Raw genomic sequence first — 57,671 nt, 5'->3', positions numbered from 1 at the left:
GTCGAGATGGCGCGAATTCGCCGGCAGCTCCATAGGCGCCACCACCTGGTTGCCGATGATATGGATGGCGTTGAAATGATGCGCGAGGCGGATGAAGTTCTCATAGTCAGCCAGATTGCCCTGCCGGCGGCCGTTGATGCGGTCATGCACATTGGGCGGCCCGGCGACCAGCCCGAACACCAGCGAATTGCCGCCGATGCGGATCTGCTTGTCCGGATTGCGCGAGCTTAGCGAGAAGGACGATGGCGCGTTCCTAAGCGCTTCTCTGACGATACTCTCGTCGATCCGCACCGTGTTCTCGGCCCGATCAACGATGGCGCCCGCGGCCTCGAAGATACCCAGCACCTTCTCGCCCATGACGCGGATGCCGAGTTCGGACAAAATACGCATCGAGGTCCGGTGGAGCTTGTCCATCTGCTCCTCGTCGAGGATCTGCATCGGCGCGTAGGGGCTTGTGACGCGCTGCCAGGGCAGTTGCGCAATGCCGCCGCCACTGCGCCCGGCCGCTCTGGTGCGCCGTCCGCCGCTTCGCCTGTCATGCGCTGTCATCGGCCTGTCCTCCTTAATAGCCGCGTCCCGGATCCACCACATTCGCCAAAGGCTCGCCGCGCCGGTAGCGGGCGAGATTCTCGGCAAACATGCGTGCCGACTTCACGTCCCAGCCGTCGTAGACGGACGAGCAATGCGGCGTGACGATCACGTTCTCGTAGCCCCACAGCGGATGCGCCGGCGGCAGCGGCTCGAGGGCGAAGACGTCGAGCGCCGCGCCCTTGATCCGGCCACCGTCGAGCGCCGCAAGGAGCGCCGCCTCGTCGACGACGCCGCCGCGGGAAACGTCGATCAGCACCGCCGAAGGCTTCATCGCCGAGAAGGCTTCGCTGCCCACCATGCCACGTGTGCTTTCGAGCAGCGGCACCGCGCACAAGATGAAATCGGCACGGCCCCACAGGCTGGGCAGGTCGGCCATGCCGTGCACCTCATCGATGTGGTAGGTCGGTTTCGGGCTGGCGCGCACGCCCAGGGTCGTCATGCCGAAGGCCCTGGCCCGGACGGCGACCGCCTGCCCCGTCTTGCCGAGCCCAAGGATCAGAAGCGTCTTGCCCTGGATCGGCTCGACCTTGCCGGCCGTCCACCTCCTGGCAGCCTGCTCGCGTGCGAAGCCGCGCAGGCCGAGCGAGAAGGAAAGCATCGCGCCGAAGACATATTCGGCCATCATGTCGGCAGCGACGCCGGCCGAATTGGTTATCGTCACCCTTGTCGGATCCCAGGGGCGCAGGTGATCCGTGCCGGAGCCGCCGACCGAAACCCAGCGCACGGTCGGGCTCTCGACCAGCGCCGCGCGCGGATAGCGCGATCCCCGGTCGAATTTGATGGTGAACACCACCTCGGCGCCGGTGTCCGCAATCAGGTCGGGAAGCGCCTCGTAGCTGTCGCAGCCGAGCACCCTGAGATCGGGATGGGTTTCCGCCAGCGCCGCAATCGGCCCGTCCGGCGCGTCGCTGCTGACGATGATTGTTGGCCGCGCGGACATTTCAGCCCCGCCTCGGACCAGGAATGTGATCGGCAAGAGGACCCAGCGTCTCGAGCAAAGCCTTGCCTGCCTGCGGGCTGGTGTTCTCATGCGGCGCGCGCAGGTTGAGCCAGCGCTGGTCGCCGGAGCGCACGGCAAGTGCCGCTTTCATGCCGCCGATCAGCCCCGCGGTCTGAACCGCCTTTCGAAATTCCTTTATGGCGGCATCGGCGGCCGAGACGTCGCGGCCGGCGCGCGCGCCGTCATAGACGGCGCGGATAGCCTTGGCGTTGAGGTTGACGGAAGCGGAAATGCAACCCGCCGCGCCGGCGGCCAGGCCTTGGGTGAGCTGGCCTTCGGAACTCGGGAAGACGGAGACGTTGGGCGCCGCGGCGATCACGGCCGCGGTGTTGTCCCAGTTCCCGGCACTGTCCTTGTAGGCGACAACGGTTTCGGGAAATGCCGCGTTGAGCCGCGCCGTCAGCGCCGGCGATACCGGCACCCCGGAATTCTGCGGGATGTGATAGAGGATCAGCTTGAGCTTCGGGCTGGCGACTTTCTCGACCAGTTCCGAATAGTAGCGCGCCTGCCCGTCATCGCCCGCCGCGGTGTAGAAGAACGAAGGCAGCACCATGACGCCGGCGCAGCCGAGTTCCAGGGCATGCCGGCTCAGTTCGAGCGTCTCGGGCAGCGCGGTCAAGCCTGTGCCGGGCATCATCTTATCGGCCGGGATGCCGGCCTCGGCCAGCCACTCCAGGGCTTGCATGCGTTCGCGCGGCGACAGCGACAGCGCCTCGCCGGTCGTCCCAAACGGCGAAAGGTAATGCGCGCCCTGAGCAAGCACCCATTTCGCATGGTTGACCCACAGATCGCGGGCGACGCTGCCGTCTTTGTCGAAGGGCGTCAGGATGGGCGCAATGACGCCTTGTACGCTGTTCATCGATGGTTCTCCCGGGTCGTCGTGTCGCCGTCGGCGAGCTGCGCCGCCGCGTCGACTGTTCTGATAAAGAATGCTGTCGAGGCGATGTCGAAGAAGATGTCGAAGCCCCCCACGCTGCGCACAAGCACGGCTTCGAGATGGGCGACGCGCGTCTGCGCGACCGCGTCATCGGCAAAACGGGCAGGCCTGAGGTCCAGTGCGCAAAGCCTCGCCATCACCGCTTCTGCCGACTGGCCGGAAAGTCGCATCCAGCTCCAGCCCTCCTCGCGCCAGGACCAATAGCCGCGCGGGTCCTTCTCGGCCTGCCAGTCGGCAATAAGCTTTGCGGCGGCGCCACCGGCCCCTATATCGTCAATCGCCAGGAAATCTTCGCTGCCAAGTCTTAGCAGCCTGACGCCGCCCTGTATGGCGATGCGATTGACGGGCGGTAAGGAGAGACCCTGCGCTTCGAGCCAGGCTGAACTGCCCGGACCCTTGATGCCGAAGCGCGATCGGGCCGTCAGATCGGTCACTATCAGCTGCCCATTTGGCAGAACTGCTTCAGCGGCCGAGCCGTTCGGCGACAAGGGAAATGTCCGCATGGCAAGACCGGCCATCGTTACATCTCCTGCCGGACGTTCTGCGGATCGACGAAGGCGTGAGCGATCACCGGCACCTGCACCAATTCGCCGCTGCGACACTTCACCGTGACCTTGCTGCCGGGAGCAGCGTCGTCGATATGGACATAGGCCAGCGCGATTGTGTGGCCAAGCGTTGGCGAGAAGCCAATCGAAGTGATCTGCCCAACCGGGTTGCCGCCGCGCAGCACCAGGCAGGACTCGCCGGGGATATTGCTTGCACCCTCGAAAGAGAGGCCGACGAGCCGGCGCCTTTCGCCAAGCCTCGTCCGCATCTCGATCGACCGCTTGCCGACGAAGAAGGGCTTCTTCTTCGAAACCGCCCAGCCGAAACCGAGCTCGTTGGGCGTGGTCAGCGCGTCGGTATCCTGGCCGATCAGGATATGCCCCTTTTCAAGCCGCAGCATGCGCGAGGCCTCGAGTCCATAGGGACGCAAGCCATGCGGCTTGCCGACCTCGGACAAAGCGTCCCACAGCGCGACCACATAGCTCGAAGGACAGTGCAGCTCGTAGCTCACCTCGCCCGTGAAGCCGATCCGCATCACACGCACCGACAGGCCGGCCAGCATGCCTTCGCGCCCGTGGAGATAGGGGAAAGCGTCGCGCGAGAAATCGATGTCGCCATCTAGCGCCTGCAAGACCTCACGCGCCTTCGGGCCGGTGACGTTCATGCCGGAAAATGCTGCCGTGACGTTGAGCACGTCGACCTTCAGCCGCCACTGCGCATTCCAGAACAGCATGTCGGCCTGCACGCGGGCGACGGCGCCGGTCGTCGCGGTGACGTAGAACAGGTCATCGGCGAGACGATAGGCGACGCCGTCATCGATAACCGTGCCCATCTCGTTGAGCATCAGGCAGTAGCGGACGCGGCCGACGGGCTGGTTGGCATGCGCCATCGTGTACATCCGATCGAGGAAGGCGCCGGCGTCAGGACCGCGGATCTCCAGCTTGCCCAAAGTCGACACGTCGAGCATGCCGACGCCGTTGCGGACCGCGGCGATCTCTTCGCGGACCAGGCGGTCTATCCGGTCTTCCGGCCCGTAAAAATACGGCCGCCACCAGGCACCGATCGGCTTCATGCGAGCGTTGAGCGCGAGATGGCGCGCATGCAGCGCGGTGCGCCGCTCCAACGGCTCGTGATGGCCGGCGAGCACGCCGAGCTTCTCCGGTCCGGTCGGCGGCCGCGCCGTGGTGACGCCCACCTCGCCAACCCCACGCTCCGTCGCTTCGGCGACGATCCGCGCCGTGGCGAGCGCCGAATGGCGGCCCTGGCTAGGCCCCATGCCGACGGTGGAAAAGCGCTTCACCAGTTCGAGTTCGCGATAGCCTTCCTTGACCGCATTCCGCAGGTCCTTGACCTGCAGATCCTCATCGAAATCGACGAAGTCGCGACCTTTTGCGTTGCCGGCGAGCGGTTGTGCCCAGGCAGCTGGCTCGGGCTCGTATTCGTTCTGCACGTCAGGAGGATCGCAGTGGCCGAGCCGCTCCAGAGCCTCGCGCGCGGCGCGGCGGCCGTCGGCCATCGCATACTGCAACCGCGATTTGCCGGCAACGGCGCCTGCCAGCCGGACGGCCGCGCCCTCCGGCAGACTGAGCGTCGTTCTCGCCGTCGCATCGTCGTAGCCGACTATCGCTCCCGCGTGGCAGGGCAACTGCCAGGCAGGCACCGAGCCGACGGAGACCGCCACGAGATCGCAGTCGATCCAGCGGCTGCCAATGCGGACTCGCGCGACGTGCCTGTTGCCGCGCGTCCCGGACGCTTCCTCGATCGGGGCGCCTGCGAGGATCCCTATCCCTCTGGCCCGAAGCTCACCGGCGCGGTCGCCGGCATTTGGCCGAGGATCGACGATCGCGGCCAGTTCGACGCCAGCCTCGACCAGATCCAGCGCGCAGTCGTAGCCATCGTCATTGGCGGCCAGCACGACTGCCCGCCGGCCAGGCTGCACCGCGTAATGGCGGAGCAATCGTTGCACGGCGCCGCCGGTCATGATGCCAGGCAGATCGTTGTTGCGGAACACCGCCGGCTGCTCGATGGCGCCTGTCGCCAGGACAACCTCGCGGGCGCGGGTTCGGTAGAGCCGGTTGCCCTGGATCAGCGGCAGCCAATTGTCCTCATACCAGCCGTTGCAGATGGTGCCGGTCATGATGCGCAGATTGGGGAGCTTGGCTGCCTTGGCTGCCAGACTGAACAATATGCCCGGATCGCAGCGGCGATAGGTCAGCGAACCGCCAATTTCGGGATTGTCGTCGCACAACAGCACGTCGGCGCCGGCTTGTGCGGCCGAGATCGCAGCCGATAGACCCGCGGGCCCCGCGCCGACGACCAGCAGGTCGCAGTGAAGATGCGCCTTGTCGAAACTCAGATGCGGCGCCTTGACGTCGACGATCCCGAGCCCCGCCTTGCGACGGATCATCGGCTCCCAGAAGCGGAGCCAGCTGTCCTGTCTCGGACCCATGAAGGTGCGGTAGTAGAAGCCGACCGGCAGGAAACGTCCAAAGCGGTCGATCACCGCATCGCGGTCGTTTTCCAGCGAGCCGTTGACGTTCTGCGCCATCACCATCATGCCGTCCTGGAGCGGCGTCAGGTCGGCGGGAACATTCGGCTCCGACGGCAATTGCACCAGCGTGTTCGCTTCCGCGCCGGCCATGGTCATGATGCCGCGCGGCCGGTGGTATTTGAACGAGCGCGACAGGACCCACTGGTCCGAGGCCGCCAGCGCGCTGGCGATGCAGTCGCCGGCAAAGCCATGATAAGCCTTGCCTTCGAAGGTGAAGCGGATAGGCCGCGTCCGGTCGAGGCGCGAGCCGTATGGCGTGCCAAGCCGCGTCATGGCCGGCTCCCAGGGGCGTAGGTGCGGATGATCTCGTTGGTGACGACGTCGCGCTCGGCGAGGAAGAAGAAGTTGCTCGGCACGTGCCGCCACCACTCGACCACCACACCTTTTCGATTGTCCGCGCGGAAGAGATGCCTTGCCCACTCTGCGTCGGCGGCAGCGTCCGCATCGGGCCCCTGCCGCAGCGGACCGAAGGACTGGAATTCGTCGATGTTGCGCGGGCCGTTCATGGGGCAGTCAAGCAGCTTCATGGTCAGTGGCTCGCCGCCGTGGCGCCCATTTCGTTGAGCAGTCGGAACTTCTCGAAGCGCTCCAGCGCAAACGGCTTCAGCAGGTCGGGCACCCGGCCCCTGGCGATGGTTTCCGCCAGGCGCTTGCCGGCGACCGCAGTCGCCTTGAAGCCCCAGGTGCCCCAGCCGCAATCGAGCCACAGATTGGCGAGCGGGCTGGCGCCCATGATCGGGCTGTAGTCCGGCGTCATGTCGGTGATGCCGGCCCATTGCCGCAGCAGCCGAACGCCTTGCAGGAAGGGAAAGAGATGCACGGCGCCTTCCGCCAGATGCTCCTTCATGTCCAGCGTCGAGCGGGTCGAATAGAGCTGGTACGGATCCGAGCCGCCACCGATGACGATCTCGCCGCGCGAAGACTGCACCAGATAGGTGTGCAGCGACACGGACGAGACCAGCGTGTGGAGCCAGGGCTTCAGCGGCTGCGTCACCATTGCCTGCAAGGGGTAGCAGCGGATCGGCAGTTCCACGCCGGCCATCATGGCAACATCGTAGTTCATGCCGCCGGCGGCGATGAGCACGGAGCCGCAGGCGACCCGTCCGCGGTTCGTCACCACAGCGCGCACCTGACCGTTCTCGACCTCAAAACCTTGAACTTCGGTGCGCTGGTGGATTTCGGCGCCGCGGCGCGAGGCCTGCGCGGCGAAGCCCCAGGCAACCGCATCGTGGCGGGCCGTGCCGCCGTCGGCATGCCAGAGGCCGCCGAGGATCTCGAGCGCACCGCCGCGATCCATGTTGAGTTCGGGCACCAGCTTCTCGATCTCTTTTGCGTCGATCACCTCGGTGCGCGTGCCCATATGCTTGCCCATCTCGGCGCGCAGATGGAAGGCGCGCAGCGTCGCTTCCGTGTGTGCGAGCGTCAGCTGGCCGCGCTGCGAGAACATGACGTTGAAGTCGAGTTCCTGCGACAGCGCTTCGAAGAGCGAAACGCCTTCCTTGTAGAAAGCGACGCCTTCCTGGGTGATGTAATTGGAGCGGATCGTCGTGGTGTTGCGTGCCGTATTGCCTCCGGCCAGATAGCCTTTTTCGAGCACCGCGATGCTGGCGATACCATGGTATTTCGACAGATAATGCGCGCAGGCCAAACCATGCCCGCCGCCACCGACGATGACCACGTCATAGGACGGCTTCAGCTGAGGCGTCGCGGGAATGTCGCCCGTCACCGGATAGTCGCGGCTAAGCCCGTATTTGAGCAGCCTAAGCGGCATGGCTGCCCTGGCCGCCAGGAGGATCGTAGACGAGAGCGGTCAGCTCGGAAAACCGGCGGTCGGCGTCGATCAGGCCGAGAATACCGTCCCGGATCGCGGCGGCCCTGGTCGAGCCGAGAACGGGCGACGCAAACTCCATATACTTGGCGACGATATCGGCTTCGCTGAACGGGGCTTCGGGGCCGCCGCGTGCGTGGACATCTCCGGACTCCAGCCGCCGGCCGTCAACCGTCTCGATCTGCACGTCGGCCCAGCGCCCGGCGGGGAAACGGTCGCTGTGCTTCGCCGCCTCATTCACCTCGACGCGCTTCAGCATGTCCGCGACGGCGGCATCGCGCAGACCCGAGCCCGAAATGTGCTCCACGCCGATCCGACCATGGAGGATCATCGTGGCCACGGCGAAGGGCAGGCTGTACTGCGCCTTTGATGTCGTGTCCGGCATGCCGGCAAACAGCGTCGCCGCATAGTGGAAGCTGTTGACATGGACTTTGCGTATGTCTTCCGGCCGAAGCCCATGCTGCAGGCAAAGCGCGCGCGTCGCGTCGATCGCCGCATGGGCCCAGCGGCAGACCGGATAGGGTTTTATGTATTGCCGGGTCATCTGCCAGAACAGGCCGAGGTCATCCCAATGTGCCGCGACCTCCGGCGCCTCGACAGTGATCGCCGGCGCGCCGGCGAAACCGGCTTCGGCAAGCACGGCGGCCGACAGCCCGACCAGCGCCCCCATGCCTGAGCCGTCATGCAGCATGGTCGGCGTTGCGATCTCGCGCATCATCTGGCTGCGCGGTCCGTGATACTCGGCGATGCCGAAAGCATGGCGCAGTTGATCGTCGTCAAGCGAAAGCAGGCGGGCCGCGACCGCCGCCACGCCAAGAGAATTCCACGCGCCGGAGGTGTGATAGTCGGAGACGGTTGCGTGCAGCGCAATGCCGGCCCGCCCCGCGATCTCATAGCCGACGACGATCGCGGCAAGCGCCTCGGGGCCGGTCAACTCCGGCTTTTCTTCTGCGAGCGCAAGCAGCGCCGGGATAACCGCCACGCCGATGTGCCCCTTGGTCGGCGGGTAACCATCATGGCCGTCGAGATTGTCGGTCTGGGTCGCTGCCGCGAAGGCGGCGCCGGCCATGCTGGCGCGCCTGCCGTCGAAGATCATCCTCGCCGCGTGACGGTCGGCGCCGGAGCCGTAGAGCATAACCGCGGCATCGCGCGCGATTTGTCCGGCCTGCATCGGGCCGGCGGCGATGGCAATGCCCATCGTGTCGAGGAACTGCAGGGCTGCCGATTTCAGAACGTCGCGCGGGAACGCGCCGGCCGACCTGCGCAGCACGAAGTCGGCAACACGGGCAAATACGGTGGAAGCAGACTCACCTTCCGCCGACCGCTGGTCCATGGCGCCACCTTTCGCGTCCCGATCGCTCCAAGATAACTACGAATAATTTGGTCTCATGGGCCAGGCACGTAATTAGTTTGGCGCCATCGCACAAAAAAATCGGGGTCAAGGCGATTGCGGAGGCCAACGAAGCCGGTCTAGTTTTCGCTTTGCCAAGGAGCGATCGCATGAAGCCGCCACCCCCACTGAACTATATCCGCTCGTTCGAGTGTTCGGCGCGGCATCTCAGCTTCACCCTTGCTGCCAACGAGCTCGGCTATACCCAGGCGGCCGTCAGCAATCATGTGCGGGGGCTGGAGCATTATCTTGGCCGGCAGCTTTTCGTGCGCTATCCGCGCAGCCTGAAGCTGACCGAAATGGGCGAGGCTTTCCTGCCGACGCTGCGGCAGGCGCTCGACCAGATCGATCACGCCACGGAGGCGATCGTCGCCTCCTCGCGCAACAGGACGGTCGTCATCTCCTGTCCGATGAGCCTGGCCGAAAACTGGCTGGCCGGCTGCATGGCGGCGTTCCGGCAAATCCATCCGGAGATAGAGGTCGTTCTGCACGGCACGATCTGGGAAGACCTCAGCGAGCAGATCGCCGACATCACCATCTCGACCCGCCGCTTCGACGACCGCCCGCCGAGTGGCGTTCCGCTATGGAACGACCAGCTCGCCATCCTCTGCGCACCCGGCCTGCTGTCCGGCCCGAAAGGGCTGCGCTCGCCGCGCGATATCCTCAACGTCGACTGGATCTTCGTCCACGGCCGCCAAGAATATTGGCAATGCATGGGCGACGCGCTGCAGATCGACATTTCGGATTATGAGAAAGGCATCACCACGAACGCCTCGAACATTGCGCTGGAACTGGCGGCAATGGGCGCGGGCTGCGTCGCCACGCAATATTCGCTGGCGAGAACCTATATCAGCCGCGGGCTTCTGGTGGAGCCTTTCCCCGTGCGAGCCGCCAGTCCATGGACCTATTATCTTTCGGAGAGCCAGCTCTCGAAAGGCAGCGTGGTGAGGACCGTCAGAGGCTGGATCATGGAACGAGCCAACGCCCATGTAGAAACCGTTTAGGCTGACGGCTCGGCAGCCATCCGTCCGGGGGGAAGGAAGCAATCCGAAGACAACTACCCGAGGGTTTGACTTGCTAAGGCATAGGTCTTCGGCCTAGCAGAGCCGCCGTCGGAAAAGTCGGCGAGGCATTTGCCCTTCGACATGGTCAGCACCGTGTCGAAGACCGGCATTCCGCTGTGCGACAGGAAGGCGGCGAACTCGCCATTGTCCATGTGCGTGTCGATCCTGAGGAAATATCCCGAATGGTCGGCCACGTGCGGCCGGACGACCGCCAGGGCGTCGGAGTCGCTTCCCGCCACCACCGGCCCTATGACATGGCCCCGCCCGAACGGTCGGCAGAGGGCAAAAGCGGTCAGCTTGTTCCCGTCGAAAAGCCCATAGCCGGCCGATTGCCCGAAGAGCTTTTCAACGAGCGCTGTGCGCCTCACGCCAAATCCCGCCGCGTCCAGCGCGATCGCTGCCGCAATATCGCCCGCGTCCAACGTCCGGACGCTACCGTGCGCCTCCGTCGGCCGGCCCGCTGTCGGCACGCGGGCGATGCCCTGGCATTGATAGACGGTCTTCTCCGGCTGGAAATCGAGGGAGAGATAAAGCCGCCGCGCAGCACGGGTTGCATTGAGGCGCAGATCGCGCCCGGGGATCCTGTCGAAGATCCGCTTCATCAGCCATTGCGCCGCCCCCTGCGTCTGAAGCCGCGGCGAGGTGATGACCATCCCCAAGGTAGCGAAATTGGCGCCGTGCGGGAACCACATGGCCGAACCGAGAGCCCGGCCGATCTCATCGAGCGCCACGAAGCCTTGGCCCGATTCACGCAGGAATTGCCAATCCTCGGCGCGATGCGGCCATCCCACCGACAGGGAGAGCGCGTGCAACCTCTCCAGATCGACATCTTGGACGTCGCCGATACGCATGGAGAAGGCATCGATTTTCAAGCTCTCGGACGGCTTCACTTCCATGGCCCTGAAAGAACCCTCAAAAATAAAGAACCCTCAAAAATCAACGGGCGAGCAGCGCTGCCCCGTGCCCGCCAACGCTAGACAAGCAAACCCCACAGGATTTGCTCGAAAGCCGTGCACCAACGCAAGATTCAACTGAAACACTTCCGCTTTCGGCATGCAATCGCGTGGGAACGCACCCATCCTCTGCGGAAATTCGCCAGCATGCGGCATCGATGCCGGCGAACCCTAACGGCTTGAGGGCTGGAATGGCCGTCTTCGACATCCTCGACCGTCTCGTCGCCTTTCCGTCGGTCGCCGGCAAGCCGAACGGCGACATTGCCGGCTGGATCGAGGCTCATCTCACCGAACAAGGCGCGAAGGTCAGCCTGCTCCCAGGGCCAGAGGGCGACCGTTTCAATCTTTTCGCCACCATCGGCCCCGCCGAGGTTCCGGGCTACATCCTATCCGGTCATATGGACGTCGTCCCCGCCGGCGAGCCGCAATGGAGTTCGGCCCCTTTTTCGCTGCGCCGCGAGAGCGAACGGCTCTACGGACGCGGCACCACCGACATGAAGGGGTTTCTCGCCGCCGCGCTCGCCGCTGTGCCTGCGCTTGTGCGGCTGCGCCTCGCCAGACCGATCCACCTCGCCTTCTCCTATGACGAGGAGATCGGGTGCCGGGGCGTGCCGCATTTGATCGCCGGGCTGCCCGAGCTTTGCGCCAAGCCGCTCGGCGTCATCGTCGGCGAGCCGAGCGGCATGCGCGCCGTGCGCGGCCACAAGGGCAAGGCGGCCGCCCGCGTGATCATCAGCGGCCGCTCCGGCCACTCCTCGCGACCGGATCTTGGGCTTAACGCCATCCATGCGATGTCCGGTGTGCTGAGCGCCGCCGTGAGTGAAGCGGAGCGGCTGATGCATGGCCCGTCCGACCCAACCTTCGAGCCGGCCTATTCCTCGCTGCAGGCCGGTGTGATCGCAGGCGGCCAGTCGGTCAACATCATCCCCGACAGCTGCACGCTCGACTTGGAGGCGCGCGCAATACCGGACATCGACCCGGCCGGCTTGCTCACGCCGGTCAAGACGCGGGCTGAAGCCCTTGCCGCTCGAGGCTATGTTGTTGAATGGAAGCCGATCAGCGCCTATCCGGCGCTGTCGCTGCCGCAAGACTCGGCTCTGGCGGGGCTGCTGCGCGAATTGACCGGCGAAGCACCTTTAGCCGCCGTCAGCTACGGGACGGAGGCCGGCCTTTACCAAGGCTCCGGGCTCGATGCGATCATCTGCGGCCCCGGCGATATCGGTCGCGCCCACAAGCCGGACGAATATATTCTCGCCAGCGAGCTCGCCGCCTGCCAGCAGATGATCGAGGCGCTTGGCGCGCGATGCGCGGCCTGAAGGAGCAGCCGGAATGACATTCCTCTTCAATTCCGACGCGCGGCGTGGCGCGATCTTCGCCGAGGCCTTCGCGAAGGAGTTGCCGGACCTCCCCTTCACGATCGATGCCGCTACTGTCGATCCCGACGCAGTGCGCTACCTGATCACCTGGACGGTGCCGGAGAACCTCGACCGCTACACCAACCTCGAAATCCTGTTCTCCATCGGCGCCGGCGTCGATCAGTTCCGCTTCGACGCGGTGCCCGCGCCGGTGAAGATCGTGCGCATGGTCGAGGAAGGCATCGTGCGCATGATGCAGGAGTATGTGACGCTCGCCGTGCTCGCGCTCCACCGCAACCTGCCGGCCTATCTGGCGCAGCAGCGCGCCGGAGAATGGCGCGACATCCCTCAGCCTCAGGCCGCGTCGCGCCGGATCGGCGTGCTCGGCCTCGGACAGCTTGGCCAAGCCGTCCTCGACCGGCTGAAACCTTTCGGCTTCCAGCTCTCCGGATGGAGCCGCTCCCCGCGGCGGCTCGAAGGGGTGACCTGTTATCATGGCGAGCTTGGGCTGGAGCAGATGCTGGCGGCCAGTGACATACTGATCTGCCTGATGCCACTGACCGAGGAGACGCGCGGATTTCTGAACGCCGGCCTGTTCGCGAAACTGCCTGACGGGGCGGCTCTCGTTCATACGGGTCGAGGCCCGCAGCTCGATCACGAAGCGCTTGTCGCCGCGCTCGATAGCGGCCATTTGTCGTCGGCGATGATCGACGTGACCGATCCCGAACCGCTGCCCGCGGGACATCCGTTCTGGTCGCATCCGAAGATCATCCTCACTCCGCACATAGCCAGCGTGACCCAACCCGCGACCGCCGCCCAGGCCGTCATCGACAACATCAAGCGCCACCGCGCCGGGCTCGATCCCATCGGGCTCGTCGACCGGTCGCGCGGTTATTGAAACTCAACTGGAAAGGCCATCCTTTGTCCCTGCTCAAGTCCATCGATATTAACCCGAGCTTTTCGCCCCGCGAATCGACCGCGCTGCCGGAGCGGCTCATTGCCGGCAATCCCGCCTTCAAAACCTGGGCGCAGGACGTGGCCAAGGACGACCTTGTCCATACCGGCGTCTGGGAGGCCACGCCCGGCGAAACGCGCTCGATCAAGGGGGAAACCTTCGAGTTCTGCCATATCCTCGCCGGCGTGGTCGAAATCAGGCCCGACGCCGGCGAAACGGTGACCTACCGGGCCGGCGACAGCTTCGTCATGAAGCCGGGCTTCACGGGTGTTTGGAAGACCATCGAGACCGTGCGCAAGCTCTACGTCACAGTGGGCTAGCGAGCGCCCGCGCAGGCCCTGACCGCCGCGGAAGATTTTGCCGTCTCTTGTCCCCAGCACGCAACATTCGTCGGCGGCGGATCGCCGAACAGCGCATGCTGCGTGTCGGCACGGGCTAGGCTGAGGCCGATGCTGCCGAGTGGTTGCCCATGAGCCTGAGCTTCGATCCCGATACAATCTCGCTTCCCGTCGGCCACTTCATCGATGGGGAGCTGATTTCGGCCGAGGGTGCGATCGAGATGCGCCGTCCGTCCGACGGCAAGTCCTATGCCGCCTGCCCCGTGGCCGGTGCGGACTTGGTGAACCGGGCGGTGGAAAGTGCCAAAGCGGCGCTGAAAGCCAGCAACTGGGGCGGAGTCCGGCCGCGCGAGCGCACCAGGGCGCTCCATGCCTGGGCCGATCTGATGGAAGCGGAAGCCGAAACGCTCGCCCGGATCGAGGCGCTGTCCTCGACCCGGCCCGTGGGCCAGCTCGCCGCCGGCGACATCGCCGTGACCGCCGAGCAGATCCGCTTCTTCGCCGAGTTCGCCGATAAGGAAGGCAGCGAACTCGCGCCGACCGACGACGCCAGTTTCGGCATGATCATGAGCGAACCCTATGGCGTCGTGGCCGCGATCACGCCCTGGAATTTTCCGATCTCGATGGCCGGCTGGAAACTCGGCCCGGCGCTGGCCGCGGGCAATGCAGTCGTGCTGAAGCCTTCGGAAATGACGCCGTACTCGACCGTCTATTTGGCGCAGCTCGCCGTCAGAGCCGGCCTGCCGGCAGGACTTATCAACGTGGTGCTCGGCGACGGTCCCACGACCGGCACGGCGTTGACCGGCCATCCCGAGATCGCCAAGGTTAGCTTCACCGGTTCGACCCGCGCCGGCTCGGCGATCATGGAGAACATCGCCCGCACCGGCGTCAAGCCGATGACGCTGGAGCTCGGCGGCAAGAGCCCGCAACTCGTCTTTGCCGATGCCGATCTCGACAAGGCGGCGGCCGCAATCGCCGGCAGCGTCACCTTCAATGCCGGCCAGGCCTGCGTGGCCGGCACGCGCCTGATCGTCGAGAAGAGTGTGGCCGGCAGGCTGACGGCCTCGATCCTGGAAAAGATGAAGGCGGTGAGGCCCGGCCCGACCTGGGACGAGACCACGCAGTATTCGCCGATCATCTCGGAACGGCAGCGGGGACGTGTCGACGCCATCGTGCGGGCCGCGGTCGAGGCCGGCGGCGAATGCCTGACGGGCGGCACTTTTATGGAAAGCCCCGGCTATTTCTACGAGCCGACGCTGATCGCCAATGTCGACCAGGCCAATCCGGCGATCGTCGAGGAAATCTTCGGCCCGGTCCTGACGGTCCAGATCTTCGAGACCGAAGACGAGGCGCTGGCGCTGTCCAGCCATCCGACTTACGGACTGGCTTCCGGCCTGTTCACCGCCGATCTGTCTCGCACGATCCGTCTCGCGCGCAAGCTGGAAGCGGGCACCGTGTGGGTCAACCGCTACAGCCGCTCGCGCGACCACATCCTGCCGACCGGCGGCTACAAGCGCTCCGGTATCGGCAAGGACCTTGGCCGCGAGGCCTATCTCGCCAACCGCAGGACCAAGAGCGTCCTGATCAGCCTGTGAAGAGATGCCGATGAAGACCTACTCGATCGCCCTGATCCCCGGTGATGGCATCGGTCGCGATGTGACCGCCGCCGCATGGACGGTGCTGGAAACCGTGGCCAAGCACTCCGGCTTTGCCCTGACTGGGACCGAGTTTCCATGGTCCTGTCGTTTCTTTAAGGAAACCGGCCGCATGATGCCCGAGGACGGCATCGGGACATTGCGCCGCTTCGACGCCATCCTGCTCGGGGCCGTCGGATGGCCGACGCAGGTGCCGGATTCCGTTTCTCTCCACGGGCTGCTGCTGCCGATCCGCAAGGCATTCGTGCAATACGCCAATATCCGGCCGCACCGGCTGCTGCCTGGTGTGAGGGGGCCGCTGCGGGCCGAGAGCTTCGATATTCTGTGCATCCGCGAAAACACCGAAGGCGAATATTCCGGCGCCGGCGGGCGTGTGCATCAAGGCACGCTGGACGAGGTCGCGGTGGAAACCTCGATCTTCACCCGGGCCGGCGTCGAGCGCATCCTGCGCTTCGGCTTCGAGCAGGCACGGGCGCGGCGCGGCAGGCTGGCTTCCGTCACCAAGTCCAACGCGCAGAAATATTCGATGGTGTTCTGGGACGAGATCACGCGCAAGCTGGCCGCCGACTATCCGGACGTCGACGTGACCAGCTATCACGTCGACGCACTCGCTGCGCGCATGATCATGGATCCGCAGAGCCTCGACGTGGTCGTCGCTTCCAATCTCTTCGGCGACATACTGACGGATATCGGCGCGGCGATCCAGGGCGGGCTCGGCTACGCAGCTTCCGCCAACATCAACCCCGACCGCTCGGCGCCGTCCATGTTCGAGCCGGTGCACGGCTCCGCGCCCGACATCGCCCACCTCGGCATCGCCAACCCGATCGCCGCCATATGGTCGGGCGCAATGATGCTTGAACATCTGGGCGAAAAGGACGCAGCCGGCCGCGTCATGAACGCGATCGAAGCGACAACGGCGCGAGGGGTGGGAACCACGGCCGGCAAAGATCGTACGGACGCCATCACATCCGCCGTTGTCGCGGCGCTCACCTGATTTGCGAGGTCGTTTTCGATGAAAAGCCTGAAAGACAAAACTCTCTTCCGCGAGGCCGGCCTGATCGGCGGCAGATGGGTCGCGGCAGGTTCCGGCAGAACGGTCGATGTGATCGATCCGGCAACACAGATATCAATCGGCACAGTGCCCGACATGGCCGGCCCGGAGGCCCGCGCGGCCATAGAGGCCGCGGCTTCCGCCTATCGGGATTGGAAAAAGAAGACCCACGCCGAACGCGCCGCCCTGCTGGAGGCCTGGCATGGTCTGATGCTTAAGCATCTGGACGATCTCGCGCTGATCCTGACCACGGAACAGGGCAAGCCGCTGGACGAGGCCAAAGGCGAGATCCGCTACGGAGCGTCCTTCGTCAAATGGTTCGCCGAGGAGGCGCGCCGGATCAATGGCCACACCATCCCCTCGCCTACATCAGACCGCCGCATCATCGTCCTGAAGGAACCCGTCGGCGTGTGCGGCATCATCACGCCTTGGAACTTTCCCAATGCGATGATCACCCGCAAGGTCGCGCCGGCGCTGGCCGCCGGCTGCACGGTGGTGATCAAGCCCTCCGAGTTCACGCCCTATTCGGCGTTGGCGCTCGGCGTGCTCGCCGAACGCGCGGGTATTCCCGCCGGCGTCATCAACATCGTCACCGGCATGCCGGCCGAGATCGGCAACGAGATCATGGCGAATGAGACCGTGCGCAAGATCTCCTTCACCGGTTCGACTAGGGTCGGCTCGCTGCTGATGCGCGGAGCGGCCGACAGCGTGAAAAGGCTCAGCCTCGAGCTCGGCGGCAACGCGCCCTTCATCGTCTTCGACGACGCCGACCTCGATCTCGCGGTCGAGGGGGCGCTGGCGTCGAAGTTCCGCAATGGCGGCCAGACCTGCGTGTGCGCCAACCGCATTCTCGTCCAGGCCGGAGTTTATGACGCCTTCTCCGCCAAGCTCAGCGCCCGCGTCAATGCGTTGACGGTGGGACCGGGCACGCAGCCCGGCGTCGCCATCGGGCCGATGATCAACATGGCGGCGGTTGAGAAAATCAATCGGCACGTCGAGGACGCGCTTGCCAAAGGCGCGACGATCGTCACCGAGAGGCCGGTGCTGCCGGAGGGTCCTCAATATCTCGCGCCGCTGGTGCTGGCCGGTGCGACAAATGAAATGGAACTCGCCAGCGAGGAGACTTTCGGTCCGGTCGCACCGCTTTTCCGTTTCGAGACGGAAGAGGAAGCGGTCGCGCTTGCCAACGGCACGCCTTACGGGCTTGCCTCCTACTTCTACACCGAGAACCTGAAGCGCGCCTGGCGCGTCGGCGAGGCGCTGGAGTTCGGCATGGTGGGTCTGAACACCGGCTCGGTTTCGATGGAGATAGCCCCCTTCGGCGGCGTCAAGCAGTCCGGCCTCGGGCGCGAGGGCGCGCAGGCCGGCATCGAGGAATATCTGGAACTGAAGAGCTTCCACATGAGCGGGCTGGGCTAAACCCAGCCCCGATCACTGGATCCGGTCGAGCGCCTTATAGTAGAGACCGACCATCGGCAGGAACCAGGGCTTGCCGGAATAGCCGGGAATGGCGGGCCACTCGAGCCCCTTCATCGGATTGCGGTCCGCGCGACCAAGCATGGCATCGGCCATGATCATCCCCAGATGGGTGGAAAGCTGGGCGCCGTGGCCGGAATAGCCCATCGCGTACCAGACCCCGTCATGGTAGCCGGCCCGCGGGAAGCGGTCCTTGGTCATGTCGACCAGCCCGCCCCAGCAATAATCGATCTCGACCCTGGCGAGCTGCGGGAAGATCGCCGCGAGGCTCGCCCGCAGAATCTCTCCGCTCTTGGCATCGGAGCGCTGGTCCGATGTCGCCGAAAAGCGTGCGCGGCCGCCGAAGATCAGGCGCTTGTCCGGCGCAAGCCGGAAGTAGTTGCCGATGTTCATCGAGGTCACGCATGTCCGGTTGCCGGGCATGGTCGCGGCGATCTCGGCGTCGCTCAGCGGTCGCGTGGCGATGATGAAGCTGCCGACGGAAATGATCCTGCGGCGAAAATAGCCGAAATTCGGCGTGGTGTAGGCGCCGGTCGCCACCAGCACATTGTCGGCGCTGATGCGGCCGCGGGAGGTGGTCAGCTGATGGCGCGTGCCCGACTGCCTATGATCCGTCACCGCCGCATTCTCGTGGATGACGGCGCCATGGCGAACCGCGGCTGTCGCCAGCCCGGCCACGTAGCGGCCCATATGCATCATGGCGCTCTTCTTCGACAGCATCGCGCCATGGAAGGGCGAGCCGATCTCGGATTTGAGATCGTTCGGCGACAGCAGCGCCGTGTCCGGATCGACCTCGGCATGGACGGCCTCGAAGTTACGGGCGATCGCTTCGAAATGCTGCGGCTTGGAGGCGAGCTTCAGCTTGCCGGCGCGGCGGAAGTTGCAGTCGATACCCTCCTCGGCGACTAGCGCCTCGATGGTGTCGACGGAATCGTCCAGTGCCCGGTAGAGCCCGATCGCGCGCTCCTTGCCGAGCTCCGCCTTGGCCGAAAGGTAGCTGTGGGCAAGGCCGTTGTTCAGGTGCCCGCCATTGCGTCCCGACGCACCCCAGCCGACCCGCTCCGCTTCCAGCACAGCCACCTTGGCGCCGGCCTTCGCCAGTTGGCGGGCTGCGGCGAGGCCGGTGAAGCCGCCGCCGATGATGGCGGCGTCGTAGTGTCCCTCGACCGGGCCTTGCGCCCCGCCGGAAAAAACAGGGGCGGTGTCGTGCCAGTAGGAGACCAGCTTCATTTGCAATCCGTGAGTTTCAAAGCCCGACCACGCCCGGAAGACCGGAAATGTCGGCGATCTCGACATAGCCGTAATAAGGGTTGGCCGGCTCGTGGCCGCGATTGACCCAGACCTTGTTCTTGATCCCGAGGTCATGCGCCGACATCAGGTCGTAGCGGAACGAGGACGAGCAGTGAAGAACGTCCTCCGGACCACAGCCCAGCCTATCGAACATATATTCGAAAGCCTTGAAGCGTGGCTTGTAGGCCTGCGCCTGTTCGGCCGTGTAGACGGCATGGAATGGCGCGCCGAGCTTCTCGACATTGGACATGATCTGCGCGTTCATGGCGTTGGAGAGGATGACCAGCGGAATTTCCTTGGCAACCTTCGCCAGCCCGGCTGGAACGTCCGCGTGGGGCCCCCAGGTCGGGACACGCTCATAGACCATCGTGGCGTCGTCCGGGCTGAAGGAGACGCCGTTGCGCTTGCAGGCGCGCTCGAGCGCGTTGTGGACGACGTCGGCATAGGGCTTCCAGTCGCCCAGGATCTCGTCGAGCCGGTAAGCCGCGAAGTTCTTGATGAACGCCTGCATGCGCGGCTCGTCGAGTCGGCTGCCATAGAGGTCACGCGCCGCCTCGGCCATCTGGAAATTGGTCAACGTGCCGTAGCAGTCGAAGGTGATGTATTTGGGCCTGAAAGAAGCCATATCCGTCGATCTCCGGTGGAAGCACATCCGTGTTGGGACGTCTTTCATCATAAGCCGGCAGGAAGCGACCCACCTGACCGAAAAGCGCCTGCCGAAAGCAGAAAGTTCCGTATCCGCGGTTCCGTTTGGCACGCTGTAGCATCTTGAGCGTCGAAGGATGCCGCTGGTCGAGGCGCTAAAACGCATCCAGTTCCATAGGGGCCAGCACAAGATGCGGCGCACCCCCTCAGCAACGGCGAATGATACCGCGGAAGTTGAAACCTTCAGACGATCTGCGGCGCACCGATGATCGAGACTTGGGGTCAGACTGAAAGGTGCATCATGCAGCAAGGCGAGATCGAACTCCAGGACTTCGGGCCGGATCATATCGAGGGTGCAGTCGCGCTATCTCGGCAGGAGAATTGGCCGCATCGCCCGCAGGATTGGCAGATGGCGCTGCAGCTTTCGAGCGGCGCGGTTGCGCTCGACGACCAGGGCCGGGTCGCCGGGACAATCCTGGTAACGCCTTACGGCGCCGATTGCGCCATGATCAACATGGTGATCGTCGACAGGAACGCGCGAGGCAAAGGGCTCGGGCGCCGGCTCATGGAAAGGGCCATCGCCCTTGCCGGCGACAGTCCGCTGCGGCTCGTCGCCACGACTGACGGCATGCCCCTTTATGAGAAGCTTGGCTTCGTGCCTTCGGGCACGATTCTTCAGCATCAGGGCCAGGTGACAGCGCTTGAGGCTTCCGACGGTGTGGAAGCCGCGGGCACGCACGATCTGCCGGAAATCAAGGCCCTGGACCGCGATGCCTACGGCGCCGACCGAGAAGCTTTGATCGATGCGCTCGCCGAGCGGGGTGAATTCGCAGTCATCCGCCGCAGTGGCGTCATCGCGGCCTATGCCGCAATTCGCCCGTTCGGACGCGGCGAGGTGATCGGCCCCGTCATTGCGGAAAATGCCGACGACGCCAAGACCCTGATCAGCTTCTTCGCCGCGTCTCGCCCTGGCGCTTTCCTGCGCGTGGATACCGAAAGCAGAACCGGCATCGCCGGCTGGCTCGGAGAAATCGGCCTAGCCCATGTCGGTGGCGGCGTCGCTATGAACCGTCCGGCCAAGAATGGGGCCGAACAGGCCAGGCCAAAAGTTTACGCCCTCGCCAACCAGGCGCTCGGATAGTCCGGAGGACAACAATGCTCGCCAATTCCCTGATCGAACTCGACCGCGCCCATCTCATCCATCCGGTCGCCTCATATCGCGGCCATGAGGCGCTCGGCGTGCGGGTGCTGAAATCGGCGAAGGGCGCTACCGTGACCGATGCGTCCGGCCGGCAACTTCTCGACGGCTTCGCCGGACTGTGGTGCGTCAATGCCGGCTATGGTCACGACAGCATCGTCGAGGCGGCGGCCCGGCAGATGCGCGAGTTGCCCTACGCCACCGCCTATTTCGATCTCGGCTCGGAGCCCGCCATCCGGCTCGCCTCGGAGCTGGCAGACCGCGCGCCGGGGGATCTCAATCACGTCTATTTCACGCTGGGGGGATCGGACGCGGTCGACAGCACGATCCGGTTCGTCCGCTACTACTGGAATGCCAGAGGCGAGCCTGAACGCGACCAGTTCATTTCCATTGAGCAGGGTTATCACGGATCGTCGGTGGTCGGCGCGGGCCTGACCGCCCTGCCCGCCTTTCATGCCGGTTTCGGCATTCCGTTCGAATGGCAGCACAAGATCCCCTCGCCCTATCCCTATCGCAATCCGGTTGGCGATGACCCGAACGCGATCATCGCCGCATCGCTCGCCGCGCTGAAGGCGAAGATCGAGGAGATCGGGCCGGAGCGGGTCGCCGCCTTCTACGCCGAGCCGATCCAGGGCTCGGGTGGCGTTATCGTCCCGCCGAAAGGCTGGATCAAGGCGATGCGCGAGCTCTGCCGTGAATACGGCATCCTCTTCATCGCCGACGAGGTGATCACCGGTTTCGGCCGCACCGGCCCCCTGTTTGCCTGCACGGAGGAGGATATCGTTCCCGACTTCATGACGACCGCGAAGGGCCTGACCTCCGGCTATGTGCCAATGGGCGCTGTCTTCATGGCCGATCATGTCTATAACGTCATCGCCGATGGCGCAGGCGCCTCGGCCGTCGGCCACGGCTACACGTATTCCGCCCATCCGGTCAGCGCCGCCGTCGCGCTCGCGGTGCTGAAGCTCTACGAGGAAGGCCTTCTGGAGAACGGCGCCAGGGCCGGCGCGCGCTTGATGGCGGGCTTGTCTGCCTTGAGCGATCACCCACTGGTCGGCGATGTGCGGGGTCGCGGCATGCTCGCCGCCATCGAGCTGGTGGTCGACAAAAAGAAGAAAACGCCGCTTCCAGCCTCGGCCATGCCGGCGCGGCGCGTCTTCGACAGGGCCTGGGACAATGGCCTGATCATCCGCGCCTTCGCGCATGGGGTTCTCGGCTACGCCCCGCCGCTCTGCTGCACCGACAGCGACATCGATGCGATCATCGAGCGCACGCGCCGGACGCTGGACCAGACGCTGGACGACGCCGATGTCCGCCGGGCGCTTGCATGAAGGGCGACGCATTTTTCGCATCTCGAAATATCGCTGGGGCCGACGATTTCGCAATTTTGTGCCGCTACCTCGCGCCTTTTCGGCGAATCCAGCGCGGGGGAAGTGCCAGACTGCTTTTTAAGACAAGGCCAGAAAGCCCGGATTTCCGGGCTTTTGAAAAAGGCCGACGCCCCGGACAGCACGGAATTTTGTTCTGTTCAGCATCAGTAATTCGGCCGCGCGCAGAGGAGAGCCAGTCTTGGCCAGGGGCTTTAGCGAATTCAAATACATGACCTTCGATGTGGTCGGCACGCTGATCGACTTCGAAGGCGGCATAACGACCTGCCTGGCCGGGATCGCTGCGGAGGCCGGTGTCTCAATCGACGGCGAAGAAGCGCTGGCCCTTTACCGGCAGGCCCGCTACATGCCCGATGCGAACCTGTTCCCCGACGATCTCGCACGTGTCTACATGGTCATCGCACCGCGGCTCGGCCTGCCGGCCGAGGAGAAATACGGCGCCCGCCTGCGGGACTCGGCCAGCGTCTGGCAGGGCTTCTCCGATAGCAGGGCGGCGCTGGCCGACCTTGCGACGTCTCATAAGCTGATTGCCATGACCAATGCCCGGCGCTGGGCTCTCGACCATTTCGAGAAGCAGCTCGGATCGCCCTTTTTTGCCACCTTCACTGCCGACGATACCGGCACGGAAAAACCGGATCCCGCCTTTTTCCAGAAGGTCTTCGATTTCGTGGCGTCGCGCGGCGACAGCAAGGACGACATCCTGCACGTCGCGCAAAGCCAGCATCACGACATCGGCATATCCCGAGCGCTCGGCATGACCAACTGCTGGATCGAGCGCCGTCATGCCCAGAAGGGCTATGGCGGCACGATCGAGCCCGAGCGCTTCACCGTGCCGGACTACCACTTCACCTCGATGGCCGCGTTTGCGGCGGCCGTGCGGGAGAGCATGAAAGAACGAACCTGAACCCAAGCCCGGAAAAGCCGCAGCAAGACGCGCGTCCTGACCAACCAACGAAAGGGGAATGACATGACCGACAAGATCACCAACTGGACCGGAGCAGACGATGCGATGGTCGAAAACGCCATCCGGCGAGGCGCGAGCCGCCGCGAACTCCTCAAGATGCTGCTGGCGGGCGGCGCCGCGGTTGCCGCGGGCGGCGTTGTGCTTGGCCGTGCCACGCAGGCCGTCGCCGCCACGCCGGTCTCCGGCGGAAACTTCAAGGCGGCCGGCTGGTCGTCATCGACGGCCGACACGCTCGATCCGGCAAAGGCATCGCTCTCCACCGACTATGTCCGGTGTTGCTCGCTCTATAACCGTCTGACCTTCCTCGACAAGGATGGCAAGACGCAGATGGAACTGGCCGAAAGCATCGACAGCAAAGACGCAAAGACCTGGACGGTGAAGCTGCGCAAGGGCGTCACCTTCCACGACGGCAAGGACCTGACGGCTGACGACGTCGTCTTCTCGCTCAAGCGCCATCTCGACAAGTCGGTCGGCTCCAAGGTCGCCAAGATCGCCGCACAGATGACCGGCTTCAAGGCGGTCGACAAATCGACGGTCGAAATCACCCTGGCCGATCCGAATGCCGACCTTCCTACCATCCTGGCGCTGCACCACTTCATGATCGTGGCCGACGGCACCACCGACTTCTCCAAGGGCAACGGCACAGGCGCCTTCGTGCTGCAGACGTTCGAACCGGGCGTCCGTTCGGTCGTCACCAAGAACAAGAACTACTGGAAGTCGGGCAAGCCCTATCTCGACTCCTTCGAATTCATCGCCATCAGCGACGACAGCGCCCGGGTCAACGCCTTGCTTTCCGGCGATATCAATTTTGCTGCCGCGATCAATCCGCGCGCAATGAAGCTGCTGCAGAGCCAGCAGGGCTTCGAACTGTCGAAGACGACCTCGGGCAACTATACGGACCTCAACATCCGGCTCGACATGGATCCGGGCAGCAAGGCCGATTTCGTGACCGGCATGAAATACCTCGTCAACCGCGAGCAGATCGTGAAATCGGCATTGCGCGGCCTCGGCGAAATCGGCAACGACCAGCCCGTCTCGCCGGCGAACATCTTCCACAATGCGGACCTCAAGCCGAAGGCTTTCGATCCGGACAAGGCGAAGTTCCACTTCAAGAAGGCGGGCCTGCTCGGCCAGTCCATTCCGGTGGTCGCCTCGGACGCCGCGACCTCGTCGATCGACATGGCGGTCATCATCCAGGCCGCCGGCGCGGAAATCGGCATGAAGCTCGACGTTCAGCGGGTCCCGTCCGACGGCTACTGGGACAATTACTGGCTCAAGGCGCCTGTCCATTTCGGCAACATCAATCCGCGCCCGACGCCGGACATCCTGTTCTCGCTGCTTTACGCCTCCAACGCGCCCTGGAACGAAAGCCAGTACAAGTCCGAGAAGTTCGACAAGCTGCTCGTCGAGGCGCGCGGCCTGCTCGACCAGGCCAAGCGCAAGGAGATCTACGGGCAGATGCAGACCATGATCTCCGAGGAAGCAGGCACCATCATCCCGGCCTACATCTCCAATGTCGATGCCCTTTCCAGCAAGGTGAAGGGTTTGGAGGCGAACCCGCTCGGTGGCATGATGGGGTACGCAATGGCGGAATACCTCTGGCTCGAAGCCTAAGAGGCGCCTGTAGGGGACCGGTCAGCCGGTCCCCTGCACTGCATTGCGCAAGATTGTTTGGCCGAACGCAACCGCAGGGAGCTTCCATGAAGTCTGGGGTTCTAAACCTCGTGCTGAAGCGGCTGGCGATCGCGATCGTCACCCTTCTGATCGTCCTGTTCGCCGTGTTCTTCGCCACCAGCATGCTGCCGGGCGACACGGCGTCGATCCTGCTTGGCCAGGCGGCGACGCCCGAGGCGGTCGCCGGCCTGCGCGAGGCCATGCATCTCAACGATCCGGCGATCCTGCGCTTCCTGCGTTGGCTTGTCGGTCTGCTCCACGGCGATCTCGGTATCTCCTACGCAAACGAAATGCCGGTCGCGGCCCTGATCGGCGGGCGCTTCGTCAACACCATGAAGCTCGCCGGCATCACCACGCTGATCTCGGTGCCGCTGGCGCTGACGCTCGGCATCACCGCCGCGATGCTACGAGGCTCCGTCTATGACCGCACCGTCACCGTGCTTTCGATCGGCGTGATCTCGGTGCCGGAATTCATGGTCGCGACCCTCGCCGTCTTGCTCTTTGCCGTTTATCTGAAATGGCTGCCGGCGTTGTCTTCGGTCAACGAGGCGCACTCGCTTGCCGACCTCGCGCGCATCTATTCGATGCCGGTGATCACCCTCACCTTCGTCATCTCGGCCCAAATGATCCGCATGACGCGCGCCGCGGTGATCGAAACGCTCTCAACGCCTTATGTCGAGATGGCGCTTCTCAAAGGCGCCTCGCGCAGCCGCATGGTGCTCAAGCACGCCCTTCCGAACGCGCTTGGGCCGATCGTCAACGCGGTCGCGCTCTCGTTGTCCTATCTGGTCGGCGGCGTCATCATCGTCGAGACGATCTTCAATTATCCCGGCATCGCCAAGCTGATGGTCGATGCGGTCGCGACCCGCGACCTCCCGCTGATCCAGAGCTGCGCGATGATCTTCTGCCTCGGCTATCTCCTGCTCATCACGGCCGCCGACATCGTCGCCATCATGTCCAACCCGAGGCTCAGATGACAGTGGCGCGCGCGGCATCCTCCCGACGGTCCTTCCTGGGCCACAGCTACAACCTCGTGGGCGTCGTGGCCTCGCTGGTCATTCTGGCGTGGACGCTGGTCGCGATCTTCGCGCCCTACATCATTCCCCATCCGATCGGCGATATCGTCGACGACGACTATTTCGGCCCGATGCGCCAGGGGCTGTGGCTCGGCTCGGACTATCTGGGCCGCGACATGCTTTCCAGGGTTCTCATGGGCGCACGCTACACCGTCGGCATATCGCTTGCCGCCGTCTCGATCGCCTGCTTTTCGGGGGTCGTTCTGGGGATGATCGCGGCCGTCACCGGCGGCTGGTTCGATACCTGCCTCAGCCGCTTCCTCGACGCCATGAACTCCATCCCCAGCAAGCTGTTCGGCCTTGTTGTCGTCGCCGCGGTCGGCTCATCGATCCCGGTGCTGATCCTGACGCTCGCCGTCATCTACATCCCGGGCGCCTACCGCTTCGCGCGGGCGCTTGCCGTCAACATCAACACCATGGATTTCATCACCGTCGCCCGCGTCCGCGGCGAGAGCACTATCTATCTCATCGGCTCCGAGATCCTGCCGAACATCATCCGGCCGGTGCTTGCCGATTTCGGCCTGCGCTTCGTCTTCATCGTGCTGTTGCTCTCCGGCCTGTCCTTCCTCGGGCTCGGCCTGCAGCCGCCTTTGGCCGACTGGGGCGCGCTGGTGCGCGAGAACATCGGTGGCCTGCCCTTCGCAGCCCCGGCCGTCATCGTGCCGTCTCTGGCGATCGCCAGCCTGACCATCAGCGTCAACCTCTTAATCGACAACCTGCCGCAGAAGATCAGGGACCGGGACGCATGACCAATCTCGTCGAGGTCAGGAACCTTAGGATCGAGGCAAAGACCGACGCCGGACGTCTGGTCGAAATCATCAAGGGCGTCAGCCTCGACATCGCCGATGGCGAGATCGTCGCCCTGATCGGCGAGAGCGGCTCCGGCAAGACGACGGTGGCGCTCTCCCTCATGGGCTATGCGCGGCCCGGCTGCCGGATTACTGGCGGCGAGATCAATGTCAACGGCAAGAACATGGCTGCGCTTACCGAGCGGGAACGCGCCAGGTTGCGCGGCACCGACATCGCCTATGTTCCGCAAAGCGCCGCCGCCGCCTTCAACCCCTCGTCGACCATCATGGAGCAGGTGATCGAAGTCACGCGCATTCACGGCCTGATGCCACCCGAGCAGGCGCGAAAGCGCGCGGTCGAGCTGTTCCGGGCCTTGTCGCTGCCTGATCCGGACGGGATCGGCGCCCGTTATCCGCACCAGGTTTCAGGCGGGCAACTGCAGCGGCTGGCGGCCGCCATGGCGCTGATCGGCGATCCCAAACTGGTCATCTTCGACGAACCGACGACCGCACTCGACGTGACGACCCAGATCGACGTGCTCAAAGCATTCAAGTCGGTGATGAAGGCGGGCGGCATAGCGGGTGTCTACGTTTCCCACGACCTCGCGGTCGTCGCCCAGATCGCAGATCGCATCGTGGTGCTGAAGGGCGGCGAGGTGCAGGAGACCGGCACGACGGCCGGAATCCTTTCGGCTGCCCAGCATCCCTATACACGGGAATTGCTGGCCGCTTTCGAGCCGAAGTCGAGGCAGATACGCGCCGATGAAGATTCCGGACCAAAGCCGCTGCTTCGCATCGACAATCTGATAGCCGGATACGGCCCGGTGAAAGGTGACGGGCAGCCGGTTATCCGCGCGGTCGATTCCGTCAGCCTGGTCGTGGAGAAGGGCCGCAATCTCGGTGTCATCGGCGAGTCCGGTTGCGGAAAATCGACGCTGGCGCGCGCCATCGCGGGCATTCATCCGGCGGCGACCGGCGATATCGTCTTCGACGGCAAGGCACTGGAACGCGCCGCCCGGAAACGCACTCGCGACCAGCTGCGCGAGATGCAGATCGTGTTCCAGTATGCCGATACCGCGCTCAATCCCGCCAAACCCATTGAGGACATAATTTCGCGACCGCTGGCCTTCTATCACGGGCTCGACAGGCAGGCGCGCTCGAAGCGTGTCGACGAGTTGCTCGACATGGTGCGCCTGCCGAGGTCGCTGCGCTACCGTCATCCCTCGGAGCTCTCGGGCGGCCAGAAGCAGCGCGTGAACTTCGCGCGCGCGCTGGCGGCCGGTCCGAAGCTCATCATCTGCGACGAAATCACCTCAGCGCTCGACACGGTTGTAGCGTCCGCCGTGATCGAGCTGCTCAAGGAGCTGCAGCGCGAGCTGGGGCTCTCCTATATCTTCATCAGCCACGACCTCTCCGTCGTCGAGGCCATCTGCGACGAGATCATGGTCATGTACAATGGTGAGCGGGTGGAGCAGATCACGCCCGACAAGGTCAAGTCGCCCACGCACCCCTATTCCAAACTTCTGTTCTCCTCCGTGCCGAAGCTCGATCCGACCTGGCTCGACGGCCTCGTCCGCGACCCCGAGCTGGTCAGCCAGTACGGCCACCGCTGACCAAACTGACCGTAGGGGATTCGCCGGACTACAGTTGCGAGCAGAGCCGGTAGGCCTCATAGATTGACGAGTAGATGTCCCTGCTGGCGACCGCGTCTCCAATGCGGTGCAGGACGAAGGATCCTGGAGCTTGGAGCCCTTGCACCCCCTTTGTCGCCACTCCCGTCATGAGCGCGATGTCGGTGACGCCCTTATTGGCGGAGCGGGCACGCAATTCCTGGTAGGTATCTTCCACAGGTGCCGTGCCGCGCTCGACAATGAGTTGGGCCGCGGTCATTTCCGTTTCTGCACCGGTGAGCTCATGCCGGAACCGGGCGGCGATGCCGTTGCCGTGGCGCGCTGCCTTGATGAGCCGCAGATCGCCGACGAGCCGGATGCCGAGTTCGGACGCGAGTTTGCGGAAACTGACCCGGTCCGGATAGGGTGTCTCGATCGCCAGGGTATCGTCCGCCATGGCCACGCTGACCGCATGTCCCAGGCGGGCAAGATGCAGGGCACAGGATATGGCGGCCTGGCGCCCAGTCTCATCGTAGATGAGCACATCGGCCTTCGCGGGCACGACCCCGGTCAAGATATCCCAGACGCTGTCGCAATGTTCGGCGCCCTCCAGCCACTCCATGTCCGGGATGCCGCCTGTGGCGACGATAACGGCATCCGGTTTCTCGGCAAGCACTCCATCTGCGTCCGCATAGGTGTTGAGACGGACGTCCACGCCGAGGCGCGCGAGTTCGTCGATGCGCCAGTCGACTATACCGAACAGATCCTTGCGGTCGGAAGCCGAGGCCGCAACGAGCACCTGCCCGCCGAGCCGGGCCCCGGCTTCGAACAAGGTCACGCTGTGCCCGCGCTCGGCGGCGACCCGGGCCGCCTCCATCCCGCCCGGACCGCCGCCGACGACGACCACCCGTTTCGGCGTTTCGGTCCGGTCAATGATGTGGCTGACGGTCGTTTCATGGCCGCTGGCGGGGTTGTGAATGCAATGGACCTTCTTGTACAGGCAGTAGGACGCGCCGACGCACGGGCGGATGCGGTCTTCTTCGCCCCGCATCACCTTGTTGACGATATGCGGGTCGGCAATATGCGCCCGCGTCATGCCGACCAGATCGACAAGATTTGCGCGGATCGCGTGCCGCGCCGTGGCTACGTCCCTGATGGCGGCGGCATGGATGACCGGCAGCCTGGTTTCCCGCTTGAACTGCCCAACCAACGGCAGAAACGGCGCGCTCCTGATAAACATGCCGGGCATATTCTGCTCGGCCAGCGACAAGTCGGTGTCCATGCGGCCGAAGATGCAGTTGAAGAAATCGACATGGCCTTCGCGCTCGAACAGCCGGGCGAAGGCAAGGCATTCCTCGAAATCCGATCCGTCGTCGACCGCCTCGTCGATCACGAAGCGGATCCCGACGGCGAAGTCGTCGCCCACCGCGCGGCGGATCGCTTCGTGAACCATCAGCCCGAAGCGCGCGCGGTTTTCCAGCGAGCCGCCGAAAGCGTCCGTGCGCCTGTTGGTTCTGCGCGACAGGAATTGGCCAATCAGATGGCCGCCGGTGACGGTCTCGACGCCGTCCAGGCCGCCGTCAACGCAGCGCCTGGCGGCACTGGCGTAGTCCTTGACGATCCTGTCGATGTCCGCAGCGTCCATTTCCTTGGGGAAATTCCGGTTTCGCGTCTCGCGGACGCGTGACGGCGCAACCGGCGGCAGCCAGTGACCGGCATAGGCAGTAGCGCGCCGGCCGAGATGCGAGACCTGACACATGACCGTCGCGCCGTGGCGATGAATTCGCTGCGACAGCGATTGGAGATGAGGGATGATGCGATCGCTGGAAAGATCCAGCTGACCGCCGCCCCAGCTCGAATCGGGCGACGTCATCGCCGAGCCGCCGACCATGGTCATCGCCAGGCCGCCGCGCGCTTTCTCTTCATGATAGCGCTGATAGCGCTCGAGCGGCAGGCCGCCCTCGTCCAGCATCGAGGCATGGCTGGTGCTGACGACGCGGTTGCGCAGCGTCAGACCCTTGAGCCGAAACGGCTGAAGCAGTGGATCGCCGGATGTGCTCCCCGCTTGGAATGCCGCTGCCGGCACATGCTGCTCCGAACCATTCATGAGGGTTATAGTTCGCGATTTGCAGGACTGCAGAAAGCTTGAAAATTGTTGGAGCGGCTATACGCTTGGCGTATGGCCGGTTTCGCTAAACTCGTCCCGTCCGCACGCGGACTCCTCGTTTTCGAGGCCGCTCTCCGTTCAGGAAGTTTCACGGCCGCAGCGCGCGAGTTCAACGTCACGCAACCGTCGATCAGCCGCAGCATCGCTCAGCTGGAGGCCGATCTCGGCGTGGCTCTGTTCACGCGCGGTCCGACGGGATTGTCCCCGACCCCGGAGGGGCGCGCCCTCTATTCGGCTGTACGGCAAGGATTTGACGGCATCGAGGAGGCGATCGGCACGATCAAGCGGAACAGTGCCGCAAAGCCGGTGGTTACCCTTTCGCTCTCGAGCTCTCTCGCTACGCACTGGTTCGTTCCGAGGTTAGGAGCGTTCAACACGCGATTTCCCGACGTGGACCTGAGGTTCGAACTCATCGCCGGCGTCCTGCGAGGACCTGCCGAGAATGTCGACCTTGCCACCAGAATCCTGGCCGACGACGACACGCACTATCACCGCTGGGCGTTCTCGCCGGAAATCATCGTTCCGGTGTGCAGCCCATCCTATCTGTCGCACCACGGCCGCTTGAACCATGACTCGGACGGCGAAGGTCATATCCTGCTTCATCTCACCGACGCCAAGGAGCAGTGGCTGGACGCCTGGGGCAGCGTAGCCCACCGCAAGACCAGCAGGGCGAAATGGCTCGAATTCTCGGACTACGCGGTCGTGCTTCAGGCCGCGATGAACGGAGAAGGCGTGGCGCTCGGCTGGCTCAGCAATGTCTCAAGGGCACCGCTTCAGGCAACGCTCGTTCCGGCCTCGGACAGGCAGATCAACACCGGACGGATCCATGAATTGATTGCACCTCGCTCACGGCCGGTGCGGCCGATCGTCTCCGATATCCGCGCCTGGATGATCGCCGAGATGCAAGCCGAGTTGAAAGCGTTGCACCCACTATTGCAGCCCGGCGTCCTGTAGCCCGGACCGCAGCGGACAGACTGCAGCGCCCGGCACAGCTACCCGCTGACTACATCGGAAACAGGCTGGGCAGCGGCATGTGCGATTTGACGATCGGCGACTTCAGCACCACGAAGCTGAAATACTTGTCGATGCCGATATCCATATCGGTCAGCCGCTCCATGATCGTCTGGTACTCGCCAATGCCGGCGGTCACGAATTTCATCAGATAGTCGTAACCGCCCGACACGAGGTGGCATTCGATGACCTGATCGATCTTCTCGACGACGGCGAGAAAGCGGGCAAAGTCCACCTGGCGATGGTTCTTCAAGGTGATTTCGGTGAACACGGTCAGTGTCTGGCCGAGCTTGCCGATGTTGACCTGCGCGGAATAGCCTTCGATATAACCTTCCGACTGGAGCTTCTTGACCCGCATCAGGCACGGGCTCGGCGACAGGTGCACCAGTTCGGCCAATTCCACATTGGTGATGCGGCCGTTCTTCTGCAATTCATGCAGAATCTTGATGTCGATCCGATCCAGTTTCACGTCCATCTCCGAAGAACGAGCCACAGCACAAAATGCCGCCACTTCTCTAGCCGTGACACTACCACAGCCCGAAGGCCTGTCCATCCGATGGGCCTGCTCTGCCACGCAGGGACTCTCGATTTCATTGCGCGCTACGGAATAAAATTCTGCCTGAAGCATAACTGCGGCAGCGGCTGCCTGCGCAACGCGCTAGATTCGAGCCTCGAAGCAGAGAGAGGACCATGCGCGCGCCGCTGCAACAGATCGAGACATCCGGTGAACTGCCGCAATCCGCGGATGCGGTGGTGCTCGGCGGCGGCATTGTCGGCGTCTTCGCGGCCTACTACCTGGCTAGGCGCGGCTTGAAGGTCGCGCTTGTCGAAAAAGGACGCATCGGCGCCGAGCAATCCAGCAGGAACTGGGGATGGTGCCGCCAGCAGAACCGCGACGCCCGCGAGCTGCCGATGGCGACGCGCAGCCTCGATCTCTGGGAGCGCTTTGCGGCCGAAAGCGGCCAGGACACCGGCTTTCGCCGCTGCGGCCTGCTCTATCTCAGCAATGACGAGGCGGAACTGGCCGGCTGGACGCGCTGGCGTGACTTCGCCAGAACGGCGGGCGTCACCACGCACATGCTCGACAGCGCCGAGGCCAGCGAGCGGGGCCGCGCCACGGGCCGGACCTGGAAAGGCGGCGTCTTCTCGCCGACCGACGGCACCGCCGATCCGTCGCAAGCCGCGCCAGCGGTCGCCCGCGCCATCCTCCAGCTTGGCGGCACGGTGCATCAGAATTGCGCCGCGCGCGGTATCGAGACCGAGGGCGGTCGCCTGTGCGGCGTCGTCACGGAAAACGGTACGATCCGCACGAAAGCGGCGGTTTTGGCCGGTGGCGCCTGGGCGTCCTCCTTTTGCCGTCAGTTCGGCTTCCGCTTCCCGCAGGCCTCGATCCGCTCCTCCATCCTGTCGGTCTCGCCCGGGACGGAGGGCCTGCCGGATGCGCTGCACACGGCAAAGATCTCGGCGACGCGGCGCGGTGACGGCGGCTACACGCTCGCCATAAGCGGCCGCGGACGCGTCGACGTGACGCCGCAGCAGCTGCGCTTCGCTTCGCAGTTCGTCCCCATGTTCCTGAAGCGCTGGCGCAGCCTCGCGCCCGGCGGGTTGCAGGGGGTGCGCTCACGCCACGAAACGCTTCAACGCTGGCGGCTCGACCGACCGACGCCGATGGAGCGGATGCGCATCCTCGATCCGGTGCCGGATCAGGCGACCATCCGCCTGACCCACGCCCGCGCGCTCGAGCTGCTGCCTGCGCTGCGGCAGACGAAGATCAGCGCGGCCTGGGCGGGCTACATCGACAGCACGCCGGACGGCGTGCCCGCCATCGGCGAGATCCACGCCGTTCCAGGCTTTTTCCTGGCTGCCGGATTTTCGGGTCACGGCTTCGGCATCGGACCCGGTGCCGGGCACCTCGTCGCTGATCTTGTCACCGGGTTGGAGCCGATCGTCGATCCGAAATCCTACGATCCGCGGCGCTTCGATGCCTCGGCGTGGGGCAAGGTCGCCGACTTCTAGTTTCAAACTCGACATTCCGACATTGCTTGGCAGGTGAACCCTCCGGAACTGCATCAGCCTTCTCGAAGAAAGGCGCCGCTCGGGGCCGGCCGGACGGGGGCCTGCCCGCGAAACCGGCCGACATCCTCTGGCCTACAGCCGGCTTGCGCTGCGACGAGTTCGACGGCTGCCAACTGGCAATAGCGCCCCTGGCAGCGCCCCATGCCGACGCGCGAGAGCGATTTCACCCTGTTGGCCTCGCCGCCGCCGAGAGTCGTGCCCTCGCGCACGGCCCCGGCAGTGACGTTCTCGCAGCGGCAGACGATCGTATCGTCGGGAAGCGCCCTCACCATCGCGCCCGGCCAAGGAAAGGCCTGGGCCAGACCACGGGCAAAGCGCTCGAGCCGTGCGAGCCTGCGCAGGTCGGCGCCGACGGAGGGCACCGGGCGTCCAAGGTCGGCAAGGCACGCCGCCGCAGCAACGCGTCCTGCGATCTCCGCGCCGTCCGCCCCTAGGAGACGGGCCCCATCACCGGCCAGGTAGATGCCATTGCGGGCTCGCCCCATCTCGTCGGCCTTCGGCAGCCATTGCCGCCACAGCTCGTCATAGGTGAAGGCGCAGCCCGCAAGGTCAGTCAGATGCGTCTCCGCCCGCAGGTGCCAGCCGATCCCGATCATGTCGCAGGGGGTGACGCGCTCCCGGCCGCCGGCGTCGCGCCAGCGCATCCCGGTGACACCCTGTCCGTCGGCATCGATTCGCTCAGGCGTCACGCCAGCGTGGTAGCGGCGACCAAGCCGCGCCCGCAGGGTTAGCCCAGGCAACGCCACGATTGGTCGGGCGGCAAGTCCCCAGAACCCGCGCATCTGCTGGCGCCAGGAGGAGGTGTCGAGCACCGCCGCCACATCCGCTCCGGCCTTGAGGAGTTGCGTGCCGACCAGCGTCAGCAAAGGGCCCGACCCGATCAGCACGATGCGCCGTCCGAGCGCGACGCCCTGCGCCTTGAGCGCGATCTGCGCCGCGCCAAGGCTGAAGACGCCGGCGTTCTGCCAGCCAGGGATCGGGGCGACGCGGTCTGAAGCGCCGGTGGCGAGGATCAGGCGGTCGTAGAAGACGACCTCCGCGCCGCCCTCCCCCAGCACATGCAGCCGCCCCTCATGCACGGCGATGACGGAGCTGCGCGCGCAATAAGTGAGCCGCCCTTCATCGGCCATCCGGTCGAAGAGCAAATGCAGTGCGAGCGCCTTGTCCGCCTCAGAGCCGTACAGCTGCTGCGGAGTTCGGACGAACCCGGCGGGCGGGCGGCGATAGATCTGCCCACCCGCGCGGTGCCCTTCATCGATCACCACCGGATGGAGCCCGGCCTCGACCAGTGTCGCCGCGGCCCTTATGCCGGCGGGGCCCGCACCTACGATCACGATGCGCGGCGATGACGGCTCGCTCACGGCCAGTTCTCAGGGGGCGTCGTTCGCAGCCGCATGCCTTCGACGACAAGAGTTGTGCACGCACGCAGGCGGGGTCCCTCGTCTTGCCACACCCAGCAGTCCTGGCAGGCTCCCATCAGACAGAACCCCGCGCGCGGCTCGGGACCGAACTCGGAACTCCGCAGCGCATGTCCTGAAGCCAGCATTGCCGTCAGCACGGTGTCGCCGTCCAGCGCGTTGCGCATCTCACCGTCGAGAAGGAATTGCACCTCCTCGCGATCGCGCTCGGCCAGCCGGACAATGCGGCCGGCGGTCATCATTCCGCCGCCTCTCGTACCGGCCCCTGACGAGGCAGTTCGGGAAAGCGTTCGCAGACCGCCTCGAAGGCCGCTTGGACGCCCTCCGGCCCGGAGCGACCTTTCATGCGGCGAAAAATCTCCGTCTTGGCGAAGAACCGCCAGTGGATCGGCAAGGCGTCCAGCAGAGCGTGGAGCCGGTCATAGGCGGCCGGCGTCCACTGCGCTTCGTAGCTGTCGCGCTCCGGCCCGAAATGGAAATGGCCCCCGGACGGCTTGTGCCTCGCGCGCAGCCGCTCCGTCGCGTGCTCGTCGACTTCGCCGCCGCGGATAACGACCCCGTAGTCGCTTTCGGCTGCGGCCGGCGAGAGATAGCCGCGCCGCACATCCTCAGCGACCCGCCAGGGCTCGCGCTGAAACGGGTCGCCGCGTCCGCCGCCGCCGGCGGAGCGGATCTCGAGCACGTCGCCCGGCTGCAGCACCGCCGTGTCGACGTTGCCCAGCCGCCGCTCGCGGTCGGTGCCCGGATTGACGACCATGTCCGACAAGCCGGCCGCCTTGCCGCCCAGCACGCCCCAGGGACGGAAGAAGCTGCGGTCGCGATTGCGCGCCGTAATCCGGGAGTCGGGGGCAAAGACACGAAAAGCCATCTCGGTCGCCAGCCCGCCGCGCCAGCGGCCCGCACCGCCGCTGTCCTGGGCGAGCCCATATTTCACGAATTCGACCGGCGTCTCGGTCTCGGTGATCTCGATCGGCGTGTTCTTGAGATACGCGGCATCGGCGCCCGATCCATTGGTGCCATCGCGACGCGGCATCGCGCCGCCGCCGCCCACCACGGGGTTGACCGCCGCGATGACGCTCCGGCTGGTGCGCTCATCGATGGTCATGACGTTGACGATGCAGTTGTTGCCGGCCGGCGCCGCCGGCAAGCGCTCCGGCAGCACTTGCGAGAAGGCCCCGAAGATGACCGAGCGCAGCCGGGCGCAGGTGAGCGAGCGCATGCCGACGGCGGCGGGATGGACGGGGTTCAGCACCGAACCTTGCGGCGTGATGCAGGTGAACGGCCGGGTGAGGCCCGTGTTGAGCAGGATTTTCGGGTTGAGCGTGTAGAGCACGTAATACACCCCGACCAAAAGCATCGTGTGGCGCGGGTCGCCGCCCGAAGGCACGTTGAGCGAGGAGCCGAGCTGCGGATCGGAGCCGGTGAAGTCGAGCACGGCCTCATCGCCTTTGATCGTCAGCGTCAGCTTCAGCCGGCAGGGATTGGCCTCGACCGAATCCTCATCGGCATAGTCGGCGAATTGCCAGGTGCCGTCGGGCATGGCGCGCAGCACGTCCCGCGCCTGTGCTTCGGCATGGTCGAGAAGAGCGGCAACGCCTTCGACGAAGCCGGCCTTGCCGAACTTCTTCACCATCGCCTGGATCTTGCGCTCGCCGGTGTTGAGCGCGCCGACCAGCGCCTTGATGTCGCCGATGTTGAGGTCCGGCTTGCGCACATTGGTGCTCATGATCCTGAGGATCGTCTGGTCGAAGACGCCTTCCCTCACCAGCTTCATCGGCGGAAAGCGGACGCCTTCCTGATGGATTTCGGTGAGCGCGCGGCTGAGCGAAGCCGCCACAGCCCCGCCCATGTCGGTGTTGTGGATGTGCCCTCCCGTCCAGGCGACGATCTCGCCGTCGACGAAGACCGGCTTCCACAAATGCGTGTCGGGTGCATGCGTGGCGACGTGGCCGGAATAGGGATCGTTGGTGAAGGCGACGTCTCCCGGCCGATAGTCGTTCACCATGGCGATCGCACGGTGATAAGAAAGCCCCGGATACCAGGTGGCGCCGAGTTCCATCGGGACGGCGAAGGTCGCTCCCGAGCGATCCATCAGCATCACCGTAAAATCCTGCGTCTCCTTGACGAAGGCGGAGTGCGCGGTGCGGTGCAGCGTGTGGGCCATGTTCTCGGCCGCCGCGCGGGCATGGTTAGCCAGAACCTGAAGATTTGTGCGGTCGAACAAGGCGTCACTCCGCGAAAGTCAGAACGAGATTGAGGTGGCGATCGACCCGCGCCTGCGTTCCGGCGGGGAGAGCGAAGGTGGTATCTTCCTGGACCACCACCGCAGGCCCGTGAAACGCGCTGCCCGGCACCAGGGTCTGGCGGTCATGGAGGTCGATGGTCTCGACGGTCAGACCGGTGTAGACCGGCACCCGGCGCGCCGGATGGGTCGGGACGTTGATCTCCTCGGTCTCGGGGAAGGAGAGCGCCGGACCTGCGCCTATCGCGGACAGCCGAACATTCACGAGCTCGATCGCGCCGTCCGGATCGTGGAAGTCGTAGAGCTGCTCATGGGTACGGTGGAATGCCTGCTCGATCGCGGCCGCGTCGCCGTCCTCCAGCCATTGGGGCGAAAGGACGACCTCGATCTCATAGCTCTGGCCGAAGTAGCGCATGTCGCAGGAGAGTGTGAGTTGCGCGGCCGCATCGTGCCCCTGCGCCGCAAGCCAGTCGCGGCCCTCCTGCGCCAGCGCCTCGAAGGCCTCGCGGAGTCCGGGAAGCGACGCGCCGGATAGCGGGCTGAAGATGGTGCGGATGAAGTCCCCGCGCAGATCAGCCACCAGTCCACCCAGCGCCGATACCACACCGGGGCGGCGGGGCGCCATGACGCGCTTGATGCCGAGCTCGCGGGCCAGGAAGGCACCAAGCATCGGGCCGCCGCCGCCGAATGGCATCAGCGTGAAATCGCGCAGATCGACGCCGGCGCGCGAGGCGAGCTTCTCGACCTCGACGAACATTTCCGACACCGCGATGTCGAGGATCGCCTGCGCGGTCTGCTCGACCGGACGGCCGAGCCGCATCGCAAGTTCGCCGACCGCGCGATGCGCCAGTTGGGTCTCGATGCTGAGCTGGCCATAGGCCATCTCGCTATGGCCGAGCCATCCGCACACCACCATGGCGTCGGTCACCGTCGCCCGCTCGCCGCCACGGCCGTAGCATGCGGGTCCCGGCGTCGAACCGGCCGATTCCGGCCCGACCCGCAGCACTCCTTGCGTGTCGACGCTGGCGATCGAGCCGCCGCCGACACCGATCGAGCTCACCGACACGGAAGGGATATGCAGCGGAAATTCGCCGATCAGCTCGCCGGTGCCGAACTGCGGCTCGCCGTTTATGATGAGCGCGAAATCGGCCGAGGTTCCGCCGATGTCGAGGGTGAGAACCTTATCCTCGCCGGCCTGACGCGCCAGCCACGAGGCGCCGATGACGCCCGAGGCCGTTCCCGACAGCAGCATGTTCACGCAGGCGCGCTTGCCTTCGGCGGCGTTCATCAGCCCGCCGTTCGACTTCGTCAGCATCGGCCGGGCCGGCACGCCGCGATGCTTCAGCCGCTCTTCCAGCGCGGTCAGATAGCCGGAGACGCGCGGATGGACATAGCCATTGAGAATGGCGGTCGAGCTGCGCTCGTATTCGCGGATGACCGGCCACACCTCGGCGGAGGTGAAGACGAAGAGGTCGGGCGCCAGGCGCGCGATCGCCGCCTTTACCGAGGTTTCCTGCGCGGCGTTGCACCAGGAATGAAGGAAAGACACGATGATCCCCTGCGCCCCGTTCGATTTCGCGGCCGCGACCGCGCTCTCCACCGCCGCCGTGTCGGGCGCCTGGGATTCATTGCCATCGGCGCGCATGCGGGCCGGAATGCCGAACACCATGTCGCGCGAGATCAGCGGATCCGGCCGCGCGCAGAACAGCGAATACATGTCCGGCATGCGAAGCCGCGCGAGCTCGATCACGTCCTCGAAGCCGGCATTGGTGAACAGCGCCAGCGGCGCGCCCTTGCGCTGGATGATCGTGTTGATACCGACGGTCGTGCCATGCACGAAGCGCGTCATATGGGTCGGGTCGAAGCCTTCGCGTTCGGCTAGCAAGGTGAGCCCCGTCATCAGCTCGGCACCCGGATCTTCCGGCGTCGTCAGCACCTTCAGCGAAGCGACGCGTCCGGAGCTTGCTTCGAGCGCGCAGAAATCGATGAATGTCCCGCCGATATCGACGCCGACCTTCCAGTCGGCCTTCTTCCGCGCCTCATCCGCCGCAACGGCTCCATCCATGATGCGTTCCTTTCTGTCTCTCGGAAACTCGCACGAGCGGACGGTCACGGTCCAAGACGGATGATGGGCAAGAATATAAGTCCTACTTATACCTTGACGCTATGCTCGCCGAGAACGGCGGAGCAGGCCGCACGGATGTCATCGCGCATCGTTTCGTCGGCCCTCGAAAGGGCTCGTGCGCGCGACGCGAGCAGCGCAATCGGGAATTCCGGGCCGCCCGCCAGCGGCCTGACAGCGAGGCCGGAAAACTGGCGCCACGGCAGCAGCGCGTCGACGAGAGCGACGCCCAGGCCGGCCTGGACGAAGCCGACCGCAGAGATCGAAATGTCGATCTCCAGCGACGGCGAAAGCGCCACGCCTTGCGCGCGGGCCGCGTGGGCCAGCTCGTCGGCGGGACGCGTGTTGCCGCGATAGGATATCAGTTCCTGCCCCACGAGATCAGCGAGCGTCAGCTCGGGCTTCTTCTGCAGCGCGTGTCCGCGCGGCAGCAGGCAGGCGAAGCCGACGCTGCCGATCACCTCGGCCTCGATATCGGGAGGCAGGCGGTCATCCATGGCCACGCCGAGGCTGGCATCGCCGGCGCGCAGCATGTCTACAATCGCGGCGATCGGCGCGCTATGGGAACGCAGCAGCATGTCGGGATGCTGGGCCCGAAATGCGGTGAAGGCGCGCGGCAATATCGCCATGGCCGGCGGCGGCGAGGCGGCGACCCGCACCAGTCCGGTCCGACCGAGACGCAGATCGGTGGTCTTGCGGCGCAGGCCGTCGAGCCCCGCCGACAGCCTCTCGGCATCGGGAAAGATCTCGAGCGCCTCAGGGGTCGGCCGCAGCCTGCCCTTGACCCGCTCGAACAGCGTGAAGCCGAGCTCGTCCTCAGTGTGGAGCAATATCTGGCTGAGCGCGGGCTGGGAGATGTTCAGCATTCGCGCCGCGGCGGTCACGGTGCCGGCGCGCATGACGGCGATGAACACTTCGAGCTGCCGGGCCCGCATTCCTACTCCATAGGTAAAACTTATGGCTTTTATCCAAAGCCATCTTTGACGCATTGCTGCAGCGCCGACAAGATGGATCAGGATCAGCCCTCTGCGCTAAGGAACGACAATGGATGTGATCGTGCTGGGCGGCGGCCTGATGGGGACGGCTTCCGCCTATTTCCTGGCCAAGCGCGGCGCCCGCGTGACGCTGATCGAGCGCAACCGGATCGGCGGTGGAGCAACCGTCGCCTCCTTCGGCAACATCCGGCGCACGGGGCGTCATCTGTCGCAGCTTCCGCTGGCCCACCGCTCGCTCCGGCTGTGGGGCGAGGCCGAAAAAATGCTGGGGCGCGATGTGGAATTCCGCGCCACCGGTCACGTGCGGCTGATCTTCGATGAAGGCGGTCTCGCCGACATGCGCAGCTATGCCGAGGCGGCGCGTCCCTGGGGACTCGAGCTGGAGGAGCTCAGCCCGCGCGAGATCCGCGCGCGTTTTCCCGGCCTCGGTCCGGACGCGATCGCGGCGTCGTTCTCTCCGCATGACGGCAGCGGCAATCCGCGGCTGATCGCGCCGGCCTTCGCCGAGGCCGCCCGCAAGCTGGGCGCGAAAATCATCGACGAAGCTCGGGTCGAAAAGATCGAGCGGACCGACTCCGGTTTCCTTGTCGCCAGTTCAAAAGGCGCTTTCGCCGCAGAAGGCCTGCTCAACACCGCCGGCGCCTGGGGCGCGCGCGTCGCTGCGCTGTTCGGCGAACAGGTCCCGCTCGATGCCCGCGGCCCGCAAATGGGCGTGACCGAGCCACTGCCGCACCGGATCCTGCCGGTGGTCGGCATCTGGACGCGCGACAAGGACTATGGCGCCTATCTGCGTCAGGTCGAGCGCGGCAACATCGTCTTCGGCGGCGCCGCCGAAAGGGTACCGGTCGATCTCGATCCGGGCCATGCGACCGCCGACCCCATGCGCCTGCCGACGCAATTGCGGGCCGTCGCGCGGCTGTTGCCGGCGATCGCCCAGGTCGCGGTCATCCGCACCTGGTCCGGCTGCGAAGGCTATGTCCGCGACATGCTGCCGGTCATGGGACGCTCGGCGACAACGCCGGGCCTGTTCCACGCCTTCGGCTTCAGCGGGCACGGCTTCCAGCTCGGTCCGGGTGTCGGCGACGCCATGGCCGAGCTTATCACGACTGGTGACTGCGAAACGCCCCTCGACGATTTTAAGATAGATCGCTTCAATCACGGAGCCTGACGAGGCGAGTCGATCACCTGGGCGCCAGGCGTCCTTTGACGCGCAAGAAGGGAGCTTCCATCTGTTCGAATGACGGCGTGTTGGGTGAGCAGAAGGTCGCTTTCGGATGGCTGAGACTGAAGTTCGCCCCCAGCAAACCGCGGCCGCGGATTGGAGCGGGTGGGCGCTGCGCGACAAGCGATTTATAAGTGTCGTTGTACGAGCATTCCCCGATCGGCGATTCTTATTTCATGCTTTGCTCAGCCCTATCGGCTTAATGTCGAACGCAGGATGCCGCGCAGAACATGGCGCGCTTCTACGGACTTTCCATCGAAACGACATTGTTTGCGGCGCTTCGGCCAAAGGATGACGACTGAACCTAGACAGTAAGGAGCTTGCGTACATCGGGCCTGTCCAGATCCTCGGCAGGGCCGGTATGCACGATCCGGCCGCGGTCCATGATGTTGACCTCGTCGGCAAGCTCGCGGCAGAAATCGAGATATTGCTCGACCAAAAGCACCGCAATGCCGGCCTGGTCGCGCAGGTAGCGGATGGCACGGCCGATGTCCTTGATGATCGAGGGCTGGATGCCCTCGGTCGGCTCGTCGAGCACGAGCAGCTTGGGCCGCATGACCAGCGCCCTGCCGATGGCGAGTTGCTGCTGCTGGCCGCCGGAGAGATCGCCGCCGCGGCGCCCCAGCATCTGCTTCAGCACCGGAAACAGCTCGAATACATGGGCCGGGATGTTGCGGTCGGCGCGCCTCAGCGGCGCGAAGCCCGATTCCAGATTCTCACGCACCGTCAGCAGCGGAAAGATCTCCCTGCCCTGCGGCACGAATGCGATGCCCGACCGGGCGCGGTCATACGCCGCGCTCCGGTCGAGCGCCTTCCCCTCGAAGGCAACGCTTCCGCTCGTCAGCCGGTGATGGCCGACGATCGATCTCATCAAGCTGGTCTTGCCGACGCCATTGCGGCCGAGCACGCAGGTGATCTTGCCGGCGCCGGCTTTCAGAGAGACGCCGCGCAGCGCCTGGGCGGCGCCGTAATGCAGCGTGGCATTGGAGACTTCGAGCATGGTCAGGCCCTTCTCCAGCGCTTCAGGAACGCAACATCGAACCGGTGGAACGGAACCCGCCAGACCATGCTCACCGCCCCAGATAGACTTCAACGACGCGCTCGTCGGCCGAAACGAAATCGAGCGTGCCTTCGGACAGCACCGAGCCCTCATGCAGGCAGGTGACCTTGACGCCGAGCTCGCGCACAAAGTGCATGTCGTGCTCGACGACGACCACCGAATGGTCGCGAGCGATGTCCTTGAGCAGGCGCGCGGTCTCCTCGGTCTCGGCGTCGGTCATGCCCGCGACCGGTTCGTCGACGAGAAGCAGCTTCGGATCCTGCGCGAGCAGCATGCCGATCTCCAGCCACTGCTTCTGGCCGTGGCTCAAATTGGCGGCGATCTCGTCGCGCTTGTCGCCGAGGCGGATGATGCCGAGTATGTCGTCGATGCGCCACGTCTCGGCCGCCGAGCGGCGATGGAACAACGCCGGGAAGATCGAGCGCGGCCCCTTCAGCGCCAGCATCAGATTGTCCTCGACGCTGTGGCTCTCGAAGACGGTCGGCTTCTGGAACTTGCGGCCGATGCCCATCATGGCGATCTCGGCTTCGTCATGCCGGGTGAGATCGACCTGACCGTCGAAGAATACCTCGCCCTCGTCCGGCCGCGTCTTGCCGGTGACAATATCCATCATCGTCGTCTTGCCGGCGCCGTTGGGTCCGATGATGGCGCGCATCTCACCCTTGTCGAGCACCAGCGACAGGTTGTTGATGGCGCGAAAGCCGTCGAAGGAGACCGAGACGCCGTCCAGATAGAGGATGGTGTTCGACTTGCTCATGGTCGCTTACTCCGCCGGCTGCGGTTCGGGGCCGTTGGCCGACCACGCGCCCGGCGTTCTCGCCGCCGAGCGCTCGATCTTCGGCTGCGCTTCCGGCGGGTCGATGCCGGCTTTCGCGGCGAGCGAGGCCGCGCGCAGCGCCCTGGCCTTGCCGCGCCAGCTATCCCACATGCCGACCACGCCCTTGGGCAGGAACAGCGTTACGGCGACGAACAACCCGCCAAGCGCGAATAGCCAGAATTCAGGCAGCACGCCGGTGAACCAGGATTTGCCGGCATTGACCAGGAGCGCGCCGATAATCGGGCCGACGATGGTGCCGCGCCCGCCGACGGCGGTCCAGATCACCACTTCGATCGAATTGGCGGGCTCGAACTCGCCGGGATTAATGATGCCGACCTGCGGCACGTAGAGCGCGCCGGCGATGCCGGCCATGACGGCCGAGACGCTGAAGGCGAAGAGTTTTACATTCTCGGCCCGCCAGCCGAGGAAGCGGGTGCGGCTTTCGGCGTCGCGCACCGCCATCAGCAGCTTGCCGTATTTGGAGCGCACGATCGCCGCGGTGACAAAGACGGCGAACGCCAGCGTCACGGCGCTTGCTGAAAACAGCGCCGCGCGCGTCGCGTCGGCCTGGATGTTGAAGCCGAGGATGTCCTTGAAATCGGTCAGGCCGTTATTGCCTCCGAAACCCATGTCGTTGCGGAAGAAGGCAAGCAGCAGCGCATAGGTCATCGCCTGGGTGATGATCGAGAGATAAACGCCGGTGACGCGGCTGCGGAAGGCGAACCAGCCGAATACGAAGGCAAGTAGGCCCGGCACGGCCAGCACCATCAGCACGGCGAACCAGAAATGGTCGAAGCCGTGCCAGAACCAGGGCAGTTCCTTGTAGTTCAGGAACACCATGAAGTCCGGCAGGATGGGATTGCCATAGACGCCGCGCGAGCCGATCTGACGCATCAGATACATGCCCATCGCATAGCCGCCGAGCCCGAAGAAGGCGCCGTGGCCGAGCGAAAGGATGCCGCAATAGCCCCAGACCAGATCGAGCGCGAGCGCCAGCAGCGCGTAGCAGAGATATTTCCCGACCAAAGTGACGATGTAAGGCGGAATGTAGAAGGCGCTTTGAGGCGACACCGCGAGGTTTAGCAGCGGCACGATGACGGCCGCCGCCAGCAGGACGAGGATGGCGATCGCGATGCGCCGGTCGGTGCCGAAGAAGCGCTGCGTGATCATGCTTCCACCGCCCTGCCCTTCAGCGCGAACAGGCCGCGCGGCCGCTTCTGGATGAACAGGATGATCAGTACCAGCACGACGATCTTGCCAAGCACCGCGCCGGCGTACGGCTCGAGGAACTTGTTGACGATGCCGAGCGAGAAGGCGCCGACCATCGTGCCCCAGAGATTGCCGACGCCACCGAAGACCACGACCATGAAACTGTCGATAATGTAGCCGCGGCCGAGATTGGGCGAGACGTTGTCGATCTGGCTGAGCGCCACGCCGGCGATCCCGGCGATACCGGAGCCGAGCGCGAAAGTCAGCGCGTCGACCCAAGGCGTCCTGATGCCCATGGATGCGGCCATGCGCCGATTGGCGGTGACGGCACGCATCTGCAGGCCCCAGGGCGTTCGCTTCATGACGTAGAGCAGCACACCGAACACCAGCAGCGCGAACACCAGTATCCACAGCCGGTTCCAGGTGATGGCCAATTGACCGATGTCGAACGATCCCGACATCCAGGACGGATTGCCGACCTCCTGGTTCGTCGGGCCGAAGACGGTGCGCACCGCCTGCTGCAGGATCAGCGAGACGCCCCATGTGGCAAGAAGCGTCTCCAGCGGCCGGCCGTAGAGGAAGCGGATGACGCCGCGCTCGATGACGAGGCCGACCAGCGCCGAGACCAGGAAGGCGAGCGGCAGCGCGATGACCAGCGACCAGTCGAAGAGGCTCGGAAACGACGTGCGGATCACCTGCTGGACGACGAAGGTGGTGTAGGCGCCGAGCATCACCATCTCGCCATGCGCCATGTTGATGACGCCCATGACACCAAAGGTGATGGCGAGACCGATAGCGCCGAGCAGCAGCACCGATCCGAGTGATATGCCGTACCAGATGTTCTGGCCGGCATCCCACAATGCCAGCGTCGAATTGATATGGCCGATCGCGGCGGTTGCCAAGTTCTTGACCGCTCCCTGCGCGCCAGCCTCAACGGAGGTCAGCAGGGAAAGCGCATCGCGGTCGCCGCGCGCCGCGATGGCCGAGATGGCGGCGAGCTTGTCGGCTTCCGGCTTGTCGGAAACCAGAACCGACGCCGCGCGCGCCTGCACGAACATCGTCTTGACGGCTGGGTCGGTCTCAGCAGCGATCGCGGCATCGAGCGGTTCGATATTCGCCGCGTCGGGCGTCTTGAACATGGTCGCGGCGGCGGCAAGGCGCACGCTCGCGTCCTTGGCGCGCAGCGTCAGCGTCCCCAGCGCGTCGCGTATAGCGCGGCGAAGACCGTTGTTGACCTTGATCTTGGTGAGATCGGCCTTGGCGGCATCGGCGGACTTGTCGCCGCTGAAAGGATCGAGCAGTTCGACACCGCTCGCCGCGTCCTTGCCGATGAAGACCTGGGAATCGGCTTTGCGAATATAGAGGTTGCCGTCGGCGAGCGCCGACAGCGGCCTTTCGACGGCCGGATCGCCGCTGGTCGCGAGCTCGCGCACGATGGCTTCCGTGGCCGAGAAATTAGTCGCTCTAGCGAACTTGGCTATTGCCGCGCGAAGATCGGCCTCGCCTGCCTTCGACGGCAGCAGGCTTGCCATCGTCAGCAGCAGCGTCAAGCCAATCGCGCGCAACAGGATCATCAGCTTCAGCGGATCTCGAACGTTTGAGGTTTCTGCCCGGGCGGGACGCGAAGGCCCGCCCGGGCCGCGGTCTCGGATCGCGGGGCCACGCGGCGACCCGACAGACCTGGGAGGGTCAGTTGGTGCCCTTGCCGCCGCACTTGCCGGTGGCGACATTGAAGTTGCCGCAACTGAGCGGCGCGCGCCAATCGGAGATCAGGTTCTTGGAATCGGGCAGGTAGTCGGACCATTCGTCGCCCATCACAAGGCCGGGCGTTTGCGAGACGGTCTCGAACTGGCCGTCGGCCTGGATCTCGCCGATGAGCACCGGCTTCGTGATATGATGGTTCGGCATCATCGTCGAATAGCCGCCGGTCAGGTTCGGCACCGAGACGCCGACCATGGCGTCGATGACCTTGTCCGGATCGGTAGTGCCGGCCTTCTCGACTGCCTTCACCCACATGTTGAAGCCGATATAGTGGGCTTCCATCGGGTCGTTGGTCGTGCGCTTGTCGTTCTTGATGAACTTGTGCCAGTCGTCGATGAACTTCTTGTTCTCGGGCGTGTCGACGCTCTCGAAATAGTTCCAGGCGGCGAGGTGGCCGACCAGCGGTCCGGTGTCGAGACCGGCCAGTTCTTCCTCGCCGACTGAGAAGGCCATGACTGGAATGTCCTCGGCCTTGATGCCCTGGTTGCCCAGTTCCTTGTAGAACGGCACGTTGGCGTCGCCGTTGACAGTCGAGATCACGGCCGTCTTCTTGCCGGCCGAGCCGAACTTCTTGATCGCCGAGACTTCGGTCTGCCAGTCGGAGAAGCCGAACGGCGTGTAGTTGACCATGATGTCCTCGGCCGGCACGCCCTTCGACTTCAGATAGGCTTCGAGGATCTTGTTGGTGGTGCGCGGGTAGACATAGTCGGTGCCTTCGAGCACCCAGCGCTTCACCGAGCCGCCATCGGCGCTCATCAGGTAGTCGACGGCCGGAATGGCCTGCTGGTTCGGGGCAGCACCGGTGTAGAAGACGTTGCGCTCGCTCTCCTCGCCCTCATACTGGACCGGATAGAACAGGATGTTGTCGAGCTCCGAGAACACCGGCAGCACCGATTTGCGCGAGACCGAAGTCCAGCAGCCGAACACCGCCGCGACCTTGTCCTTGGAGATCAGCTCGCGCGCCTTTTCGGCAAACAGCGGCCAGTTCGACGCCGGATCGACCACCACGGCCTCGAGCTTCTTGCCGAGCAGGCCGCCCTTGGCGTTCTGCTCTTCGATCAGCATCAGCATGACGTCCTTCAGCGTCGTCTCCGAGATCGCCATCGTCCCCGAGAGCGAATGGAGGATGCCGACCTTGATCGTGTCGTCGGCCGCCCTGGCGGGCGCCGTCAGCAGGCTGGCCGCGAGAACGCCAGCCGAGAACATTTTTGTTATTGTCGAGAAACTTCCCCTCATATTGCACACTCCCAAGCTGGTTGTTTTGCATTGCAACATTGCGGTGCAAGCGACGTGCCAAACCTGACAGTCCAAAGTGCCGGGCAAAAAATCGATCAGTTACAGTTGGTTATAATTTCAACTCAAGTTTTCAACGGCCGCTTCCGCTTCAACGCGTTGTCAAATTTTGGGCTTCTGCCTCTATTTTCATCGCAACTTTCTATTGCGTGTTTTTACATCGCCGTTTGCCTTCTGCCGGCCCCCGTAGTCGCACGGCGAGAGATGTTGGGAATTGAAATCTTTGCGCCGCGGGCGGGTAAGAAGTGAGGGGCCGGTGCCTCTCGGCGGCGGGCTTTTCCTATCTGGAGCAAATTTGTAGACCGCTCGATTGGTGTCGTCGGTGACGCGAACCCATTGGGTCTCGACTCGCCGGTCCTGTACGTGGCGGCCGGTCACCCATTCAGCGGCTTCTTTAGCTGAGGCGGTCCTCGCGTAGGCAATACTGCATCCGTCCCCGACATCGTTTCAACGGTAAGGGACGGGCTCTTTTGTCGGGTCTCCTCTTCTGATCAGTCAGCCCTTTCCAATGGGGCCGATATGCCATCCCGACGCAACAGCGCCGCCCAGCGACCGAACTTCGACAAGGGGCGAAGGTCCCAGGAGTTGTTCACCGGCGGCTTTTGTCGAGTGCCGCCGCTCGACAGGCGCGCGACAGGTGAACGAAATAGGCCCCCCTGACGCGTTTTCTGCACCCCACTACCTCCGAAGGCTCACGCGCGGCCTAGCCCGGCTTCTGTGGCAAATGGCAATGGTTCCAACATCGCCCTGCCCGATTTCACATGCCCTTCGCTTCGGCAGCGCAGACCAGCCGTCAGCGTGTTGGCGATAGCGCGTGAATTTCTCCTCGAGCGCCACGACTGCTTCGCCCTTGCTGCGTTCAGTGGCCCGCCCACCGACATGCGCGCGCCGGCCGCCGAACATTGGTCATGACGGTCCAGAACAACGTCCCGGCACTCGGCCCATCCGCCGCCAAGGATCCGACGCTATCGGAGCCGAGGAACGTCGGGGAGAATCGCAGGGACTCGGACTGCAAAGACGAGTGTCGCTGACTCGCCCCGGGTAACTCCGGCGGCTGTGCAATCGACTTTCCTTCGCGGCCGCCTAGCAGTTCGCGTCAGTCTGCGGATCGCACGCCTTGTTTTTCTGGCCCCGTGGCTTGGGCTTGGCCGCCTGCTCGGGCTCGGCCTGCTGCTGCTCGGCGGCGGGCTGCTCCTTCGCCTTCCGTTTCTCAGGCTTGGCCGTCTGTTCCGGCTCGGCCTGCTGCTCGGCGGCGGGCTGCTTCTTGGCCTTCCGTTTCTCAGGCTTGGCAGCCTGTTCCGGCTCGGCCTGCTGCTCGGCGGCGGGCTGCTTCTTGGCCTTCGGTTTCTCAGGCTTGGTAGCCTGTTCCGGCTCGGTCTGCTGCTGCTCGGCGGCGGGCTGCGTCTTGGCCTTCGGCTTCTCGGGCTTGGCCGCCTGTTCCGGCTCGGCCTCCTGTTCGGCGGCGGGCTGCTTCTTGCCCTTCGGCTTCTCAGGCTTGGCGGCCTGTTCCGGCTCGGCCTGCTGCTGCTCGGCGGCGGGCTGCTCAGGCTTGGCGGTCTCTTCCGGCTCCGCCCCATCGGCCCTTGCGCCTTCGGTCGGCTTCGATTTACGGCCAGCCTGAACCTGCTTCACCTGCTCGATGTCCTTTAGCTTAGCTGGTTTTGCCTTGGGGTCGGCTTTCACCTCACCTTCGAAGACCGCGACCGTGTCATTTTCCAATTTGCCGGACTGCTCGGGCGCGTCGGTCTTGCTGACCTTGACGGCAGTCACATTCTGGTCCGTCTCCTTTTCGATCACATCAACATCAATGACTTTGTTGACCACCACGTTGTTCTGGATGGTCACGTCGCCGGCCGGCTGGGCCGCCTCGACAATCCGCACAAACTCGGACCTATCACGGATAACAGCGACAGAAACGTCGGCAGCAAGGAATTCGCGGCTAGGGACCACAACCCAGTAATAATCCGGCGTCGTGTCGAAGGTTACCTCGATTGAAATCAAGTCCGGATCACGGCGCGGCGGCAGCGGAGCCCAAATGATGTGCCCCCTGTCACGACGCCAAGTCACCCATGCTGGGGCCCAGCGAGTGCCCGGAACCCAGTACCAGCCGATATCGTCGGCATAGCCCCACCGGCCGTAATGGTACGTCGCCCAGCCGAATGGCTCGTCGGATACCCAGAGCCAGCCATACTCCTCTGTATAGACCCAATGGCCCAAGGTATACGGGCGCCAATCGTCAGGTACATCAACTGGCACGAAAACGGTCGCTCCATGATACGAGACCCAATCGCCATGGGACGACAGGTCTTCGTAGAATGTGCTGATCGAAACCTCGGTGGCGGCCCTTGCCTGCGACACTAGCGAGAATGGTGCAATCGGGTTGGGGATATCAACGACCATAAGCAGACAGGCGGTTACGCCGCCCAGCATCAGCCGTACCGCATTTTGGGCAAGGACGCGTTTCATCCCAGTCTTCCTCCGAAACAGATGCGCCCTTCATCTTGAAAACTCACCGGCAATCGGATTGTTCCGCCTTGCTCCCGTCCAGGGCTCGTGGACCTTGCAAATGGTAGCTATGGCGAGCCATTGAACGTAATCGCCTGATGGCCGAACTTCGCGGAAGCTTAAAGTACCGTCATCAGGTTTTGAGGGCTGATTTGCAGAATTTACCTTTAGTTTTCAGCTGCTTGGCGTGGAAAAAGGTACGGTCAGAAGCCCTCTGTGACGTGACGGTACTGTCAAAAATCATCGTGGCAATGTGGGTGAGGTCCGGCAACCGGTACGGCAGCTCCAAACGACGCACACCGATAACCGGCGAAAATTGCCGGCCAAAACTACTTTTTATCTCAGTGACTTAGATCGAACTCTAGCGCAATTTCAGCGGTGTTCGGATGGGCCTGAATCATTCCCACTCGATGGTGCCCGGGGGCTTCGACGTAACGTCGTAAACGACGCGATTGATGCCTTTCACCTCGTTGATGATGCGGGTGGCGGCGGCGCCCAGGAAGTTCATGTCGTAGTGGTAGAAATCGGCCGTCATGCCGTCGACCGAGGTCACAGCGCGCAGCGCGCAGACGAATTCGTAGGTGCGGCCGTCGCCCATTACGCCGACGGTCTGCACCGGCAAGAGCACGGCGAAGGCCTGCCAGATGGCATCGTAGAGGCCGGCCTTGCGGATCTCGTCGAGGTAGATGGCGTCGGCCTCGCGCAGGATCTCCAGCTTCTCGCGGGTGATGCCGCCCGGGCAGCGTATGGCAAGGCCAGGACCCGGGAACGGATGACGGCCGATGAAGCTTTCGGGCAGGCCGAGCTCTCGGCCCAGCGCCCTCACCTCGTCCTTGAACAACTCGCGCAGCGGCTCGACCAGCTTCATGTTCATGCGCTCGGGCAGGCCGCCGACATTGTGATGCGACTTGATCGTCACCGACGGGCCGCCGGAGAAGGAGACGCTTTCGATGACGTCGGGATAGAGCGTGCCCTGCGCCAGGAAGTCGGCGCCGCCAAGTTTCTTCGCCTCTTCCTCGAACACCTCTATGAACAGGCGGCCGATGGTCTTGCGCTTCTTTTCCGGATCGCTCTCGCCTTCCAGCGCCGAAATGAAGCGGTCGGAAGCGTCGACCAGGATCAGCGGCAGGTTGTAATGCTGGCGGAACATCTCCACCACGCTTTTCGCCTCGTCCTTCCGCATCAGGCCGTGGTCGACGAGGATGCAGGTCAACTGATCGCCGACCGCCTCGTGGATCAGGAGCGCAGCGACCGAGGAATCGACGCCGCCCGACAGCGCGCAGATCACCTTGCCCTTGCCGACCTGCTTGCGGATCGCCTCGACCGCCTGCTCGCGATAGGCAGCCATGGTCCAGCCCGTGCTGAGGCCGGCGATATGGTGGACGAAGTTGCTCAGCAGCTTGGCGCCGTCCGGGGTATGGACGACCTCGGGATGGAACTGCACCGCGTAAAACTTCCGTGCCTCGTCGGCAATCGCTGCGAAGGGCGCGCCGGTGGAGGTGCCGACGATCTTGAATCCTTCCGGAATGGCGGTGACGCGGTCGCCGTGGCTCATCCAGACCTGATGACGCGTGCCCCTGGCCCAGACACCGTCGAACAGCGCGCAGTCGTCCTCGATCTCCAGGAAAGCCCGGCCGAACTCGCGGTGATGGCCGGCCTCGACCTTGCCGCCGAGCTGAGCGCACATCGTCTGCTCGCCATAGCAGATGCCGAGCACCGGAATGCCGGACGAAAAGACCTCGTCGGGCGCGCGGGGCGAGCCGATGTCGACAGTCGAGTGCGGGCTGCCCGACAGGATGACGGCCTTCGGCCGGATGCGGCGGAAGCCCTCTGCGGCTGACTGGAACGGAACGATCTCGCAGTAGACCCCGGCCTCGCGCACGCGCCGCGCGATCAGCTGCGTGACCTGGCTGCCGAAGTCGATGATGAGAACGGTGTCGGGATGTGTCGTCATGGCGAGCCTTTAAAGAAAGAACCGATTCGGCGCAATGGTGGCGCGTTGCGGCGTTCGGTCCTTGCCAAAACGCCTAAAGCGCGTCGCGTCGAACGGGCCTAGGCGACGAGCTTCAAGTTTCATCTGATGCATGTCGTTCTCCCAAAACCGCTGCGCACTTTTGGGCGACATGCATTAAGTAAGGCCGATCGCGCCGGACGCAATCGCCTGCTCTAGCAGACCTATCGCCGCCGCCAGCTTCTCGTCGATGACGTGCAGATACTCGGTCCAGTCGCCGACATGCCTGAGATCGGCCGCGCCGTCGGAAATACCGCGCAGGCCGATCAGCGGCACGCCGAACAGCTGGCAGGCGCGCAGGCAGGCGAAGGTCTCCATGTCGACCATGTCGGCGTCGATCGCGTCATAGGCGGCCCCGGTGACGACGGCGCCTCCGGTCGACAGCGTCGCGGTCCTGATGCCGGGAATGACGAAGGGCAGCGGCACCGTCACGGGCAGGTCGAGGAACGGCGTCGCGCCCTTCGCGAAGCCGAGCGGCGAAGCGTCGATGTCGCGGTAACTCACCGACACGGCCTGGTAGATTTCGGTCTGTTCGAGCGTTCGGCTCCCCGCGGAGCCCAGCGATACGACGAGATCCGGCAGCGCATCCTCGGCCTTCAACGTGGCGAGCTCGGCGCCGAGGCGCACGCCGGCCTCGACCGGGCCGACGCCGGTCATCAGCGGCGTGAACAGCTTTTTGAGATGCGGACCGTATTCGGCCTCGGCCGCCATGACGAAGAGGACGGATTTTTCCCCTAACCGCGCAACGGTCGCCATGGATCACCCCTCGATGCCGTCGCGGCCGACCACCGTCATCATTGTGCCGGTCATGGTGGCGATCAGCTTGGCCTCGCCATCGGCAGCGAAGGCATAGGCCTGGCCGTCGGCAACAATGATGGTGCGGCCTGGCTTGGTCACCGAGCCGCGGAACAGGAAGCGCTCGCCCTTCCCCGGCGCCAAAAGGTTGACCTTGAATTCGATGGTCAGCACGCTGGAATTCTGCGGCATCAACGAGAAGGCGGCATAGCCGCAGGCCGAGTCCAGCGCGGTCGAGATGACGCCGGCATGCAGGAAGCCGTGCTGCTGGGTGAGCGAAGGGGCATAGGGCATCTCGATCTCGATGATGCCGGGCGTGACCAGCGTCAGCTCCGCGCCGATGGTGGCCATGGCCTTCTGGCGGGCAAAGGAAGTCCTGACGCGATCCTCATAGTCGGGAGCGGGTACGATCTTGGCTGCCATGGCCTTCGCCTCATTTTTGCTGGCGAAGCTTATTGCAGAGGCAGGCAGGACAGGCAATCGCTTATGTTGCAGCGCAGCAAATGCCGGCTGCCCTCATGCGGCCCTGCGCAGGGCGTGGAAATAGAACCCGTCAGTGCCACTGAGCGCCGGCGACAGCGAGATGCCACCGGCTTCGCCAATACGCGCAGCGCTCTCGTGGCCGGGGAAACGGCCGTCCCAGAGCTGGCGGTGGTCGACCGGCGCGAAGTCGCCGTGGCGCTCGCGGAAGGCTGCGACCTGCTCGCCGTTTTCGGCATCGAACACCGAGCAAGTGATGTAGACCAGCAGCCCGCCGGGCTTCACGAAAGCCTGCGCCATGTCGAGGATCGCCTGCTGCTCACCCTTGCGGGCATCGAGCTGTCTGTCCGTCAGCCGCCACTTGGCGTCCGGGCGCCGCCGCCAGGTGCCGCTGCCGGTGCAGGGCGCATCGATCAGCACGAGGTCCATATGACCGGTGAGCGGCGCGAGTTCCGCGGGCTTGCTGACGACCTGGATGTTGCGGCTGTGCGCGCGGCGGATGCGCTCGAAGATCGGCGCCAGCCGCACCTTTTCCGCATCATGGGCGAAGACCTGGCCGCGATTGTCCATCTCTGCCGAAAGCGCCAGGGTCTTGCCCCCGGCGCCCGCGCAATAGTCGAGCACCTGCATGCCCGGCTCGGCGCCGGCGAGCGCTGCTGCAAGCTGCGAGCCCTCGTCCTGCACCTCGAACCAGCCTTTCTGGAAGGCGGGCTCGGCCTGGACGTTCGGATGCCTGCCGTCGCCATTGATCGGCGGGATGCGGATGCCGTGCGGCGCGATTGCGGCAGCTGCTGCACCGGTGCCCTGGAGTTCCGTCAGCACCTTACCGCGGTCTGCCTGCAGCGCATTGACCCTGAGATCCAGCGGCGGGCGCATCGCGAGAGCCGCGCCCTCTTCGACCCAGGCATCGCCAAAGGCGTGTTCGAGGAGCGGCGCGCACCAGTCCGGAACATCGGCCCGCACGGCATCCGGCGCATCGGCGAGCCTGCCGGAGGCTGCCGCTTTCAGTTCGGCGGCGCTGAGCAGCGGCGGCGCGAATTTGTCGCCGTCGAGAGCGTCATTCAGCGACCGCGCCGTCTGGCCCCATTCCAGCAGCAACGCGCCGAAGCCGATGGCGCGCGGCGTCTCCTCGCCGAAGAGCCAGCCGGCCGAGCGCTTGCGGCGCAGCGCATCGTAGACGATGTTGCCGATCGCCGCGCGGTCGCCGCCACCGGCAAAGCGGTGCGACAAGCCCCAGTCGCGCAAGGCGTCGGCCACCGGCCGATGCCGCCGGCCGATGTCTTCAAGCACTTCGATGGCCGCCGCCAGCCTTCCGCCCAGTCTCATTCCTGCTTCCGTCTATCGTTGCTTCCAGCCCTGCTCTTAGAGCCTTTCCGGCTCCGATTGAAACACTTCTCTTGCGGTGAAGCCAAAACGACCTGTCCCATGCCATCGTCCATGCAACAGGCGGAAGGTTCTTTCGCGGCAGTCGGCGGTCAGCGGATAAACAAGAAAAACGCCTCGCACATGAAACTTCTCTAATGTCTTGACTGGCGGATGCAAAGCAAGACCTCTGGCTTAACACTCGGCTTTCCAAGTTTTGCCGGCAGGAATACTCTTTCGTCTGTGATTCGCGACGCGGAAAACGCGTTTTGGTGGATCCCTATGAGGAGAGGGCAATGAAGACTTATCTGGCAGAAGTTCTAGGCACGTTTCTGTTGGTGTTCATCGGCACGGCCTCCGTGGTCACGGGCGGCTTCGGCGGCGCGCTGCCGCTCCGACAGGAGGGCATCGGCCTGGCGTTCGGCATCGGCCTGATCGCCGCGGCCTATGCGATCGGCCCGATCTCGGGCGCGCATCTCAATCCGGCGGTGACGCTCGGCGTGTTCCTTGCGGGGCGGATGCCGGCGAGGGAAGTCGTGCCTTACTGGATCGCGCAGATCATCGGCGCCATCATCGCTTCGCTGGCGCTGTGGATCATCGTCACCGGCCAGGCCGGCGGCCACACCGGGGGCTTCGGCGCCAATGGCTGGGACGAGGCGAAATGGGGCATGAGCTCGGCCTTCCTGTGGGAGCTGATCGGCACCTTCACCTTCGTCACCGTCATTCTCGGCGTCACCAACGCCAAGCACATGACGGCCTTTGCCGGCCTGGTGATAGGCCTGACGCTGGCAGGGCTCCACTTTGCCATGATCCCGGTGACGGGCACTTCGGTCAATCCGGCGCGCTCGATCGGCCCGGCGCTGTTTTCGGGCGGCGCGGCGCTCGGCCAGCTCTGGCTGTTCATCGTCGCGCCACTGATCGGCGGGGCGATCGCCGGCATCATCGCCAAGGCTGGCATCTTCGAAAAAGACTGATACCTAATGCAAAAGGCGCGGGCATGAACCCGCGCCTTCTCTTTGGGAGGATGAGACCTAAAGCGCATTGCGATCTTTCAGTTTCGCTCCGTGCGCTTTAGTTTTTTGAATTGCGTATGTCTTTGTCCCCCTAAGCGGTTCCTACTTTCCGGACACCTGCTTTACTTCGCGACCAGCTCGAAGCGGTCGAGATTCATCACCTTCGTCCACGCCTTGACGAAGTCCTTGATGAACTTCTGCTTGGCATCCGCCGAGCCGTAAACCTCGGCCAGCGCACGCAATTGCGAGTGCGAGCCGAAGATCAGGTCGGCGCGGGTGCCGGTCCACTTGACTTGCTTGGTCTTGCGGTCGCGCGCCTCATAGGCCTCATCCGCGTCTGGCTCAGAGCCGGCCGCCGGATCCCAGATGGTCGCCATGCTGAGCAGGTTGATGAAGAAGTCGTTGGTCAGCGTGCCCGGCCTGTCGGTGAACACGCCGTGCTTTGAGCCGCCATGATTGGCGCCGAGCACGCGCAAGCCGCCGACCAGCACCGTCATTTCCGGCGCCGTCAGCGTGAGGAGCTGCGCACGGTCGACCAGCATCGCTTCGACCGACATGGGCAGCCTGCCGCGGACGTAGTTGCGGAAGCCGTCGGCCCTCGGCTCGAGTGCCGCGAAGGATTCGACATCGGTCTGCTCCTGCGAAGCGTCCATGCGGCCTGGCGTAAAGGGCACGTTCACCTCATTGCCGCCGTCCTTCGCGGCCTTCTCGATCGCGGCGGCGCCGCCGAGCACGATCAGGTCGGCGAGCGAGATCTTCTTCTCGCCCGCCTGCGCCGCGTTGAACTCCTGCTGGATGGCTTCGAACTTCGCCAGCACCTTCGAAAGCTGGGCCGGCTGGTTGACTTCCCAGTCCTTCTGCGGGCTGAGACGGATGCGGCCGCCATTGGCGCCGCCGCGCTTGTCCGAGCCGCGGAAGGTCGAGGCCGAGGCCCAGGCAGTTGAGACCAGTTCAGGAACCATGAGGCCGGAGGCCAGGATCTTCGCCTTCAGCGCGGCGATATCCTCTTCGCTGACCAGTTCGTGGTCGATCGCCGGAATCGGATCCTGCCAGATCAGCTCTTCCTTCGGCACGAGCGGGCCGAGATAACGAACCACCGGGCCCATGTCGCGATGGGTGAGCTTGAACCAGGCGCGGGCGAAAGCGTCGGCGAACTGGTCCGGGTACTGGTGGAAGCGACGCGAGATCTTCTCATAGGCCGGATCGAAGCGCAGCGCGAGATCGGTGGTGAGCATGGCCGGAGCATGACGCCTGGAGGGATTGTGCGCGTCCGGAACCGTGCCGGCGCCGGCGCCGCCCTTCGGCGTCCACTGATTGGCGCCGGCCGGGCTCTTCGTCAGCTCCCATTCGAAGTTGAACAGGTTGTCGAAGAAATTGTTGCTCCATCTGGTCGGCGTCGTGGTCCAGGTGACTTCCAGGCCCGAGGTGATGGCGTCGCCGGCAATGCCGGTGGCATGTTTGCTCGACCAGCCGAGGCCCTGCGCTTCGATGCCGGCACCTTCCGGCTCCACGCCCACCAGCGCGGCATCGCCGGCGCCATGGGTCTTACCGAAGGTGTGGCCGCCGGCGATCAGCGCCACGGTCTCTTCGTCGTTCATGGCCATACGGCGGAAGGTCTCGCGGATGTCGCGGGCCGCGGCGACCGGATCCGGCTTGCCGTTCGGGCCTTCCGGGTTCACGTAGATCAGGCCCATCTGAACGGCGCCGAGATGGCCCTGCAGTTCACGGTCGCCGGAATAGCGCTGGTCGTCCAGCCACTTCGTTTCGGAGCCCCAATCCACGTCCTGCT

The 57,671-nt window shown here is 64.7% G+C and carries 47 protein-coding genes (2 of these 47 cut by a window edge); 18 read left to right on the top strand and 29 right to left on the bottom strand.

The window, feature by feature from the left end; genetic code table 11:
• The 8 genes from CK218_RS04295 to CK218_RS04260 form a co-directional block, all read right to left on the bottom strand.
• Positions 1-549: the start of a trimethylamine methyltransferase family protein gene (locus tag CK218_RS04295; RefSeq protein ID WP_095826973.1), read on the bottom strand. 996 nt of this gene lie to the left of the window's left edge; the window shows 549 of its 1,545 coding nt (coding positions 1-549); the start codon lies at positions 547-549; its stop codon lies beyond the left edge, outside the window.
• Positions 550-562: 13 nt separating this feature from the next.
• Positions 563-1,531 carry a D-2-hydroxyacid dehydrogenase gene (locus CK218_RS04290; RefSeq protein ID WP_095826972.1) on the bottom strand — a complete coding sequence of 323 codons (969 nt, stop codon included), beginning with the start codon at positions 1,529-1,531 and terminating at the stop codon, positions 563-565.
• 1 nt (position 1,532) lies between these two features.
• Positions 1,533-2,450, bottom strand: a complete 918-nt coding sequence (locus tag CK218_RS04285; protein ID WP_095826971.1) for a dihydrodipicolinate synthase family protein — start codon at positions 2,448-2,450, stop codon at positions 1,533-1,535.
• Positions 2,447-2,962 carry a hypothetical protein gene (locus tag CK218_RS04280; RefSeq protein WP_210201057.1) on the bottom strand — a complete coding sequence of 172 codons (516 nt, stop codon included), beginning with the start codon at positions 2,960-2,962 and terminating at the stop codon, positions 2,447-2,449. Before CK218_RS04280 ends, CK218_RS04285 begins: the two co-directional genes overlap by 4 nt.
• An 86-nt stretch (positions 2,963-3,048) precedes the next feature.
• Positions 3,049-5,898 carry a 2Fe-2S iron-sulfur cluster-binding protein gene (locus CK218_RS04275; RefSeq protein ID WP_095826969.1) on the bottom strand — a complete coding sequence of 950 codons (2,850 nt, stop codon included), beginning with the start codon at positions 5,896-5,898 and terminating at the stop codon, positions 3,049-3,051.
• On the bottom strand, positions 5,895-6,152 hold the full coding sequence (locus tag CK218_RS04270; protein WP_095776339.1) for a sarcosine oxidase subunit delta: 258 nt from the start codon (positions 6,150-6,152) through the stop codon (positions 5,895-5,897). Before CK218_RS04270 ends, CK218_RS04275 begins: the two co-directional genes overlap by 4 nt.
• Before the next feature lie 2 nt (positions 6,153-6,154).
• Entirely contained in the window at positions 6,155-7,396 is a 1,242-nt protein-coding gene (locus CK218_RS04265; protein ID WP_095826968.1) for an FAD-dependent oxidoreductase, read from the bottom strand.
• Positions 7,386-8,786, bottom strand: a complete 1,401-nt coding sequence (locus CK218_RS04260) for an MmgE/PrpD family protein (RefSeq protein WP_095826967.1) — start codon at positions 8,784-8,786, stop codon at positions 7,386-7,388. Before CK218_RS04260 ends, CK218_RS04265 begins: the two co-directional genes overlap by 11 nt.
• A 167-nt stretch (positions 8,787-8,953) precedes the next feature.
• Between CK218_RS04260 and CK218_RS04255 the strand changes: the two genes are divergently transcribed.
• Positions 8,954-9,847 carry a LysR substrate-binding domain-containing protein gene (locus CK218_RS04255; RefSeq protein WP_095776670.1) on the top strand — a complete coding sequence of 298 codons (894 nt, stop codon included), beginning with the start codon at positions 8,954-8,956 and terminating at the stop codon, positions 9,845-9,847.
• 53 nt (positions 9,848-9,900) lie between these two features.
• Here the strand turns inward: CK218_RS04255 and CK218_RS04250 are convergent, their stop codons facing one another.
• Positions 9,901-10,803 carry a GNAT family N-acetyltransferase gene (locus tag CK218_RS04250; protein ID WP_095826966.1) on the bottom strand — a complete coding sequence of 301 codons (903 nt, stop codon included), beginning with the start codon at positions 10,801-10,803 and terminating at the stop codon, positions 9,901-9,903.
• A gap of 248 nt (positions 10,804-11,051) precedes the next feature.
• Here CK218_RS04250 and argE point away from each other — a divergent pair, with 248 nt between their 5' ends.
• The 6 genes from argE (at position 11,052) to CK218_RS04220 (ending at position 17,633) form a co-directional block, all read left to right on the top strand.
• Positions 11,052-12,176, top strand: coding sequence for an acetylornithine deacetylase (gene argE, locus CK218_RS04245; RefSeq protein ID WP_066989156.1), 1,125 nt, complete (start codon positions 11,052-11,054; stop codon positions 12,174-12,176).
• Positions 12,177-12,189: 13 nt separating this feature from the next.
• A complete protein-coding gene (locus CK218_RS04240) occupies positions 12,190-13,113 on the top strand; it encodes a glyoxylate/hydroxypyruvate reductase A (protein WP_095826965.1) in 924 nt (307 codons plus the stop codon).
• A gap of 23 nt (positions 13,114-13,136) precedes the next feature.
• Positions 13,137-13,490: a cupin domain-containing protein gene (locus CK218_RS04235; RefSeq protein ID WP_095827210.1), complete on the top strand. Its 354-nt coding sequence runs from the start codon at positions 13,137-13,139 to the stop codon at positions 13,488-13,490.
• 149 nt (positions 13,491-13,639) lie between these two features.
• Positions 13,640-15,103 (top strand): aldehyde dehydrogenase, encoded by a 1,464-nt coding sequence (locus CK218_RS04230; protein WP_095826964.1) that lies wholly within the window; start codon positions 13,640-13,642, stop codon positions 15,101-15,103.
• Positions 15,104-15,113: 10 nt separating this feature from the next.
• A complete protein-coding gene (locus tag CK218_RS04225) occupies positions 15,114-16,157 on the top strand; it encodes a tartrate dehydrogenase (protein ID WP_095827209.1) in 1,044 nt (347 codons plus the stop codon).
• 18 nt (positions 16,158-16,175) lie between these two features.
• On the top strand, positions 16,176-17,633 hold the full coding sequence (locus CK218_RS04220) for an NAD-dependent succinate-semialdehyde dehydrogenase (protein WP_095826963.1): 1,458 nt from the start codon (positions 16,176-16,178) through the stop codon (positions 17,631-17,633).
• A 12-nt stretch (positions 17,634-17,645) separates the two neighbouring features.
• Here CK218_RS04220 and CK218_RS04215 read toward each other — a convergent pair whose 3' ends face one another.
• Positions 17,646-18,920: an FAD-binding oxidoreductase gene (locus tag CK218_RS04215; RefSeq protein ID WP_095826962.1), complete on the bottom strand. Its 1,275-nt coding sequence runs from the start codon at positions 18,918-18,920 to the stop codon at positions 17,646-17,648.
• Positions 18,921-18,936: 16 nt separating this feature from the next.
• Positions 18,937-19,605, bottom strand: coding sequence for a haloacid dehalogenase type II (locus tag CK218_RS04210; RefSeq protein ID WP_066989167.1), 669 nt, complete (start codon positions 19,603-19,605; stop codon positions 18,937-18,939).
• 321 nt (positions 19,606-19,926) lie between these two features.
• Here CK218_RS04210 and CK218_RS04205 point away from each other — a divergent pair, with 321 nt between their 5' ends.
• The 7 genes from CK218_RS04205 (at position 19,927) to CK218_RS04175 (ending at position 28,326) form a co-directional block, all read left to right on the top strand.
• Positions 19,927-20,766, top strand: coding sequence for a GNAT family N-acetyltransferase (locus CK218_RS04205; protein ID WP_095826961.1), 840 nt, complete (start codon positions 19,927-19,929; stop codon positions 20,764-20,766).
• Positions 20,767-20,780: 14 nt separating this feature from the next.
• Positions 20,781-22,154, top strand: a complete 1,374-nt coding sequence (locus CK218_RS04200) for an aspartate aminotransferase family protein (protein WP_095776347.1) — start codon at positions 20,781-20,783, stop codon at positions 22,152-22,154.
• A 238-nt stretch (positions 22,155-22,392) separates the two neighbouring features.
• Positions 22,393-23,115: an HAD-IA family hydrolase gene (locus CK218_RS04195; protein ID WP_095781873.1), complete on the top strand. Its 723-nt coding sequence runs from the start codon at positions 22,393-22,395 to the stop codon at positions 23,113-23,115.
• Positions 23,116-23,178: 63 nt separating this feature from the next.
• Positions 23,179-24,789 carry an ABC transporter substrate-binding protein gene (locus CK218_RS04190; RefSeq protein ID WP_095776349.1) on the top strand — a complete coding sequence of 537 codons (1,611 nt, stop codon included), beginning with the start codon at positions 23,179-23,181 and terminating at the stop codon, positions 24,787-24,789.
• 86 nt (positions 24,790-24,875) lie between these two features.
• A complete protein-coding gene (locus CK218_RS04185; protein ID WP_095826960.1) occupies positions 24,876-25,826 on the top strand; it encodes an ABC transporter permease in 951 nt (316 codons plus the stop codon).
• Positions 25,823-26,674 (top strand): ABC transporter permease, encoded by an 852-nt coding sequence (locus CK218_RS04180; protein ID WP_095781874.1) that lies wholly within the window; start codon positions 25,823-25,825, stop codon positions 26,672-26,674. The genes CK218_RS04185 and CK218_RS04180 overlap by 4 nt, the downstream gene beginning before the upstream one ends.
• Positions 26,671-28,326: an ABC transporter ATP-binding protein gene (locus CK218_RS04175; RefSeq protein WP_095826959.1), complete on the top strand. Its 1,656-nt coding sequence runs from the start codon at positions 26,671-26,673 to the stop codon at positions 28,324-28,326. Before CK218_RS04180 ends, CK218_RS04175 begins: the two co-directional genes overlap by 4 nt.
• A gap of 28 nt (positions 28,327-28,354) precedes the next feature.
• Here the strand turns inward: CK218_RS04175 and CK218_RS04170 are convergent, their stop codons facing one another.
• Positions 28,355-30,430, bottom strand: a complete 2,076-nt coding sequence (locus CK218_RS04170) for an NADH:flavin oxidoreductase (protein ID WP_095826958.1) — start codon at positions 30,428-30,430, stop codon at positions 28,355-28,357.
• Positions 30,431-30,502: 72 nt separating this feature from the next.
• On the opposite strand from CK218_RS04170, the gene CK218_RS04165 reads away from it, so the two are divergent.
• On the top strand, positions 30,503-31,444 hold the full coding sequence (locus tag CK218_RS04165) for a LysR family transcriptional regulator (RefSeq protein ID WP_095826957.1): 942 nt from the start codon (positions 30,503-30,505) through the stop codon (positions 31,442-31,444).
• A 49-nt stretch (positions 31,445-31,493) separates the two neighbouring features.
• Here CK218_RS04165 and CK218_RS04160 read toward each other — a convergent pair whose 3' ends face one another.
• A complete protein-coding gene (locus tag CK218_RS04160) occupies positions 31,494-31,970 on the bottom strand; it encodes an Lrp/AsnC family transcriptional regulator (protein WP_066989429.1) in 477 nt (158 codons plus the stop codon).
• A 221-nt stretch (positions 31,971-32,191) separates the two neighbouring features.
• Here CK218_RS04160 and CK218_RS04155 point away from each other — a divergent pair, with 221 nt between their 5' ends.
• Positions 32,192-33,517 (top strand): FAD-binding oxidoreductase, encoded by a 1,326-nt coding sequence (locus CK218_RS04155; RefSeq protein ID WP_095826956.1) that lies wholly within the window; start codon positions 32,192-32,194, stop codon positions 33,515-33,517.
• A gap of 53 nt (positions 33,518-33,570) precedes the next feature.
• Here the strand turns inward: CK218_RS04155 and CK218_RS04150 are convergent, their stop codons facing one another.
• The 5 genes from CK218_RS04150 to CK218_RS04130 form a co-directional block, all read right to left on the bottom strand.
• Positions 33,571-34,938: an FAD/NAD(P)-binding oxidoreductase gene (locus CK218_RS04150; RefSeq protein ID WP_095781877.1), complete on the bottom strand. Its 1,368-nt coding sequence runs from the start codon at positions 34,936-34,938 to the stop codon at positions 33,571-33,573.
• A complete protein-coding gene (locus tag CK218_RS04145) occupies positions 34,935-35,237 on the bottom strand; it encodes a (2Fe-2S)-binding protein (protein ID WP_095781878.1) in 303 nt (100 codons plus the stop codon). The genes CK218_RS04150 and CK218_RS04145 overlap by 4 nt, the downstream gene beginning before the upstream one ends.
• A complete protein-coding gene (locus CK218_RS04140) occupies positions 35,234-37,219 on the bottom strand; it encodes a hydantoinase B/oxoprolinase family protein (protein WP_095826955.1) in 1,986 nt (661 codons plus the stop codon). Before CK218_RS04140 ends, CK218_RS04145 begins: the two co-directional genes overlap by 4 nt.
• Positions 37,220-37,223: 4 nt before the next feature.
• Positions 37,224-39,302 carry a hydantoinase/oxoprolinase family protein gene (locus CK218_RS04135; protein WP_095826954.1) on the bottom strand — a complete coding sequence of 693 codons (2,079 nt, stop codon included), beginning with the start codon at positions 39,300-39,302 and terminating at the stop codon, positions 37,224-37,226.
• An 86-nt stretch (positions 39,303-39,388) separates the two neighbouring features.
• Positions 39,389-40,294: a LysR family transcriptional regulator gene (locus CK218_RS04130; RefSeq protein ID WP_066989197.1), complete on the bottom strand. Its 906-nt coding sequence runs from the start codon at positions 40,292-40,294 to the stop codon at positions 39,389-39,391.
• 109 nt (positions 40,295-40,403) lie between these two features.
• Between CK218_RS04130 and CK218_RS04125 the strand changes: the two genes are divergently transcribed.
• Positions 40,404-41,522: an FAD-binding oxidoreductase gene (locus tag CK218_RS04125; RefSeq protein ID WP_095826953.1), complete on the top strand. Its 1,119-nt coding sequence runs from the start codon at positions 40,404-40,406 to the stop codon at positions 41,520-41,522.
• A gap of 358 nt (positions 41,523-41,880) precedes the next feature.
• Here CK218_RS04125 and urtE read toward each other — a convergent pair whose 3' ends face one another.
• The 10 genes from urtE to CK218_RS04075 form a co-directional block, all read right to left on the bottom strand.
• Positions 41,881-42,576: an urea ABC transporter ATP-binding subunit UrtE gene (urtE, locus tag CK218_RS04120; protein ID WP_095826952.1), complete on the bottom strand. Its 696-nt coding sequence runs from the start codon at positions 42,574-42,576 to the stop codon at positions 41,881-41,883.
• Between the two features lie 70 nt (positions 42,577-42,646).
• Positions 42,647-43,393 (bottom strand): urea ABC transporter ATP-binding protein UrtD, encoded by a 747-nt coding sequence (gene urtD / locus CK218_RS04115; protein ID WP_066989203.1) that lies wholly within the window; start codon positions 43,391-43,393, stop codon positions 42,647-42,649.
• Positions 43,394-43,399: 6 nt separating this feature from the next.
• A complete protein-coding gene (gene urtC / locus CK218_RS04110) occupies positions 43,400-44,623 on the bottom strand; it encodes an urea ABC transporter permease subunit UrtC (RefSeq protein WP_066989205.1) in 1,224 nt (407 codons plus the stop codon).
• Complete coding sequence (gene urtB, locus CK218_RS04105; protein WP_095826951.1) at positions 44,620-46,236, bottom strand: urea ABC transporter permease subunit UrtB; 1,617 nt, start codon at positions 46,234-46,236, stop codon at positions 44,620-44,622. Before urtB ends, urtC begins: the two co-directional genes overlap by 4 nt.
• Before the next feature lie 115 nt (positions 46,237-46,351).
• Entirely contained in the window at positions 46,352-47,629 is a 1,278-nt protein-coding gene (gene urtA / locus CK218_RS04100; protein WP_245434881.1) for an urea ABC transporter substrate-binding protein, read from the bottom strand.
• A gap of 1,170 nt (positions 47,630-48,799) precedes the next feature.
• Positions 48,800-50,182 carry a DUF6600 domain-containing protein gene (locus CK218_RS04095; RefSeq protein ID WP_143749597.1) on the bottom strand — a complete coding sequence of 461 codons (1,383 nt, stop codon included), beginning with the start codon at positions 50,180-50,182 and terminating at the stop codon, positions 48,800-48,802.
• Between the two features lie 436 nt (positions 50,183-50,618).
• On the bottom strand, positions 50,619-52,175 hold the full coding sequence (guaA, locus tag CK218_RS04090) for a glutamine-hydrolyzing GMP synthase (protein WP_095825772.1): 1,557 nt from the start codon (positions 52,173-52,175) through the stop codon (positions 50,619-50,621).
• A gap of 174 nt (positions 52,176-52,349) precedes the next feature.
• Positions 52,350-52,988: a 5'-methylthioadenosine/S-adenosylhomocysteine nucleosidase gene (locus CK218_RS04085; RefSeq protein WP_095826948.1), complete on the bottom strand. Its 639-nt coding sequence runs from the start codon at positions 52,986-52,988 to the stop codon at positions 52,350-52,352.
• A gap of 3 nt (positions 52,989-52,991) precedes the next feature.
• Positions 52,992-53,450 carry a PaaI family thioesterase gene (locus tag CK218_RS04080; protein WP_066989431.1) on the bottom strand — a complete coding sequence of 153 codons (459 nt, stop codon included), beginning with the start codon at positions 53,448-53,450 and terminating at the stop codon, positions 52,992-52,994.
• Positions 53,451-53,543: 93 nt separating this feature from the next.
• Complete coding sequence (locus tag CK218_RS04075) at positions 53,544-54,833, bottom strand: RsmB/NOP family class I SAM-dependent RNA methyltransferase (protein WP_067327394.1); 1,290 nt, start codon at positions 54,831-54,833, stop codon at positions 53,544-53,546.
• A 332-nt stretch (positions 54,834-55,165) separates the two neighbouring features.
• Here CK218_RS04075 and CK218_RS04070 point away from each other — a divergent pair, with 332 nt between their 5' ends.
• Entirely contained in the window at positions 55,166-55,843 is a 678-nt protein-coding gene (locus CK218_RS04070; protein ID WP_095826947.1) for an MIP family channel protein, read from the top strand.
• Between the two features lie 161 nt (positions 55,844-56,004).
• Here the strand turns inward: CK218_RS04070 and katG are convergent, their stop codons facing one another.
• Positions 56,005-57,671: the 3' portion of a catalase/peroxidase HPI gene (gene katG, locus CK218_RS04065; protein WP_095826946.1), read on the bottom strand. The gene runs 547 nt beyond the window's last position; only the last 1,667 of its 2,214 coding nucleotides appear in the window; the start codon falls outside the window, past its right edge — the gene reads right to left on this strand; its stop codon occupies positions 56,005-56,007.

The sequence above is a fragment of the Mesorhizobium sp. WSM3879 genome (assembly GCF_002294915.1).
Lineage (GTDB): Bacteria > Pseudomonadota > Alphaproteobacteria > Rhizobiales > Rhizobiaceae > Mesorhizobium.
This window is presented reverse-complemented; position numbering and strand designations above follow the sequence as displayed.

What these genes read in the sequence shown, in the direction of transcription:
- CK218_RS04250 (WP_095826966.1), bottom strand. Translation starts at nt 10,803, where the DNA reads ATGGAAGTGAAGCCGTCCGAGAGCTTGAAAATCGATGCCTTCTCCATG.
- CK218_RS04155 (WP_095826956.1), top strand. Translation starts at nt 32,192, where the DNA reads ATGCGCGCGCCGCTGCAACAGATCGAGACATCCGGTGAACTGCCGCAA.
- urtC (WP_066989205.1), bottom strand. Translation starts at nt 44,623, where the DNA reads ATGATCACGCAGCGCTTCTTCGGCACCGACCGGCGCATCGCGATCGCC.
- CK218_RS04165 (WP_095826957.1), top strand. Translation starts at nt 30,503, where the DNA reads ATGGCCGGTTTCGCTAAACTCGTCCCGTCCGCACGCGGACTCCTCGTT.
- CK218_RS04225 (WP_095827209.1), top strand. Translation starts at nt 15,114, where the DNA reads ATGAAGACCTACTCGATCGCCCTGATCCCCGGTGATGGCATCGGTCGC.
- CK218_RS04095 (WP_143749597.1), bottom strand. Translation starts at nt 50,182, where the DNA reads ATGAAACGCGTCCTTGCCCAAAATGCGGTACGGCTGATGCTGGGCGGC.
- CK218_RS04275 (WP_095826969.1), bottom strand. Translation starts at nt 5,898, where the DNA reads ATGACGCGGCTTGGCACGCCATACGGCTCGCGCCTCGACCGGACGCGG.
- CK218_RS04230 (WP_095826964.1), top strand. Translation starts at nt 13,640, where the DNA reads ATGAGCCTGAGCTTCGATCCCGATACAATCTCGCTTCCCGTCGGCCAC.
- CK218_RS04185 (WP_095826960.1), top strand. Translation starts at nt 24,876, where the DNA reads ATGAAGTCTGGGGTTCTAAACCTCGTGCTGAAGCGGCTGGCGATCGCG.
- CK218_RS04290 (WP_095826972.1), bottom strand. Translation starts at nt 1,531, where the DNA reads ATGTCCGCGCGGCCAACAATCATCGTCAGCAGCGACGCGCCGGACGGG.
- CK218_RS04175 (WP_095826959.1), top strand. Translation starts at nt 26,671, where the DNA reads ATGACCAATCTCGTCGAGGTCAGGAACCTTAGGATCGAGGCAAAGACC.
- CK218_RS04240 (WP_095826965.1), top strand. Translation starts at nt 12,190, where the DNA reads ATGACATTCCTCTTCAATTCCGACGCGCGGCGTGGCGCGATCTTCGCC.
- CK218_RS04210 (WP_066989167.1), bottom strand. Translation starts at nt 19,605, where the DNA reads ATGGCTTCTTTCAGGCCCAAATACATCACCTTCGACTGCTACGGCACG.
- urtA (WP_245434881.1), bottom strand. Translation starts at nt 47,629, where the DNA reads ATGTTCTCGGCTGGCGTTCTCGCGGCCAGCCTGCTGACGGCGCCCGCC.
- CK218_RS04085 (WP_095826948.1), bottom strand. Translation starts at nt 52,988, where the DNA reads ATGGCGACCGTTGCGCGGTTAGGGGAAAAATCCGTCCTCTTCGTCATG.
- CK218_RS04080 (WP_066989431.1), bottom strand. Translation starts at nt 53,450, where the DNA reads ATGGCAGCCAAGATCGTACCCGCTCCCGACTATGAGGATCGCGTCAGG.
- CK218_RS04270 (WP_095776339.1), bottom strand. Translation starts at nt 6,152, where the DNA reads ATGAAGCTGCTTGACTGCCCCATGAACGGCCCGCGCAACATCGACGAA.
- CK218_RS04265 (WP_095826968.1), bottom strand. Translation starts at nt 7,396, where the DNA reads ATGCCGCTTAGGCTGCTCAAATACGGGCTTAGCCGCGACTATCCGGTG.
- argE (WP_066989156.1), top strand. Translation starts at nt 11,052, where the DNA reads ATGGCCGTCTTCGACATCCTCGACCGTCTCGTCGCCTTTCCGTCGGTC.
- CK218_RS04220 (WP_095826963.1), top strand. Translation starts at nt 16,176, where the DNA reads ATGAAAAGCCTGAAAGACAAAACTCTCTTCCGCGAGGCCGGCCTGATC.
- CK218_RS04200 (WP_095776347.1), top strand. Translation starts at nt 20,781, where the DNA reads ATGCTCGCCAATTCCCTGATCGAACTCGACCGCGCCCATCTCATCCAT.
- CK218_RS04135 (WP_095826954.1), bottom strand. Translation starts at nt 39,302, where the DNA reads ATGGATGGAGCCGTTGCGGCGGATGAGGCGCGGAAGAAGGCCGACTGG.
- guaA (WP_095825772.1), bottom strand. Translation starts at nt 52,175, where the DNA reads ATGACGACACATCCCGACACCGTTCTCATCATCGACTTCGGCAGCCAG.
- CK218_RS04215 (WP_095826962.1), bottom strand. Translation starts at nt 18,920, where the DNA reads ATGAAGCTGGTCTCCTACTGGCACGACACCGCCCCTGTTTTTTCCGGC.
- urtD (WP_066989203.1), bottom strand. Translation starts at nt 43,393, where the DNA reads ATGAGCAAGTCGAACACCATCCTCTATCTGGACGGCGTCTCGGTCTCC.
- CK218_RS04075 (WP_067327394.1), bottom strand. Translation starts at nt 54,833, where the DNA reads ATGAGACTGGGCGGAAGGCTGGCGGCGGCCATCGAAGTGCTTGAAGAC.
- CK218_RS04205 (WP_095826961.1), top strand. Translation starts at nt 19,927, where the DNA reads ATGCAGCAAGGCGAGATCGAACTCCAGGACTTCGGGCCGGATCATATC.
- CK218_RS04260 (WP_095826967.1), bottom strand. Translation starts at nt 8,786, where the DNA reads ATGGACCAGCGGTCGGCGGAAGGTGAGTCTGCTTCCACCGTATTTGCC.
- CK218_RS04145 (WP_095781878.1), bottom strand. Translation starts at nt 35,237, where the DNA reads ATGATGACCGCCGGCCGCATTGTCCGGCTGGCCGAGCGCGATCGCGAG.
- CK218_RS04180 (WP_095781874.1), top strand. Translation starts at nt 25,823, where the DNA reads ATGACAGTGGCGCGCGCGGCATCCTCCCGACGGTCCTTCCTGGGCCAC.
- urtB (WP_095826951.1), bottom strand. Translation starts at nt 46,236, where the DNA reads ATGATCCTGTTGCGCGCGATTGGCTTGACGCTGCTGCTGACGATGGCA.
- CK218_RS04285 (WP_095826971.1), bottom strand. Translation starts at nt 2,450, where the DNA reads ATGAACAGCGTACAAGGCGTCATTGCGCCCATCCTGACGCCCTTCGAC.
- CK218_RS04255 (WP_095776670.1), top strand. Translation starts at nt 8,954, where the DNA reads ATGAAGCCGCCACCCCCACTGAACTATATCCGCTCGTTCGAGTGTTCG.
- urtE (WP_095826952.1), bottom strand. Translation starts at nt 42,576, where the DNA reads ATGCTCGAAGTCTCCAATGCCACGCTGCATTACGGCGCCGCCCAGGCG.
- CK218_RS04190 (WP_095776349.1), top strand. Translation starts at nt 23,179, where the DNA reads ATGACCGACAAGATCACCAACTGGACCGGAGCAGACGATGCGATGGTC.
- CK218_RS04070 (WP_095826947.1), top strand. Translation starts at nt 55,166, where the DNA reads ATGAAGACTTATCTGGCAGAAGTTCTAGGCACGTTTCTGTTGGTGTTC.
- CK218_RS04130 (WP_066989197.1), bottom strand. Translation starts at nt 40,294, where the DNA reads ATGCGGGCCCGGCAGCTCGAAGTGTTCATCGCCGTCATGCGCGCCGGC.
- CK218_RS04125 (WP_095826953.1), top strand. Translation starts at nt 40,404, where the DNA reads ATGGATGTGATCGTGCTGGGCGGCGGCCTGATGGGGACGGCTTCCGCC.
- CK218_RS04170 (WP_095826958.1), bottom strand. Translation starts at nt 30,430, where the DNA reads ATGAATGGTTCGGAGCAGCATGTGCCGGCAGCGGCATTCCAAGCGGGG.